Here is a 57,671-nt window from a genome sequence, read left to right as displayed (position 1 = left end):
CGCGTTGTTCCAGCAGCTGGCCGGATACATGCTCTACAGCGATGCGTCGATGCGGCCGGGCTCCGCCGCACTGCTGCGCCATGCGGCGGCGGTATCAGCGGCGGGCGGAATGGGCGCGTCGCCGTTATGGACGCATGGCGTATCGGGGGATCTGCCGATACTGCTTGTCCGGATCGACGACATCGAGCACATCGCCATGGTGCGGCAGTTGATTCGCGCGCACGAGTACTGGCGGATGAAGCGGCTCGAGGTCGATCTGGTCATTATCAACGAGCGCGCGGCGTCGTATGTGCAGGATTTGCAGGTGGCGCTCGAGGGGCTGGTGCGGCCCCGACAGCCCCCTGGCGAAGCCGGACGCGGCAGTATTTTCGTCCTGCGCGAGGACCTGATGGCGGTGGCGGCGCGCGCATTGTTTCCGGCCGTTGCGCGGGCCGTGCTCGCCGCGCGCAACGGCCGGCTGGTGGACCAGTTGCGGCGCCTCGCGGGTTCGCCGCTGCCCGCGCGCCCGGATGCCGCGCGCGCGCCGCTGCCGCCCCCCGTGATCCCGCCGCCGAAAGGCGCACAGGCCGGCGAGCGTCTCGAATACTTCAACGGCATCGGCGGTTTCGCGCACGGCGGCCGCGAATACGTCGTGATCCTGCAGCCCGGCCAATGCACGCCGATGCCGTGGGTCAACGTCGTCGCGAATCCGTCGTGCGGCTTCCTGACGTCGGCGGAGGGGGGCGGCTATACCTGGGTGACGAACAGCCGCGAGCATCCGCTGACGCCGTGGTCAAACGACCCGGTTACCGATCCGCCGAGCGAAGTGTTCTACATCCGCGACGACGAGACTGGCGTGCGCTGGGGGCCGCAGGCGGGTTCGATCGGCGACGACGCGCCGAGCGCGACCGCTTTCGTGGCGAGTCATGGCCAGGGCTACAGCCGGTTTGCGCATTCCGCGGCCGATGTCGCCGTCGAGTTGCTGCAGTTCGTGCCGCTGGCCGATCCTGTCAAGATTTCCCGCCTGAGTCTGCGCAACCTGTCGGACCGGCCCCGCCGGCTGTCCGTCGCAATCTATGCGGAGTGGGCGCTGGGTGCGCCGCGCAGCGCCTCGGCGCCGCACACCGCGAGCGAGATCGATCCGCCCACCGGCGCGCTGTTTGCCCGCAACGACTGGAGTCAGGTGTATCGCGGCAGAGTGGCGTTCGCCGATCTATGCGGCCTGCAAACCTCGTGGAGCGCGGACCGGCGCGAGTTCATCGGCCGCAATGGAGTCCTGAGCGATCCCGCCGGTTTTCCGGGCAAGACCGGCGCGTCGCCGTTGTCGGGCCGCGTCGGCGCCGGGCTCGACCCGTGTGCCGCGTTGCAGACCACGGTCGATCTCGAACCCGGCGGCAGCGTCGAAATCGTCTTGCTGCTCGGCGAAGGCGCCGATGCGCCGGCGGCACGGCAGTTGATCGTGCATTACCGTCAGGCCGATCTCGACGCGATATTCGCCGCCGTGACGGCGTTCTGGGACGAGACGCTCGGCGCCGTTCAGGTCGAAACGCCTGATCGTGCGATGGATCTGATGTTGAACCGCTGGCTGCTGTACCAGACGCTGTCGTGCCGGATCTGGGGGCGTGCGGGCTTTTATCAGGCGAGCGGCGCGTACGGTTTTCGCGACCAGTTGCAGGACGGCATGGCGCTCGCGGTCGCCCGCCCGGCCCTGACGCGCGAGCATCTGCTGCGGGCGGCGGCGCGCCAGTTTCCCGAGGGCGACACGCAGCACTGGTGGCTGCCCGAAAGCGGCAGCGGCGTACGCACGCGAATCTCCGACGACCGCGTCTGGCTCGCCCATGCGGTTGCGCACTACGTCGACGTCAGCGGCGACCGGGCGATTCTCGATGCGTCGATCCCGTTCATCGACGGGCGGGCGCTGGCCGCCGACGAGCAGGACGCGTTCTTCATTCCGCGCATCTCGGAAACGAGCGCGTCGCTGTTCGAGCATTGCGCGCTCGGGTTGGAGTCCAGTCTGGCGCATTTCGGCGAGCATGGCCTGCCGCTGATCGGCACCGGCGACTGGAACGACGGGATGAACCGGGTCGGCGAGGCCGGGCGGGGCGAAAGCGTGTGGCTCGGGTGGTTCCTGCATGCGACGCTCACGGCGTTCGCGCCGCTCGCCACGGCGCGCGGCTCGGGCGAGCTGGCGGCGCGCTGGCTGACGCGCGCCGGCGCGTTGCGCGACGCGCTTGCCGATGCGGGATGGGATGGCGAGTGGTATCGGCGCGGCTACTTCGACGACGGTACGCCGCTCGGCTCGGCCGGCAACGCCGAATGTTCGATCGACGCGATCGCGCAGTCGTGGAGCGTGCTGTCGGGCGCGGCGGACCCGGCGCGCGCCGCGCAGGCGATGGACGCGCTGGACGCGCGGCTGATCCGCCGCGACGATGGCCTGGCGCTGCTGTTCGCGCCGCCGTTCGATCGTTCGTCGGTCGATCCCGGTTATATCAAGGGCTACCCGCCGGGCATCCGGGAAAACGGCGGCCAGTACACGCATGCGGCCACGTGGTCGGTGCTCGCGTTCGCGCAAATGGGCGACGGCGATCGCGCGGCGAAGCTGTTCGCGCTGCTCAATCCGGTCAATCGCAGTCGCACGCGCAGCGGCGCGAATCGCTATCGGGTGGAGCCGTACGTGGTCGCGGCCGACGTCTATTCGGTCGCGCCGCATGTCGGTCGCGGCGGATGGACCTGGTACACCGGCTCGGCGGGCTGGCTGTATCGCGCGGGCGTCGAAGGCCTGCTCGGCCTGCGCAGGCAGGGCGATCTGCTGTCGATTCAACCGTGCATACCGCGATCCTGGCCGGGCTTCAGGGCAACGCTGCGTCACGGGGCGTCGCACTACGACATCGTCGTCGAGAATCCGGACGACGTCTGCGGCGGCGTGTCCCGCGTCGTCGTGGATGGCGTGCGGCTTGCCGCCGGCGAAGCAGCGGTACGGCTCGTGGACGACGGTCGGCGTCATAGCGTGGTCGTGACGCTGGGGGCCGCGCAGGCGGTGCTCCTGTGAAGCGGCAGGCGGACGTGGAAGTCGGCAGGTTGGCATTCGGGCCGGTACGTTAGCGGACGGACTGTGCGCGATTTACCTCCCATCATGAACCGATGTTTCGAATTCCATCGAGACGTCAGCGCATGGGCTTCCGTGCTTCGAGCCGGATCGGACGACGCAGCGGCAACCCGAGGAGATAATCATGAGAAAGCTACATTCCGTGGCGGTCGAGATGGCGATAGTCACCATGACGATGGTCGTGCTGACCGGTTGCGGCGGTATGTCTCGCCGTGGAACGGATACCGTGATCGGGGCCGGTGTCGGCGGCGTCGCCGGTGCGGTCCTGACGGGCGGCAGCGCGTTGGGTACGGTTGGCGGCGCGGCCGTCGGCGGGGTTGTCGGCAATCAGGTCGGGAAATAGATCGGGAAACAGGCCGGCCGGATGAAGGGAAGGGAATCGGCAGGCGCACTCGCCGTCACGGCGAAGCGTGCACTATACGAGAATGGCTCGGAGTGTGACCGATATGTCGGCATTTCTTCTGAACGGTGAGCTGAGGCTGTCCTGGTGGCAGCTTGCGTGGGTCGTGCTCGCGCTCACGCATGTCACCATCATCGGCGTGACGGTGTACCTGCACCGCTGTCAGGCGCACCGCGCGTTGGATCTGCACCCGTGCGTCAGCCACTTCTTCCGGTTCTGGCTGTGGTTGACGACCGGTATGTTGACGCCGCAGTGGGTCGCGGTGCATCGCAAGCATCACGCGAAGAGCGAGACGCAGGAAGACCCGCATAGCCCGCGAACCCGCGGCCTCGCGACCGTGCTGCTTCGCGGCGCGGAACTGTACCGGGAGGAGGTGCGGAACGAGGAAACGCTGCGCCGGTATGGATTGGGTACGCCGGACGACTGGCTCGAACGCCACGTCTATGCCCGCTATCCGAACCTCGGCGTCGGGCTGCTGGCCGTGATCGACGTCGGGCTGTTCGGGCTGCCCGGCGTGGCGGCGTGGGCGATCCAGATGATGTGGATTCCGTTCTGGGCTGGCGGCGTGGTCAACGGTTGCGGCCACTTCAGCGGTTATCGGAATTTCGCGACGCTTGATGCGAGTACCAACCTTTTCCCGCTGGGCATCCTGATCGGCGGGGAAGAACTGCATAACAATCACCACGCATACGTGACGTCCGCCAGGCTGTCGAACCGCTGGTTCGAGTTCGACATCGGCTGGCTGTACATCCGCCTGCTGGCAGCATTGAGACTGGCGACCGTTCGGCGAGTCGCAACGAAGCCACGCCCGCTGCCGAACAAGGCAGTGATCGACGACGCAACGCTGCAAGCGGTCATCCGCAATCGGCATGCGGTGGTGGCCGCCTATGCGCGCATGCTCGAACCCGCCTGCCGGCGGGAACTGCGCCGCATCAAGGACATGAGCCGCGACGACAAGCGCGCGTTCGCGCTCGGCATGAAACGCTGGCTGCGCCAGGCCTGGGGCCATCGGGACAAGCCCGATCTGCGTGCGTTGACGAGCCCCAATGCGAACCGGCGAATACGCGTGTACGTGGATATGTACGAGGCGTTGCTCGAGCTATGGACGCGGTCACACGCATCGCACGAGCAATTGCTGGCTCAGTTGCAGGATTGGTGCCGTTGCGCGGAGCAGAGCGGCATCAAGGCGATCGCCGATTTCTCGATGCGTCTGCGCCTGTATGCGTAATCGTGACACGCCGGTGCCCTGCCATGCGGGACCGGCCTGCAACGGTTCGCGGAGCAAGCCCCGCTCATCTCGCCCGACTGTCGGGACGCAAATAACGCCACTTGCTCGCATTGGAATTGATGCCGGCATCTTGACGGATGCGCTTTTCGGACCGCTCGATGTCGGCGCGGACCAGATCGTCCCGCTGCTTTTGCCGGGTCGCGTCATCGCGCCGATCAATTGCGGGGCCTGAGTAATATTTCATGAATCGCTCCTGAGTGAGGTGTGCCCGCCTCGCGAGACGCCGCGTCGAGCGGGATGCGGCGGACGGATCAGATCGCTGTGGGGGCGATCTTGCCGTCCACGATGTCCTTGCCGAATTGCATCGCCAGGTCGAGTGCGAGCGCCGCCGTTTGCGGAGCGCCATGTTCGAAAATGGTCGAGTAACGCGGTGCCGTTGCCGAGGTCGCCGGAATCGTATCGATGCGCACGATTGAAGTGAAACGCTTCGGGCCGGGGGCGTGGGGATCGCCGAACGGCGGGAAAAGCATTTGTGAATAGACGCGGAGTTCACGTCCGCGATATTCGAGAGTGGGGATGGTCATGATTTGCTCCTGACAGAGCAACCGTTGGCGCCGAAGGATTCAAGGGCGCCGATGCCTTGACAAAAAACCGGCAGGTATCTTCAGTGTGCGCGCTTGAAAATGGTTTCGCAATAAAAATATCGGATGCCGAATCATATTTTCGATACGGATAAATCACCGGGTTGCGGTGCGGTTGCGGAAGAATTCGCTTCAAAATAGTCGATACCGTACAGACCAACGCGTGTCGTCCGGTTCACGATAAAATCAACACCGAGGAGGCTGCCATGTGCATCCCACTTTCACCCGAGGTCGTCGAGACCCTCAAATCGCTTGATCGAATTCCGGATTCCCAAGCCGATATTCCACGCTCCATAGCCAATGAACTATTGACTCACGGGCTCGCATACGAGTCGCGCACCGGCGGCTCCATCAATATGACGTCAGCAGGCCGGATGTGGCTGAATCGGTGCGCCGATTATTAGGAAGCGCGCACGCGTCGACCGGACGAGATGGGAGTTTTGTCGCGTACAACACTCCATGGACAAGTGAGGCAATGATGAAAATCCAATCTACACGATGGTTTACGCTGAACCGGTATGCGCCTGTTCGCGACGGATGGTATGAAGTGCGACTGGTGAGCGGCGACACGGCGTTTGCGAAGTTTGGTGATGGCGAATGGACGGAAAAGCCGATGCTCGCCTTTACGCGTTGGCGAGGCTTGCGCTCCGATCCGGACAAGTCGGGCGACCAGGAGACGATTGCCGCGGATGCGACCGTAGCGAAAGGTGCCCGAGACGTGTGGAACGCATTCTTTCCCGGCGTGGGAGACGAGCAGCACACACCACTTGCCGCCGCGCACAGCGATCACACCCGACACACTGCGGCATCGTGACGGCCGGCTGGAAACGGAATTCGCCGGGTGCAGACGTGTGTTATCGGCACCCGGCGAGTCAACCGCAATTTGCACGATCGCGCGGCGCGTCGGAACGAGCCGCGCGCACACCCTACGGTCGCTTCTTGAATTGCGCTTTCGCGTCACCGAATGAGGCTTGTGTCTTTCCGACGACCTGCTCGACCGTACCCTGCATTCTGGTCGTTCGATTCCCCAGGATCCTGCCGATCATTTCCTTCAGTTTGCCTTTTGCTTCATCGATGCGGCCTTTCACTTGATCCCTGTTCATCACATTGCTCCTTGGCATGGGTCGCCTGTCTCACCGATACGAAACCACGAACCGATCGAAGCCTCGTATCGGGCGCTTTGGCGCGCGACAACCAAGGCACCCCGACACATGCTGTGCGCCGTCGTGATGGAAGTCGGTACGATGCCGTACTGCCGTACGCGAATCGGAGGCGGCAAGCCAGCGTATGCATGCGGGTGGCGATCGGATCGATCGCCGGCTTATGAGAGATACTGGCCGGACACAGGCCTGTGCCGACAGCATCATCTTCACGCTCCGAAGCACAATGAGTGCGGCCTGCCAGCCCGCTGGCTGTCGTGGGTCGGCAAGCGCTTTTCACATGAGATCGCACCGTCATGGCATCCGTGCCTCGTGATCGTCGGCTCGGCGATTGTGGCGAACGGCGATGTGCTGCCCTACATGACGAGGTAGCGACGGGACTCGACACCGTTGACCCTGCACACCGCGGCAAGCGCAGATTGGAGCGTGCCTGTACCCAGTCAAATGCGTCGGCCCAGAGGCCCGCCAGTCTAGCCGCGAACTCGCTGGCCACGCTCCATCGCGATATGACGGCTGAACACCGGTCGGCCTCGTGGAAGCCATAAGGCGCCTTGCATCGCTCATCTCGCCCGATTGTCGGGACGCGAATAACGCCACTTGGTCGCATTGGAATTGATGCCGGCATCCTGCCGGATGCGCTTTTCGGACCGCTCGATGTCGGCGCGGTCGAAATCTTCCCGCTGCTTCTGTCGGGTCGCCTGATCGCGTTGATCAAGTGGTGTGCCTAAATGATGTTTCATGGATCCTCCTGATTGGAGCGTACCGTGTATCGATATCGACCACTGCCGCAAATGTGTGCAGACACAGAATGGGCGAGAAAAAGGGGAGAGTCGGTACGATGCCGTGCAGTGGTGGTTGGCGTCGCTTCAAATCGTCATGCAGATGCTTTCCGGCGATGTCCGCCATGACCCGCGTGCGCCCGGTACTTTGCCGGCCAGGCTCCGCGCCAGCGTTCGGCTACTTTGATATCGAAAGATTCGATGCACGTTCCGAACCGGGTGCATCGAGCACGTGTCCTGCATGAAGGAGAAGGGCGACTTGCGTCCGGCCACCCGGCACTTGCGTGCCGGCGGCATCGCACTGGACCGCTCGACGCTGGCGCGCAGCGCGCCACGGCGTCCGCCTGAGTCTTACGCATAGCGGCGCATAAGCGGCGTGGCCGAAATGCCGTGCAGCACGATCGACACGGCGATGATGGCCAGTACTTGCGGAACCAGCGGCAACAGTTCCGCGCGCGGCCCTTGCTCGAGGGACAGCATCAGGTAATACAGGGAACCCACGCCACGGATGCCGAACCAGCCGATCAGCCGGCGCTGGTGGCGCGACGCCCGGGAACCGATCAGCGCAAGCCAGGTAGCGGTCGGCCGGATGACGAGCAGCAGTGACGCAACCACGGCCGCGCCTGTCCAGGTGAGCATATCGGCCCAATAGCGGGAGACGAGCGCGCCAATCAGCAGGATCAGCACGGCTTCGGCGATGTGTTCCAGCTCGATCGTGAATCCCATGACCGATTCAGCGACGAAGGCATGAGCTTTGTCGGGGTTGGTGGAGGTGGCTTCGACATCCTCGCTGTCCACGACGCCGACCGTCTCCTTCGACGTCTTCCGGCCGCTCGTGCGATGCTCGACGCGTCGCATCGCGACGCCCGCAGCGAACACGGCCAGGAACCCGTAGCCGTGAACGGCGAGCGCCGCGCCATATGACAGCATGATCAGGCCCAGCGCGAAAAACCCTTCGAGGCCGAGCGCCTGTCCGTGACGGCTGCGCAGAAATGCGACGAGCCGGGCGGTGGCCAAGCCAAGCAACCAGCCGACGCCCACACCGGAGGCGATACCCCATGCAACGCCGCCGACCATGTTCCAGTGAAGCGCCGACGTCGTGCTGGAATCGCACAATAGCAGGCCGAGCACCGCGCACGGATAGGCCGTGCCGTCGTTGATCCCGCCTTCGCCAGACAACGAAAAGCGCACCAGTTCGACATCACCCGCGTCGCGCACGCCGACGTCATGAGCGAGCACGGGATCCGTCGGCGCGATCATCGCACCCAGCAGCACCGCGACGCCGAGACTCAGATGCAGCACCAGCATGCCAAGCGCGGCGATCGACGCGACGGTGAAGATCATCGCGACGACGCCAAGCCGCAGCGGCAGCATCCAGCGGCGATCGGCGGGCGGGACACGCAACCTCAGGCCGATCGCGAACAGCGAGATCAGCAAGCCGATTTCGGCAGCGATGCGCAAGCGCGTGACGTCATCAGGCAATGTCATCGCCAGGAAACCGATACCGGACGGCCCGATCAGAAAGCCGATGCCGAGATACACCATGGCCGCGCTCAGCGGCAAGCGCTTAAGCGACGATCCGATGAGTCCCATGAAAATCAGTAGGGCCCCGAAGATGAGGCATCCAATCGTTTCGGTCACTTTGAATGTCCTGCATGGATAACGTCGCGCTCGCCGCGCGTCGAGCGCAGGTCGCCATGCGGTGTCGTCGAGACTGCACGCGGCACGCGCGGGACGGCACACACCGGGATGGGCGTCGATGCCTCGCATTCGTCGCACGATATCGCGCTGGTCGTACCTAACCTGAGGCGGAATTTCGTGACTGATCAAGTAGTGAGTCTCGCGTCGATATTATTGGAATCCAGCCAGGCTCGACGGACCGTGGCAGGAGGTTGATAGCGATGCGCGCTATGAGGCCGGCGCTCGTTGTAGATCCGATCTTTCTCCGGTTGCTTGAGCGTACAAGTGGCCACCCGGCAGCTCAACCCCAGATAACCACATGCCTTGCGTTGCGAGAGACCCCGCCGAGTCAACTTGTTGCGCCAACGATAGAACGTCTGTTCCGAGATGTTGTGGCGCTTGCACCGATCCTTCACCGGCTCGTCCCGGTTCTCGGCCTCCCGCAAGTTGCGGATGATCTGCTCGTCGGTAAATCGCTGCTTCATCGAGTTCTCCTTGCCACCAGGATAAAAGAGAACTCACTTGCCAAATGCTACAAGAAACGGCTCAGGTCATACGCGCTATACGCTCGACGCGCGGGCTCAGTATGTCCGATGCCGGACGGTTTGTCGGTGCGGGTGACGAGCGGAACCGGAGCGGCCCCCGAGCGTGTGCGGACCGGCATGTCCGGCGCGTTGCGGCGAAACACGCGCGTTCCCGGCGGAATATTCGGATCGGGCCTATGCTGGCGTTGTGACCGGCGGCATTCCACGCTGGCGTGTCGCCGACACGCAGCGCGTCGAATCCGGGCCGGCCTCGTCCGGCACTCAGTTCCATGGAGGTGGATATGCGCAGCAGGTATCGAGAGCAGCATACGAACGGTGGCAAGAGCGAACGCAATGTCGACGAGGCGGTCGAGGGGACATTCCCCGCCAGCGATCCGCCATCGATCGGCGGTGTCACCAGGATGATTTCGCGCCCGGCCCATCGAAAGCATCACCGGAAGTCGCCGCACATCAAGCACCGTTAGTGCAGGTTGCGCGGCGCGCATGTCAAAGGCAGCCCGAACTTCGACGACGAGCATTGGCCGGTGATGATGCAATCACAGTGGGGATTGTCGCTTCACCAGTACTACAACCGGACTCCGTACTGGGTAGTCGGAAGGTAGCTAATCCGTCTCGTCGAGAGCGCGAACGTGTCGATGCTCCGGTTTCACGCCTTCGGGAGCGTCACGGACATTCGCGGTGCAGTAGCGGCTAGAGTCGCTTCAGATCGGGAAGCAGGCGATCGAATTCGCGTTTGACCACCCCATAGCATTCGCACACGCGTTTTTCGAGCCCCGGGCGGTCCAGCACTTCGATATGGCCGTAGTTGTAGCGGATGAGGCCTGCGTCTTGCAGCTTCAATGCAGCTTCTGTCACGCCCGACCTGCGCACGCCCAGCATGTTGGCGATCAGTTCCTGCGTCATGCGCAACTGGTTCGAAGGCAGGCGGTCGAGGCTGAGCAGCAGCCAGCGGCAAAGTTGCTGGTCGATCGAGTGATGCCGGTTGCATACTGCGGTCTGAGCCATCTGCGTGATGAGCGCCTGGGTATAGCGCAACAACAGGCGTTGCATGGCATTGCCGCGCCGGAATTCTTCTTTCAGAATGCGCGCGTCGAGCCGGTAGGCCTGCCCCGCGCTTTGCACGACGGCGCGACTCGGCGTCGTTTCGCCGCCCATGAACAGCGACACGCCGATCATGCCCTCATGGCCGACGATCGCGATTTCAGCGGACGAGCCGTCCTCCATCACATACAGCAACGAAACGATCGACGTGGTCGGAAAAAAGACGTGATGAAGCTGGCCCCCCGACTCGTACAGCACTTTTCCCAACGGCATGTCGACAAGGGCCAGGTGAGCGGCGAGGTGAGCGCGTTCGTTTTCGGGCAGCGCGGCAAGCAGGTGATTTTCGGTAATGGGCGGGTTGTCCTGCATGCGAGGCTCCTGCGCGCGGCTGACGATGGTGAATCCGGCCGATATGGGCGCAGCAGAAATCGGCGGGACGAGACACCCATCATACTTTACCGATCCGACGACCGGACAGGATGGCGGCAATGCGTCCTTTTTTCTATGAGTTCGGAATGTCGTTCGAATGCGAACTTACCTTCAAAAAAATTATAGTGTTGGCACATGTCTCATCAAGGTGCGCACAATCACGTGCGCTCGATACGGAACCGATATTTCACTGAGCGTTTGAAGGGAAATCGCGGTCGCCTGGCCTGCCCGGCGTCGACCGCGGAACGGTGTGCCGCGATGACTCGGGTGCGTCGGTACTCGGCGCCCAGGTGGGGAGGTAGGTCGAGGTGATGGATCTAATCGAAGTGCGCGACGGCGATTGACCGACGGACGAGACGAACGTAGATAGATGACTACGCCGCTCGCCCGGCGCGTCTTGGCGAAAAGTCGAACTTGGTCGCACCGGTATCGGCAGATGCAGGCGTCACGAGAAACACGCGCTTCCCGGCCTTGAATACGTGATGCGACGGCAGGCGCGGATTGACCAGTTCGATGAATTCTGCTGCCGAGATGACGGGCATGAACGCGAACACGTAGCTTTTTCGATACGAACCGATAAAGAGTTCGCGATGGACGACCCTGAGGGCCGCAGCGGTCATGCTGGTGGCATCAAAGCGTCCCGCGGGCCGAGGATGATTCGGCATTCAGCCAGTAGCCATGCTTGCCGTAAAACTGATACAACGCAATCTCGTCGCTTCGGTAGACGGGCTGTGAATCGTCGTATTCGGGACTGTGGCGAATCGAGTCGCGGTTGAGCGCGGTTGATACCGTTTCCGTGGCCCAGTTCACCCGGTCGAGCCAGTGCGTTGCGATCAGAATTTCCTTGTTGGTCAACCACCAGTTCCGCGTACTGATTGCGAGATAGCGGATCACCCAGGCTTCATCGTCGTAGACGAAGTCAGACACGTGGCCGATGCGTCCAGCCGTGGCTTCGAGCCGATAGCCCTTGACTCTGCTGGTGCCGTGCAGATGCGTATCCGTCGGCACATCGGCCGGCACATCGCGGGGCATTGTGAGGGAGGGGAGCGGATTTCCGGCCTCGAGTTCTCGCGACAGGGTGGCAGAACCGGACGTAGGGTATCCGGTCATGCCCCACCGGTTCGGGCCATCCCAGTAGCGCGGATAATGGTAGTAGCTCAGGTATTCGATCTCGTGTTGGCGGGATACGGGTTGGTGTGTGTCCAGATCCGGGCTGTCTCCCACTTGCTGGCGCGTGAGGTCGACATGCAGCGTGCTGGACCGGGAGTCGGTGTGCTTGATGCAGTAGGGCGAGATGAGCACCTGCCTCTCGTGCAGCCAGTCCTCCGTCTTGACGACGAGGTAACGGATGCACCAGTCGTTGTCGAAGTAGGCTTGATTGACGTGTCCGATGTCTCCGTCCTTTGCACGCACCGCACTTCCGTGTAATGCCTTGGTGCTTCGTAACATGACGTTCTCTTCAGATCGATGCGCGGCATGCCGATGATCCGGCTGAATCGCGAGCCGTGCGGTGGCGTCCAGTCACTCGCCCGCGGATGAAGGGCGATTCGTGCCGATCCCTTTCATTCACGCGGTTCGCAGTCTGGCGCGACGTCGTAACGGATAACCGGCATGCTTTACACGGTACCCGCAATGCGCAATCAACGCGGTACGAAAGCGTACAGAGTGCGTGCCAATCGATGCAGATCAGGGTGTCGAATCGACTCGAATGGAAAGGCCGATGCGTTTCAAGCGTTGGCGAGTTACGCGGATGTGACGTGAAGCCGAGGATGCAGGCATTCGACAATGCGAATTGGCTGCCGACGGCGAACTCGCAGTGCGGATTGTTGCTTCATCGTCGATTACAACGGGACGCCGTGCCTCGGCGGATAGACGCGGCCGTGTAGGCTCAACAGGTCATTGGACCGACAGCCGCGTGTGTGAAGAAAAAACCGGTTCTCATGCTTACATGAACCAGATGAACGTATGCATCCACGATGTATCGTTCGGATCGGCCCTTATAGCTGGCATTGATCGCACAACGTCCGATTCTCAGATTGGCCAGCATGAACGGGCGGCCATCGGACGGCGTCTCCGGAACCGTATTTCCTTTCATACCCGTGATCGTCACCAGTACGTCGGACAAATATTCGTTCCCGCCTCGGATGCGGCGGATGAAGGTGAGCACGAGAACGTAGCCGCGCATGGCCCCCTTGATGGCGATCGATTGATCCAGTCCAATGCCGCCTGACAAGTAGGACCTGATTGGCGCGCTGTATCGGAGGCAGGTTGCCGGGGGCTGCGGCTGGGGCGATTCCGGCGAACATGGCGCTGAGAAGAAGCGCGAGCATTGAGGGCTCAGGGGTTTTCATGAGGGATCTCCTAGAGGATCAGGCGGGGGAGTCGAGGTGTGGGGGCACGGTCTGACTGACAGAGCAGGCCCGGCGCTCACAAATGCGGTTATTCGTGTCGCATGTCCGTTCGTGCCGGACGCTTGCTCTTCATTCGATTGCGTGCCGCTTGTTGTCGAAGGACCCGTTCGCATGCTCTGCGGACGGTTCCCTTCACCGTCGGGCGAAGAGGGGCCCCGTTACGCTATGTGTTTTTCGCTCCTACTGACAATCGATTGAAAGCAGCTCCTAAGATCGGCCATGGGCGCACTCGACGGCGGGCGTACCTGGACGGCGACATGCCGGTCGAACCGTCTTGCTGCGTGTCCACTCGGTCTCCGTTCGGGGGGCATGGCACCGCGTTCGACCGTTGCATCCAGCCGCGCTGGCGGTCAACGTTCGAGCGCATGAACCCGCAAATCGAATCGAACAGTCGTACAGAATCAGCGCCGCTTGATCCTCAAATTCGGGCGAATACTTCGTGAGAATTTGAAGCCGGGTCTTGCGATCCTTCTACTCGGACCCTTTGTCCATACGTGGATCTGTACGCATTCGCCAATTGTTACGGTCGGTATTCGCGCACCCAGTTGCGAGTGCATACACCTCTGCATCCCACTGGCGGCCTAACTCGCCAACTTCGCGCACAGAAAGTCCCGCAGGGAATGCCTTTGGTTTTACGGATACGCGCGCCTTCGATGACGCGCTCGAACGTCCAGCGAACCCGCCTGCGGCCATTTTTTGTGATGGTTTCGATGTGCATGACGCGAGAGACCTGTATAGCGAGTCGAGGTCGTAGACAAGCGTTTTATTTCCCAGCCTGAATCGCTGAATCACAGTGCAGCCGCGATCGATGCAACTGATGTTTGGTAGGCAACGCCGGGGAAAGCGGCGGCCTCCTTCGCAGTTGCGCGCTTGCCTTTGGATAGGTCCATGCTACGAACCCTCCTGTCTCAAAAGGTACGTTGATGCAATGCAGAAAAATTTGTGACGGGTTAGGAGATGAACTGCGAGCCGCGCGTGACCGAAGACGGCAAGCACGCGGCCTATCGTGGCTACGACGTCGAGATTGGGGCGATCAAGCGTGATCCGGATACAATGGTGGCTGTTGTAAATTTGACGCCATGCCCGCCAAAGCTCCCCGTCAAATTTAAACATTCGGTGCGCCGCTTCCTGCAATCTCAGTATCCGGCGCGTGCTACGATGACCACTGGCCGAGCAGGGGGCTGCAATGAATCTGGACGGATTCAAGCCATATCGCGGCTATTTCTATCGAGTCTCTGCAAAATTTGGCGACAATGGCCAGTGGTGCAGCACGATTGATGTTCTTCGGCGTCATTGCAACGGTACAACCGAAACCGTGATTTCGCAGATGAATGTGCCTGGCATGTTCATTTCTGAGAGCCTGGCCCTCGACGCCTCTAACGCCTACTGCCACTTGCTCATCGACGAGGGAAGTTTCGGGGATGAGTAGTGTCAAGACACCCTCCTGAATTCGGCGACCCAGACCCACGGATTTGCGTCCCTGCTATTGCCCCGCGCGGCGGTCAGCCTGTCCCACAGTCACTGATACGACTCGCGCGCCGTCTGAGTGCCTTCGCCGTTATCGTACTGGTACGCTCCAGCGAACGTGCCTTAGTCCTCCACATCATCCTCGCTGATGTCCTGCAGGTGCTTGGTAAGCGCTCGACACGTACCGTCTGTTCATGAGGGCGCGGCACCGGCAATCTGATTCCCATCAGATGTAATGGGAATCAGATTGATGAAGCCAGTGGTGCATGGAAGACAACCGGGATCGAGGAACTACACGAAGGAGTTTCGGGAAGCGGTTGCTACCGAAGCGAACGATCCGAATCGCTCGATTGCCGAGGTAGCGCGTGCGCACGGCTTGAACGCCAATATGGTCGCGCAGTGGCGAAGAAGCTTACTCGATACGCAACCTGCACCGTCGGTACCAAACATCGCGCTGCTACCGGTTGATGTGGTCGATCTGCCTGCGAAAGACATCCCACATCACGCTCTGCCGCAAACGCCGGACGTGTCGGCGAGCCCGGCGATGCCGCCAGGCTGTGAAATCGAGATCGAGGTCGGCAAACGACGTATTCGTATCCGCGGTGTGTCGCAGGAGTTCGCCGAACAGTATTTGCGAGACTGTCTGAAGTGATCCCGCCGAACACGCGAATCTGGATCGCGGCGGGCGTCACGGACATGCGCTCCGGCTTCAACTCGTTGGCCGCGAAGGTACAAACCGTGCTGGAGAAGGATCCCTACAGCGGGCACGTGTTCGTGTTCCGGGGTAAGCGCGGCGACTTGCTGAAGTGCTTGTGGTGGTGCGACGGTGGCCTGTGCCTGCTCTCGAAGCGCCTCGAGAAAGGACGTTTCGCGTGGCCACGCGCCGATGCCGGTGTTGTTGCGCTGACGACCGCTCAGCTCGCGCTCTTGCTCGAAGGTTTCGATTGGCGGCAGCCGATCGATGCGGTACGCCCGCGAAGCGCATTGTAAACGTTCATTACGCGTGGAGAGCTTGTGGGTGGCGTCGTGTAAGCTCACCGCATGTCCGCTGCTCCCACCGATCTCCCCGACGACATTGAAGCGCTGAAGGCGATGGTCGCCAGCTTGCGCGAGCAGCTCTCGTCGCGCGCGATCGAGATCGAACATCTGAAGCTGACGATTGCCAAGCTGCGCCGGATGCAGTTCGGCCGAAAATCGGAGAAGCTGGATCGCCAGATCGCACAGCTTGAATTGCGGCTGGAAGACCTGCAGGCCGATGAAGGCTCGGCTGATATGGCCGCGGCGGCTGCAGTGAAACGGCCGAGTCGCGAAGGTGTCGGCCGCAAGCCGTTGCCCGATCATCTTGAGCGCGAAGAGCGCATCCATCTGCCCGCCGATGATGACTGCCCCGATTGCGGCGGGCAACTCAAACCGCTGGGCGAAGACGTCGCGGAACAGCTCGAATACGTCCGGGCGCACTTCCGCGTGATTCGCCACCGCCGTCCGAAGCTGGCCTGCGCATGCTGCGATCGCATCGTGCAGGCCGCGGCACCGAGTCGACCGATCGATCGTGGCATCCCGGGCCCAGCGCTGCTCGCGCACATCGCCGTGTCGAAGTTCGCGTACCACATCCCGCTGCATCGCCAGGCAGTTATGTACGCGCGCGACGGCGTCGAGATTGATCCGGATGCGATGGGGTATTGGATGGGAAGCATCACAGCGTTGCTCGCGCCGCTGGTCGACACCGTGCGCCGCTACGCGCTGGCCGGCGGCAAGGTTCATGCTGACGACACGCCGTTGCCAGTGCTGGCGCCCGGCAACGGTCGCACAAAGACAGGACGTCTGTGGGTCTACGTGCGTGATGACCGGCCGAGTGCCTCCGAAGAGCCGGCGGCGGTCTGGTTCGCCTACACGCCCGATCGACGGGGCGAGCATCCCCAGCAGCATCTTGCAGACTTCTCGGGCGTGCTGCAGGCCGATGCGTTTGCCGGCTATGCCGAACTGTATCGCGGCGGCACCATCCAGGAAGCTGCCTGCATGGCCCACGCTCGCCGAAAGATCCATGATCTACATGCCGTCCGTCCCAATGCGGTAACGGAGGAAGCGCTGCACCGGATCGGCGCGCTCTACAAGATCGAGGAGCAGATCCGTGGCAAACCACCTGATGAGCGACACAGTGTGCGCCAGGCGCGAGCGGTACCGCTGCTCGACGACATGAAACGCTGGTTCGAAGCAACGCTCGCCACGCTCTCTGCAAAATCCGACACGACCAAGGCGATTCAGTACGCGCTGAATCGCTGGCCGGCGCTCATCTACTACTGCAGCGACGGGCGTGCGGAAATCGACAACCTGATCGCCGAGCGAGCACTGCGCGGCGTCGCCCTCGGCAGACGGAATTACTTGTTCGCCGGCGCCGACTCCGGTGGCGAACGTGCCGCCGCGATGTATAGCCTGATCGGCACGGCACGCCTGAATGGCCTCGATCCCGAGGCGTATCTCGCCTACGTGCTCGAGCGCATTGCTGACCATCCGATCAACCGCATCGACGAACTGCTGCCGTGGAACGTGGCTCTGTCGCTGCCGTCTACTGCTCACGTCGTGCCCATCCGATAGCATCGCGACTCCCCGTCGTCGACGACCTACGCTACGGTGCTGATTGAGTGCTTACGGTGCTTGACCACACGCCGGCGATCTCAAGCGTATTTCATTCATGCTAGGCTCCTTCCAAGTAGCGGAGGTTGTCATGCAGCGCACGATCAAGTACCGCGGATTTGAAATTGATATCCAACTGATCGCATCCGCTCCAGATATGTTCGATGTCACGTTCCAGATAAAGGGGCGCGACAATCTCGGCATACTTGGCGCGCATGGGCATCGGATACCGCTTCGAAACGGCCCATTTACCCGACGCTGGGCATACCTTGTTGCCGAGATCGCTGGGCAGGCAGCGATTGACGTTCTGCTCGGCCCCGCTGATTGATTGCATGTGCGTCCCAGCGGAAAGTGGTGGCCATCGTTTCGTCGGCTGCTGCGATGTGCCCGGCGTCTATCAGGTGCGCGGCTACCCGCCCCCCAACCTGACCATACCGCGTCCGACCGTCGATTCGCCGTCAAGCGCGAATGAGATTCGCGGTCACGAAAGTTTGTCAGATCGATGCGCGCGACTATACTTCGATCGTCTGACGAAATTGGGCCAATCTTTGGGGCTGAGTTCGACCCAACACATGCGGGGCCAGACGTACAGCGGTGCCGCGGTGAGTCGACGTTGACGTATTGAACCAACATCGCTGCAAGCGTGGAGCGGCCGGAATCGTCCAACTGTCCTAAGCAATCGTGTATCTGCGGCCCGACCCGTCACCGTGAGGCTTCGACCGACCCCACGCCGCCAATCGGCTCGATACGAATGCGATCGCGCTGGGCGAGATCGATGCGTCCCTATCCGTGTTCGGCGCACTTTTTGTCGGCGCAACACTTGAGATCCGTTCGATTCAGCGGCAACCGTTACCGGGATTGCGGGGAGAACCTGGCATGCGTTTTCAATCTAGGCTTCACCACGGACAGGGGGAGGCACGGTCTGGGCCTCACGCCGGGGCTTACATGGAACCGCACTGGCTGCCCAGGCGCGTGCGCTCCGGCAGACACGGTGCGATGGCGCCTGCAAAGGCGAAACCGTTGCCCTCGACCCACCGCTGGCACCGTCAAGGGTCCTGCGTGAGCGCGCAGAGCGATTCGGTCAATCGTCGCGTCCTCGTGATCAACGACAACGTTGCGGCGCACCAGAATTTCCGCAAGATCCTCGCTCGCCCACTGGACGGCGAAACTGCGCTGGCCGCAACCCGGGCGCCGTTGTTCGGCGAGGTTCCAGCCGGTCGAGCGGCGTTTCAGATCGATTGCGCCTATCAGGGCCGGGACGCGCTGGAGCGGGTCGTGCGTGCGCTGGAGGAGGACAAACCCTATGCGATGGCCTTTGTCGACACGCACATGCTGCACGGTTGGGACTGCCTTCAGACCATCGAGCGACTCTGGCAAGTGGATCCGAAGCTGCAGTTTGCCCTATGCAGCCCGCATTCCGATACCCCTTGGGGCACCCTGGCCAGGCGCCTGGGCGCAGACGACCGGCTGCTCATTCTCAAGAAGCCATTGAACAACATCGAGGTCCGTCAGACGGCCAGCGTGCTGACCACGAAGTGGCAAATGACGAAAGAGGCGGCCTTCAAGACGGGCGACCTGGAAGAGCTCGTCGAGGAAAGAATCAATGCGCTTGCCGAAGCCAACGTCATCGTCCAGAACAGTCCGGTCATTCTTTACCGTCTGCGCGGCGTGCCATCGTTTCCGCTCATCTACATATCGCATGACATCGCCAGGTTCGGCCACGACCGCGCTACCTTGCTCGATTCGCCAGTCTGGGCCAACGAGCTTGTCGCGCAGGACGACCAGGCCAGAGTCGATGCGGCGCTGGCGCGAATACTGGACAAGGACACCGAAGGCGTCTCGATCGAGTTCCGCTTGCGCACTGGCGACGGCGCTTACCGTTGTGTCGAGAATCGCTATGTTCCGGTTCGCGACAAGGATGGACGGCTAATCGAAGTCGAAGGGATCATCATCGACATTGCCGAGCGCAAGGCGGCGGAGGAAAAGATCGCGCGGCTCGCTCATACCGACGCGCTCACGGGAACGGCGAATCGTGCCGGCTTCCTCGCGCGGGTGCGCCACGCTTTCGCCGCGGCCCGACATGGCACCATGCCGTTTGCGATCTTGTTTGTCGCTCTCGACCGCTTCAGGCCGGTCAACGACAGGCTGGGTTATCCGATCGGCGACCCGTTGCTTCGGGAGGTGGCGGAGCGCCTCGGGAATTGCGTTCAGGAAAGCGACCTGGTTGCACGGTTGGGCGGCGATGCGTTTGCCGTGGTGCAGGGCGAGATCATCGAGCCGGCGGACGCCGGGGCACTGGCTGCGAAGCTCCAGGCGGCGCTGGCGGCTCCCTATCTGCTTGATGGTAACGATGTGCGGATTTCGGTGAGCATCGGCATCCGGGCGTACGTCCAGGGCGACAGTGGAGCAGACGCCATGCTGATGCAGACCGATTTGGCGCTCCACCGCGCGAAGCATCACGGCGGCAACCGGTACCGCTTTCATTCCGACGAACTGGACCACGAAGTACGCGAACGTGTCGCACTCGCCGACGACTTGAAAGGAGCGATGGATCGCGGCGAGCTGGAACTCCAGTACCAACCCGAGGTTGAGTTGTCCTCCGGAAACATTCTCGGAATGGAAGGGCTGGTTCGCTGGCATCACCCGACGCGAGGCCTCATTGCTCCCGGTGTGTTCATTCCGATCGCCGAGAGGGAAGGCTCCATGGCAGCGCTTGGTCGCTGGGTGCTGGATCAGGCGTGCCGGCAAATGAGAGCGTGGCGCGACGAGGGGGTGGCCCCGCTGATGATCGCGATCAATCTGTCTCTCTTCGAGCTCTGGAGTGCTCAAACGTTCGTGCGCGATGTCGCTGAAGCTGCCGCGAAGTGGCACCTTGCCCTCTCCGATCTGGAATTCGACGTGACCGAGGCGACACTGGCCAGGCTGTCGTGGGCACAAAGCGACATACTCCCGCAGCTGCATGCGCTCGGCGCGAAGCTTGCCATCGATGATTTCGGTAGCAATTACGCGTCATTTGAGTATGTCAAGGCTTATCGCGTGAACCATCTCAAGATCGCGCGATCCCTTATCCACCGGTCAACCAGCGATCCAGAGAGTGCGGCGACGATACATGCCATCGTCACCTTTGCGCACAGTATCGGGATCGGAGTCATTGCCCAAGGCGTGGAGACGGAGCAACAGCGTGCGCTGCTGGCTGCGACGAATCGGGCGACAAGTGCGCAAGGCTTCCGTTTCAGCGAAGCGGTGGGGGCCGCTCGCGCCAGCGAACTCCTGCGCCAAGGCCACATCGCGCCATGCGCGGCGCCTTGTCCGGAAGGGTAGGCATTCGATGGTCGCGGCTGCACGTTTCGCACGGGTACCCGTTGACAAGAATCGAAAACCGATACGCATAGCGAATCGATGGTGCTGGAGCCGACTGGCTGGTTCGGCCGGTTCGGGTCGTCAAGCGACACCCGCGGCAATCCGCGAAGAATTGCTTGCATCGACGTCCCGATTGCCGGAAAAGAAGAAGGGGCGTCGCGAAGCCGCCGATCCTGATGTGCGATCGCTCACGTCCTGCCAGGTTCGAGCAGGTTCTTCAGCGCAGCCAGCTGTTCCTTCTGCATGTTCAGCAATTCAGTCCATTGCTCCTCGCGCAACCCGTCCAATTTTTCATGGAGCAACATGATCTCGAGTTCGGCCTTCAGATTGATTTCATAATCGTGTTCGGCCGACACCCGATCCTTGTATGACTGCCGGTTCTGGGCCATCAGGATAATGGGCGCCTGGATTGCTGCCAGCATCGACAGAAACAGGTTGAGCAGGATATACGGGTAAGGGTCGAAGGCCTTGCTGTACGTTGCCAGAATCAGCGAATTCAGGCTGACCCAGACGACCATGACCACAATAAAGCACGTGATGAATATCCACGACCCACCGAAGGCCGCAACGGCATCCGCTGCGCGCTGGCCGCGCGTTGCCGTTGCATCGAGCGTTTGCGTGGAGTCTCTCGCTATGTGCTTTCGTTCCGCGATGAGGCGTGCAACATTTTTCGTGCGCTCGTCCAACGATTCATAGGGTATGCCGAAGAATTTTTCGGCAAGCTCGGCAGGTTTGTGCATGTCGCCCTCCGCGCGGTCGCACAATCCGGACGGAATGGAACCGCAATAACGTCATGGAAAAATGTTGCCGGCGCAGCAATCGGAAAGCACGGAAACCGAACGAGACCGAACGGCGTTCTGTCCCGGTTCCGTTGCCATTCGGCTCAGCGGACAACGTCCCGTGCGATTCCGCACGCTACCGGAATCGGAGCGGTATGAACAGGCTGACGCCCGGCGCGGGCTGAGGGGCATAAACGACAGGGGGCGGCGCGTACACATAGTCCTGGGAGTCCTAGTAGTCGCCGCGACGGTAGACATTGTCCGGATGTTGATAGGCATGCCGATCGCGGTGATCCCATCGGTGTCCATGGTGCGGCCGGTACCCGTTGTCCATGCGGTGCTGCTGTAGCTGGCTTTGATCATGCTGATAGCCGTCATACGGGCCATGCTGCTGACCGTCGTAGTCGCCGTAGTCCGCGCCGAGCGCCGACGCCATGGACATGCCGCCAATCGCCAAGGCCAGGCCAACCGCCGTCATGCTTCTGGTCATCATCGAGCCGACCGACGCGACGCGTACTTCTGGAGTTTTCATGATGTTCTCCTGTCTGAGATCTGGAGCGCCGAACGTGGGCACCGGTCCGCTTCCCGCTGCGGGTGTCTCGCGATCACCCCTTCCTCGCGGAGTGTCGATGGTGAGTCCGGAAAATCAGATCGGCATTCCTCTTCTGGGCATCGGACATGCTGTCGTATAACATCTGAAACGCAGGGGTGAGCCTTCTGATGCCGTCCGCATGAACGTCGGCAACCTGGCCATAGGACTTGAGGTCGTCGACCGCGCTCATGGTGTTGGCATGACTCGTTCTCGCCCGTCTGAGCGCGTCCATCGTGCCCGCATTGTCGCGCATGACCCGCGCGACCTTGTGCCAAAGTTCTTCTTGCGCCGCGGTGATCTGAGCCTGTCGTGAAGGTCATTGATGCGCGTATCGATTCGATCGTGGTGCCTGTGCTGCAAAGGCAAGCAGCCATGTGCCCTTGTCACTGCATTCCCCTTACGCTGCAACGGCCGTCAAGTTGTGGCTCAGGGCCGAGCGCGCTTGCCGTGCCGGTCGAGACAAGGCATGCCTTGACCATATCCCGGATCGAAGTAGCATAGTGATCGGCACCGATCGCACTCTGGAGATCCTTGCTCCACTGATCGGTATCGCCTGCCGGCCAGAGACCAACGACGATCAACGCGTCCGGCAGGCGTTGTCGTACACGTCGCAACAGGTAACGGAGGTGGGACGGGATTCCATCGATACCTAGATAAAAAATACACACCACGGTCACCTCGGTGACGTCCAAACCGCCGATCCGGACGCGCGAGGCTGCGTCATGGCTGACCACCCGGCAATCGAGATCGTGCTTGCCGAGAAGCTGGACGAGCATGGCCGATGCCAACTCGTCGAGCGGTCCCCGGCCGGCTATGCAAAGAATCTGTTTGCCGGCGCGCGGAACCGGGGGACCTTCGATGCTGGGCGAAACAGCATGTGGCGCGGGTTCGCACGATACCTTTTGTCCGCCAGCGGCTGGCGCCAGCGCGCCCCGGTTGCCCGCCGCTGCGTTGGTACCCGGATCGGTGTCCGCGAAGCCTTCCAGACCCTCGATGATGTCGTTGACGGTGGTCTCGATTCGCGCCAGTTGTGCCGGCGATACGCCGCCACGCGAGACGTCGTCGGCCGCAAGCTGCAAACCCTTGAGGACGATTTCATCGTAATAGGAAGAGAGCGGCCGGTCGCGAAGCAGTATCCTGGCTTGCTCTATTGCGTCATCCGGGTCGCCGGCGAGCGCTCGCTGGTAAAAGTTTTCGACCGGAGTCAGCGCGGGCTGGTCGCCAAGCAGCACGTCGAGAAATTCGAGCCGCGTAACGTGGCGACCGAGGACCAGCAGGCAAAGTGTCAGCGGAGTGGACAGAATGAGCCCAATTGGCCCCCATATCCAGCTCCAGAAAATCGCAGCTACCACGACCGAAAATGGGGAAAGGCCAGTGCTATGGCCGTACAGCAGCGGCTCGACGACCTGACCGACCAGCAACTCGACGATCAGGAAAAGCACCAGCGACCAGATCGCCATCGACCACTCCGGACTGACGGCCGCGGCGAGCGCGGTAGCCAGAATGGCGGAGATCCAGATTCCGACGTAGGGAACAAGACGCAACAGCGCGGCCAGAATCCCCCACAGCACTGGGCCCGGTACGCCAATAATGGACAGCCCGATCCCGATTACGATGCCCACGCCTGCGTTTACGCCGAGTTGCGAAACGAAATATCGGCTGAGGCGCCGTGCGGCCTCGTCCATTGCGGTGGTGGTCCGATGCAGATCTCTCGAGCCAAACAACCGGATAGTGCGATCCCGAAGATCATCACGTTGCAACAGAATGACGATCGTGACGATAAATACGATGAAGGCCGTCTCAAGTGGACTGACGACGGGAGACAGTATGCGCCGTGCAAGCTGGAATGGTGTCTGGGCTGGCTCGCGCACCTCGACGGGAAGCGCCATAGGCGGTTGGGAGCCGGCGGATGATGAAGCAGATTCGCGTATCGCTTTCGGCGGGTCAACGGTTGCTCGTTGAAGCGCCTGGCCCGCGGCACCCGCCAGCCGGTTCAATTTTTCAACCGTGAGTCCATGCACGGCGGAGATCTTGTTGTCGATACTTGCCTGATAGCGGGGGATGCCAACGGCGAGATCCGTGATTTGGGCGGCGATCACTCCCCCAAGGACCACGATCACCGAGAGCGATATCGTCACCGCAAGGAGAACCGAGACCACATGGCCAAGCTTGATGCGGCCAAGAAGATTGGCCAGCGGAGCGACCAGGAAGCTGAGCAGAATCGCGAGCGTGACCGGGATCAGGATCTCGCGCGCGAAATAGAGGGCCGCGACGACCGTGACGCCAACGGCAAGCGTAATTAAACCCTGCACGCCGGGTGTTTCAGGAGGCTCGATGCGCGCCGCTGGTCTCGCGGGGCGCGATTCCTTGAAATCGAACATGACGGCTAATGCCCTCGATATCGTCCATTCTGGTGGGTGCTTTCGGACCGGTGCGAATGCACCCCATGCAGGCCGAAAATCGAAGCGTACGGCATACGTTGCTCGCAGCCTGGCTTGAAGTCGGTACGGTGCCGTACCCGCTTCGGGCAGTGCCACTTCTCGTTAGCCCCGCGGCACGATGGGGCACCCGGGAGCCGTGCTCGACGGCTGGCCGGTTGCGGAGCCCCGCAATCTGTGGCCGGGCTGGGTCGGGTTTAGTTGCCGTGCGGCATTCGCGTGCCCGGTGAAGATACTGAACGGTGCAGCGATGCTTCGTGCATCGCGGAGCCCGGTGAGTGGGTACGGGAGGAAACAGTCTTCGGAACGCGTTTCGTGACGCCCCGTCGTTCACACGCACGATCCGGGTACGGCAGCGTACCGATTTGCCCGGCGATCGGGCGCACGTTCGGATCAAGCGCCGGGGTCCCAGTGGCCAGAGCGCGCAGGACGACTCGGGATGCGACGCGTTACATCGCTTGCGGCCGGGCCGTCGTCACCGAAACGGAACGCCACCGTGAATGCCACCACACGGGTTCTATGCGCCGCGCTTGTCGCCGCGGCATTCGCTGTCGGCGCGTGGGACAACCTGTACCCCCGCGGTCCTCCTCTTCATCATCGCCGTCGTCATCGCGCTGTCCGTGCGGGGCGCCAACGTGTGGGAAAAATTCGTGATCCTGCGGATCGGAAAGCGGCAGAGCGTCGAGGGTGCCGGTTTTTTCATGCGCATCACGATCCCCGACAATGTAGACGCGGCCACCGAAGAACGCATTCAAACCACCTCCTTAAACACCGAACAAGCGCCGACCAAGGACACGTGCCAGTCAATGTCGACGCCGCCATCTTCTGGCACGTCCATGACGCGCAGAAGGCCACGCTCGCCATTACCGACTACCGGCAAGCCATCGAGCGCGTTGCGCAAGCCTCGGTGCGAAAGATGATCGGGGCGTCGATGTCAGCCTCGCTGTTGTCGGATCGCAAGACGGTCGGCATGCACCTGCGCGACAAGATCGGTAGAATGATCGCGGATTGGAGCGTGCCTGTCCAACCGGGGCATGTGGTACGGATGACTAGCACGGCGGACCTATCAGGTTCGCGCAAACTGCCATGAGAAAAATCCTCCTCAATGCACTGGCCGCATTCTTTGCGGGCGGAGTCTGGCTTGCCCCCGCGCCGAGCCACGCGTATGCGCTAGACGCTCAGTTCGACTGTAAAACCAACGCGCACGCGTTCATCGTGCGCCTGTTGAATCACGGCTATATCGATCGCGATCCGATGCGGGTCGAAGAGAATTCGATCAACGCATTCCGGCCTACAAGGGACGCCGCGCTCACGGTGTTCGGCTTCAACGTCTATGCCGTTTTCGCCTATGAGCAGTATGACGCGCTGTTCAGGCAAGGAAGCGGCCACCCTCTGCCGGGCTCGATTTACGGCGTCGTCGTCAAGGCGCCGATCGAGTCGGTCGAGGAGCATTCTCGGCTTGCGGGCAGCAAGGCCGTCGCGCATCAGGTCATTCCGTTCATTCTCACCGCCATCGTCTGCGCAAGGCCCTGAGACTAGCGCCGCACAAGCCGCGCTAACGGTGCTTGATGTCACGTGGGGAAACGCTTGACGGCGATTGCATGGAGCACCCGTCCGTCACGCGCGGGGTCGCCGCAACTGCGCTGAAACTTTAGATCGCAAACTCGGCCATCGTCGTCGAGCGAAACGCGCACCAGAACACGCCGGTGGGTCGTGGGACGGTACAATCGACAGCGTCAACGACGTGCGATCTGTCCACGAGAGATTGTTCACCGAGATCTGGTTGCCGGTGTCAATGCCCGAGTCCCATACGGCGCGTCATGGAGCCACATGGTTTGCATTACTCATCGATTTTACATAATTAACACTGACGCTTTTTAATATGTGCAGCCATATCCTGATGTCGTGTTCTGGCTATTTACAGGTGTCGTGTTTTTGACTGCTGGCATGCTAGAGGGCTCATACGACTACCGGGCCGGGCGGGAAAGGTACTGGCGACACGATCCACGCTGTGGACGCCGGAAGGCTGCGCCGACTTGTCGCGCGCGTTTCGCCTCTTCCCCATGGAGATAGGTCGAGGTGGTGGCCACTGACGCGTGGCGCAAGTTGTCACGCACGACGACCAGTTCGACGCCGGCGTCCAGCGCGTGGGTGGCATGGGTGTGACGTAGCCAGTGGGGGCTGGCGTGCCGTAGCTTCTCGGCGAGCGCCGGATGACGGGCGTTCACGCGCTCGGCCGCCTCCCGAAAAAACTCACCCAGGACCTGCCGCAACCGCGCCGCACAGATACCGATATCGGCAGGGTTTCCTGCTCGATGTGCCGCGCCGAGGGCCGCGACCAACGGCGTGGCCGGCTGCCAGCGGGCGCGCCTGACCGGCAGACCCCGCGCCTTCAGCGCGCGCCGCAGCGCGTCGCGTGCGAGCGGCGGCAGCGCCACGCGCCCGGCCTTCGCCCCTTTGCCAGTGACTTCCAGCCATAACGTGCCGCGCGCGTCCGCCGTGATGTCGCCCAGTGTCGCGGCCACCAGTTCCTGCGCGCGCAGTCCGGTGGCGTAACCGAAATCCAATACAAAACGCAGCCGCTCTGCAGCCGTTGTGGTCCAGCCGGTCCGCTCGAGACGGTCGGCTGCGGCCCTCACGATGTTCCACTCACGATCGGTCAGCGCCCGGCCGACATCGAACGGCGCGCGGGTCGCGCCACCGCGCACCGTGACCCCCGCAAATGGGTTGAGGACCACATAGTGCTGGTCGACCAGCCACCCGAACAGCGCGCGCAGCACCGCCAGCGCATAGGCCGCCGAACGCGGCGTGAGCCCCCCCGCGAACGGGCGCCAGGCGGGCGTCGTGCGCGGGCGCGGCGGCCCGATCCAACGGGCGGCGGGCGTTGGATGGCGCAGGAAGGCGCGATAGGCGATCGCGTCGTCGATGGTCAGTGACGAGAGGGGCCGGCGGCGCTCGACGATCGCCCACAGCAGCAGCCGTTCGGCCTCGCGCCGGTAGGCGCGCACCGTATGGACGCCTTCGTGCAGCGCCAGCCATGCCTCGATCGCCTGGTAGTCGTTAGCGGCGGCAAGGCCGCAGGTGTCGTGCGGAGCCCGGAAGCGGCCCCTCGACCCATCGAGGTCGGCGGGCAGCGCATCCAGGGACCCCCATGGGACCAACTGAGCGGTCGCGGCCTCGTAGGGAATCAGCGTGGCGGCCCGCCGGGTCAGGTCCGGGTGCGCCGCGACGAAGGTTTCGACGCGGTGCGCACCCTGGCGCCCGAGTCCCGGTATCGGCCGCCACCAGCGTCGGCTGTGGGCGATCCGCACCAGCAGGTCGGCGCACGAGTCGATGCCGGCGGCGGCCAGCGCGTGCACGACGCGCGGCGGCAGCCAGCGGTTCACCGGGTCGGTCGGCTGCGGCGCGGGGATCGGGGTGGTGCGAAGTATGTCGAGCGCGGTGACCACCTGTGCCGCATGACAGGTGCGGTCTGCGGCCGGATGCGTGAACAGCGGGATCAGGTCATCGCGCTGGCGGGCGATCGCGCATGCGACGAGCTGGCGGCGGATGCGGCCCAGCAGACCGCGTGAGGACTGGCCGTCGTCGCGCGCGTGGTCGAGGTAGCGTGTGACGGCGGCGCGCGCGGTGAACCCGGCGTGCCAGGCGCGCAGCGCGGCGAGCGAGGCCAGGGTAGGGAGGTCGGGCAGTGAGGTGGCCGGGACAGAGGTGGTTTCCATGGGAACAGTTTAGGTCGCTGGGAAAGCACTTGCGATAAGACTATTTATCGCAAACCAATCGATTGAGCATCCACTACGGGCAGCGTCGCTCAGTCGGGTTCAGTCCTGGAATGGCGTTTTCCCAGCCTCGGCCGAAGCGCAACCCTAAATGCATTCGGCCGCCGCACGCTACTTGCAAGCTGGGAGTCGGTAATGCAAGCAACGGGGGAATTTCAGTCGGCGACTCCGAAATTACGGCAAACGTTTGCGGGCAAGCGCTATATATTGTGCTTGATGTTGGTTGTGACGCGATATATAGTGGTCATAAGGGCGGTTGTCTATGATCACGTCCATTTTGAGTGCATAGCAACCAGTGGACGTGCTTCGAACGGCACGTTTGAATGGCTATCGATCTCCCGGCCCGAAATCCCATTTGAGTGGGGGACGGGCGTCCTTCCTCAAAAATAGTTGTGACGACCGCGAAATCGCTGGAAATTAATGCACCCCCTAATTGGCTTGGGACTGTTCGCGGCTGCTGTGGCCTGGCTCTGTTCTGACAACAAGGAATCCAAGATGCCCGCGATACAAAAGCAATTCGAAGATTTCCACGCGAACATCAAGCTCGACGATGATGATGAGAAGGCGAAGCTTCGCGAAAAACGCGAGACGCTGCTTAGGACGTTGCGGGCCAGCCTCGGGGATGACGTCCCGTCCTTCGAGAACTTCAATCAGGGTAGCTACTCGATGCACACCGGGATCGTGCCGCTCGATCAGAACTACGACATCGACGTTGGGCTCGTTTTCGATTGCAAGCGGGACAAGTACCCCGACCCAGTGGAACTTAAGAAGAAGGTCCGTGATGCGCTCGACTCGAACGGACGCACGGTCGCTATCCGGCGCCCGTGCGTGACCGTCAACTACATGCGCGGCGACAAGCCGGAGTACCACGTCGACTTGGCCATTTATACCAAGCGTGATGACGGATTGCTCGACTTGGCCAAGGGCAAAGAGAACTCGGGCGATAGCTTCCGAGTTTGGGATGCGTCGGATCCGAAGAGGCTAACTGAGATCATCTGCACCGCGTTCAAGGACTCGAGCGAGCTAGCACAGTATCGTCGGTGCATTCGCTATATCAAGCGCTGGCGCAACGTCCATTTTCGCAATGGAGGCGCGCCGCTCAGCATCGCACTCACCGTGGCGGCGAAGGAGTGGTTTAGACCACGGTTTGAAACGTCGGGCAAACCTACTGACCTGCTGGCACTCCTCGATTGGATCAAGGCCATGCTGTCACGCTTTGGAAATGTCTACACCAACGATGACGGTTGGCACGAGCGGTTGAAGGTCTCGTTACCGGTGACCCCGTACAACGACCTGATGGCGTGGATGACCAAAGGGCAAATGAGCACATTCAAGGAGAAACTCGAAGGATTGCGCGACGCGCTGAGTGACGCATATGACGAGGATCTACCGGAGGACGCTTGCAAGCTGCTGACGAAGCAGTTTGGTGAAGATTTCAAAATTCCAGAGAAGGCGGAGACCGCAAAGGCCGTCGCTGCCCCGGTCATTAGCACGGGAAATTCTGCGTGACTGCGACTGTGTCCGCTGCACAAGAGAAGGTGGACGCGTGCTTTCTAGTCGTCGAGACGCAATGCGTCGAGCGCGGGTTGGTGCCGCCCATTCGCCTCGCCTGTGCCTCAGACGGACACCTTGCTGTCCGGTTATATGGCGCAACACGTACTTGGGACATCAGCATCGACTGCACAGAAACCTTGTTGAGATTGCCGCGTGTCTCCCTGGTTTCGCCGGCTGGACTTCTGGCGCACGTCTCGTATTCCTGCATCATCTGCGTGAACGATGGACAGGGACTGTCCATTGATCCTGACCGACGTGCTGACATCGTCGCGTACACGCTCTTGGCTGCATACGACCTGCTTGAAAAATCAGCCACTGATGCTGTCGCAGGTAGAGACGAGTTCTTCAACGAGCTCGAGGGATACTGGGCCAGCATGCCCGAGACACTGCGCGGTCGCGCGGCCTTCGAACCGGATGGCAAGGAGCGGCTTATTTCGGCGTACCTGAATGCGCGGGGGAAGCAGCCCAAGTGGTATTTTGCCGACCAAAATCAACCACTTCCGCCCGAATTCTACGGCGAGAACCTTGCGACAAAGCGAGCGTTGTACCTTCACTTGGATGACTTTCCGTTACCGCCGGAGAATCCTGGGAAAGTTGACGCCGACTTTATCGAAGCGGTTCGGGCCAAGCTTTCCGTGACACAACTGCAACTGTGGGCCCAGTTGTTTGGACCGTCGAAGGGCGGCCCGAAACAAATAGCGTTGCTGGTGACTGTCCCGCGAGCCGATGGCGGCCGCTCATTGGTGGGGATGGCCTTTACTGCCATCCGAGGCGCCGTCGATCGCAGCAGGCCAATCATCCCGCTCGTGATGCGACGCCATACTCCAACCTACATGCGTGAACGAGGGGGAGCGTCACTTGAACTGTTGGAGAAACATATTGCGGTGCTTGGCTGTGGGGCGGTCGGAGCCGTTGTCGCAGACAATCTTGCGGCGGCGGGTGTCGGCAAGTTGACGTTGGTCGACAACGATGAATTCTCCGAGGACAACGTCTTCCGGCATTTGCTTACCCCTCTGTGGATTGACGCCAACAAGGTAGCCGGATTGCGGCACACCTTGGAGCGCAGATACCCGGGAATTAGCGTCGAGGCAGTCCCTTGGTCTGCCCAGACTTGGCTGAGCACGGCAAAGCTCGATGAGTTCGATGGAATCGTTGTTGCCATCGGCGCGCCTTCCATTGAAAGGGAAATTGCTCGGGGCATCCGGAGGAGCGCTGCGCATCTGCCCGTGGTCTTCACTTGGCTGGAAGCGCTCGACCTTGGCGGTCATTCCGTACTCACATGGTGCGACCAGGAAGGGTGCCTGGATTGCCTTTATCGCGACGATGAAGGCCAATCGGCCCTTGCTCCGAGAACTTCGTTCCTAGAGCCAAACCAGCATGTGTCTCGCAATCTCACGGGCTGCGCCAGTACTTTCGTTCCATACGGCGCACTCCAGGCGCGAAAAACCGGCCTCGTTGCAGTCGAACATATCCTTGGTGCGCTGCACGGCAAGCCGGAAGCATCTTACAAATTCTGGGTGGGCGACGGCGTTGCCGCACAGAATGAAGGATTGCGCACAACCAACTGGTGGATGAGCGCAAAGCAGACTTCATCAGATTCCGCGTCGCTGCGCGTGTTCGGGCGGCCGTGCAAACGCTGCAGAGGGACAATGTGAAGCTTGTGTTCCGCGTTACGCCGCGACAGCGACTCATTATTGTCGAGCATGCTGTCGAGCAGATGAATGCGTTCGCCCAGCACAAGTCGTGTCAGAAAGAGGCGGGCGGCGTTTTGCTTGGGCGTTTTTTGCTCGATTCTCGAGACGTGGTCGTCGACGAGGTGACGATCCCTCAAGACACTGACCGAAGAAGTCGATTTGGCTTCTTTCGGTCGAGGAAGCATGAGATGCGCGCCCGGGAACGCTGGCAACAACAGTCAAGCACCATGGCGTATCTCGGCCTGTGGCATACCCATCCAGAGGCAGACCCAATTCCGAGCGGAGTGGACCGTTCGGACTGGCAGCAGGCTGTATCGAGAGACAATTTTGAAGGTGACAGGTTGTTCTTTCCTATCATCGGTACGAACCGCATCCGGGTATGGACGCTAAGTCGCCGCGGGACGTTTCGCGAACTGAAAGAGGAAGTCAAAAATGGCAAGGACGCAAGGACGTATGCATATCCCAGTGGATGTTCGTCGTGACCTTTGGGTGGCGGCCGCTGGTCGATGTGAGTTCTGCGGATGCTGCAAGCCGGTGGACCGTGATTTCCTGACCCTGAAGAAGGCTAACGTCAGCGAGTACGCCCATATCATCGCGGATAGCCCTGACGGCGCCCGTGGCATCCAGGGCGAATCGGAACGCCTTGCCAAGGCCCCGAGCAATTTGATGCTCATGTGCTACGACTGTCATGCTCGTATTGACCGTAACGGTAAGGGGAACGAATACACGACCGAACAGCTGCGAGCGATGAAGCGCGAGCACGAGAAACGCATGGAGCTCATCTATTCCGCGACGGGAGTAAAGGAGAGCCTGCCCATTTTGATGTCATTCCCGGTGGGTGCCCACGTGCCAGTTATCGAGCTTGGCGATATCCATTTCGCGATGCTCAATAACACCCAATACACGCGTTTCCCTTCCGGCAAACACATCCACATAGACAAGGGCGACTTCGACACTCAGGACGATTCGCCGGATTTCTGGCCGCGGGCTGAACGTGTGGTTACCGACGCGTACGACAGGTTAATTCACCCAGAGATTACGGATAGGAATGGCGCGGCTCACTTGACGATTGCAGGATTCGCGCCTATACCGATGCTTATGAAGCTTGGTGCGTTGGTCGGTGACAAAACTGATGCAACTGTGCTCGACTTGCCGAGTGAGCGTTGGTTGTGGGACAAGTCACCCGATTGCCCAGTTCCAGAGTTCACTTTCGAGGTGCCGGAAAAGCTTCCACGGGAAGTGGCGATTGTGGTGAGTATCTCGAACAACGCGACTCGCCCCGAGGCGGCAAACGTGGTCGAGTTTCACGCTGACGCTCCTGGAAGGGGAATCATACGCACGGAAGGACACCTGCGAATTTTCCGTCGAGACTTCAACGACTTCTTGCTGAGGGTAGTCCGAGCGGGCGCTCGGGTAATCCATGTTCACCCCGCAACGCCCCTGTGCGCGAGTGTCGAGATTGGCCGGTTGCTGCTACTGAAGATATTCGAGGAGGTGCATGTCTGGGAATGGCGCGCACCAACGTGGAGGCCCGCGCTCAGGCTGAAGTAAGCGGCCTCGCCGGGGCTTTCGCTCAGAACATTCGTTGATAGTCAAACTCGTAGCCCGCTTGCTCCGCAGGCGTATCAAGGACTTCAATACACCTACTGAGGAGATGACCTGCCCCCTACAAACAGGGCCAGCCGGAGTCTAGTAAAGTTCGTTTTCGGAGAAGAAGACGAACATGAAGAAGCGCTTTACGGAACAGCAAATCATCGGGTTTCTGAAGGAAGCTGAAGCCGGCATGCCGGTCAAGGAACTGTGCAGGAAGCACGGGTTCAGTGACGCGTCGTTCTACACGTGGCGCGCAAAGTTCGGCGGCATGGAAGTCTCGGAAGCCCGCCGGCTCAAGGACCTCGAGGTGGAGAATGCCCGGCTGAAGAAACTGCTGGCCGAAGCAATGCTCGATATGGAAGCGTTGAAGGTCGTCGTCAAGGGAAAGCCCTGAGCCCGCAAGCCAAACGCGAAGCAGTGTCGGCGATTCGGGAGAAGGTCAACATCTCCGAGCGCCGCGCCTGCCGGCTTGTCGGGCTTTCTCGCAGCGTGCTGCATTACGACGCGAAGCCGGACCACGAGAATGAGGTGCTAGCGGCGCGTCTGGTGGAGTTGGCGCACGAACGTCGTCGATTCGGCTACCGCCGACTGCACGCCCTGGTGGAACGCGAAGGCACGCACGCCAATCACATGCTGTAATTGCCTCTCCGGCTAACGGTGGAAGTTGCCATGGAAACGTATGTGGGTCTCGATGTCTCGCAGAAGGCGACAGCGGTATGCGTAGTGGACAGGGACGGCGGCGTGGTCTGGCGTGGAACTGTAGCTTCGAATCCTGATGCCATCGCCGACACTATCAAGCAGCAGGCTCCTGAACCCAAACGCGTTGGTATGGAAACAGGGCCGCTTGCGGTGTGGTTCTATCACGGGTTGCGCGAAAGGAATGTTCCTGTCGATTGCATTCATGCTCGCCATGTCCATGCCGCGCTCGCAACGCAGCTAAACAAGACCGATAGCAACGACGCTCATGGCATCGCGCAACTCACGCGTAGTGGCTGGTATCGCGCGGTCGAAATCAAGAGTATTGCCAGCCATGAAGTCCGACTACTCCTCGGCGCGCGTAGCCAACTGATCAGTATGCGCACCAGCTTGTACAACCAGATCCGGGGTGTGCTCAAAACCTTCGGCGTTGTGCTGCCTCCAGGAACACGTAGCACTTTCGAGAGGCTCGTCGAAGAGCGTACGCCATCGACATCACTGATCCGCGGGGTGATCGGTATCCTGCTCGACAGTTGGAGGCATATTGACGGGGAAGTTCGCGAAACCGACCGCGCGCTCCAGCGAATTGCACGCGCAAGTGATGTCTGTCGACGCCTGATGACCGTTCCGGGCGTCGGCGTGACAACGGCAGTCGCATTTGCTGCTGCAGTCGACAATCCGGAACGATTCCGCCGTGTCGGCGACATTGGCCCGTATCTCGGGCTGACGCCAAAAAAGTATCAATCAGGCGAGGTGGACCACAACGGTGGAATATCCAAGACAGGCTGCAGGCTCACCAGACACATGCTGTTCGAGGCGGCGTCGGCCCTGATACTGCGTCACAAACGCGACTGCGCACTCCGACGCTGGGCGCAATCATTGATCCCCAGGATCGGCTTGCGCAAAGCGCTGGTCGCAACCGCGCGCAAACTCGCCACGCTATTACTCTCAATGTGGAGAAGCGGGAAGGAATTCAACCCGGGATAACCGAGTACCTGCGCTCGTAACTCCTTCGCTTGCGCAACTGTCGCACTGGTTCATTCAGGCTGATTACGTCGCCGCAACGATTCCTTGACGCGCTTTGCGGAAAAACCGCGGCAATCACATCGGAACGTTGTAGCGACATCTAACGGCACGTTGTGGCGCGAAAGCGACCACGAAGACGACAAGGAAACGGCTGGTCTGAACCTTATCTAGGAGCAGGACCTATTGACAGCAATTAGACGACAAGCGCATCTATCGTCTGTACCGTGAGGCAGGGCTGGCTGTGCGGCGCCGTCGCAAGCGCCCCGGCGTAATGATTGAGCGCGAGCAACTGGCATTGCCGGGCGCACCCAACGAGGTGTGGTCAATCGATTTCGTGATGGATGCGCTTTCCAACGGCCGGCGCGTGAAGTGCCTGACCGTCGTCGACGACTTCACGAAAGAGGCTGTCGACATCGTCGTCGACCATGGCATCTCAGGTTTGTATGTCGCTCGGGCATTGGACCGTGCAGCTCGCTTCTGTGGCTATCCCAAGGCGGTGCGAACAGACCAGGGACCCGAATTTACGAGCCGCGCGCTTGACCAGTGGGCGTATGCGAACGGCGTCACACTGAAGTTGATTCAGGCGGGCATCCTCGAGCGCATGAGCGCCGCAGCACCCGAGATCATCGCCGCGCCGGCGCTGCTGCGCGAGTTGCGTGCGCGCGGCTAGATCTGCCTCAATATCCGCTGATCACGATCCGCAAACCGGCACTTTAGCTGTGCAGCTAAAGTGCCGGTTTTCGCTAAGGAAAGCCTTATTCCTGGATCAGGGGTTGCGGTTCCTCGCATCTTTCGTCCACGCCGGTGCCATCATCAATGGTGACCAAGAGATTGATCTTGTAGTGCACCGCCAAATTTATCTTGGCGGGGCAAGGCTTTTACATTGATTTTCGACGTCAGTTTACATTGACTTACGATACGCCCCTGATTGCAAGTCCATGATATTGCATACGAAATTCATCATAGAACTTTTGGCCACGACAGCATCTCCTGGCCAACTTTGGGTTCGTCGCGGAATTCCGCAGACGTTTGTGCGCGGCCCCGGGGAACGTGATGCTAAGCGATTGCGGGCCTTCTTCGACTCAACTCGTGAGTTGATTACAGACCCGATTCGACTCGCGATCTGAGATGGAATCGTGGGCGACCTCGGTGGGTTCATGACGGCGTTTCAATGGGAGCGGGAGATGGTTGTGCAGCTTGTCGGCTGATCAATCGGTTATCCGAACCCTAGGGCTGACGTATTCGCGTCAAGGGGCAGACCAGGGAAAGGGGGACGATTTTATCGGATGGGGTCGGCTCGATCCGCTCGCCTATCTGAAGGACGTCCTCACACGCTTGCCGACCCACAAGGCCAGCGACATCGACGCGCTGCCGCCGCATCGCTGGCAGCCTCTCTCGACCGCCGCCTAAACTCGCTCGTCAAGACGCGTTGGCTGGCCGTACCGTCAAGGGGCCGCGGTTCGAACAGGAAATCACGGGCAGCGCAGGCTCAATATTTCCCGTGGAAGTTTTATGGTTCAAGGAAGCGATACACAGAAGCTATTTGGGGAATCGTTCGCCGGATGGAACTGGTTCTATTGCAGATATCGAGGCGCGCAGCGGAAGTTAAGTGGGGAATCCCTCGGAAGTTTTATGGTTACCTCAACACCTGGCCGTTCGGCCAGGGTCAGCGCGCCGGCGCGGCGAGGCGGACGGCCGGGGAGCCGGTGGTCGCGGCGACAGGATCTGCGGGTGAGGCGGCCGGGGCGGGCGGAACGAGATTCGCGTAGCGCGCGTCGGTCAGCGTGCCGAGGAACGCGACGATGTCGTCGATTTCGGCGTCGGTCAGCGCGGGCGGCGTGCCCGGACGGCGGTTCATCGGCGTCGAATTGACGTTGATGTTGCCGCGATACGCGGCCGGCACGTCGTCGAACGTTCTGGCGCCGTGATACCAGTGGCGCGGATCGGTCGAGCGCGTGTTGTAGAACGCGACCGCATCGCGCAGCGTGGTGAACACGCCGTTGTGCATGAACGTCTGCTTGATCGCGACGTTGCGCAGCCCCGGCGTGCGCAGGTAGCCGCACCATTGCGTCGGTTCGGGCCAGCGCAGCCGCATGGCCGTGTCGCACAGGCCGTTGTCGAAATGGCGCGGATCGCGGTTCGCGGGCAACGCGCGATTACGCGGCACCGCGATCGCGTCGTAGCCGAAATCGGTGAAGAGCGAGCGCTCCGGCCGGCTCGACGTCTCCGACAGCGTGTGGCAGCTCATGCAGTTGCCCTTGTCGGGATTGCGGAACAGCGCCAGACCGCGCATCTCGGCCGGCGCGAGCGGCTTGCGGGTGCGCAGGAATGCGTCGAAGCGCGACGTGAACGGCGCCATGTCGTCGCTCTGCAGATAGGCCTCGACGGCCGACCCCAGCGCGCGCACCAGTTGCTCGGGATCGCGCCGCACCGACGCGCCGAAGCGGGCGGCCAGATCGCCCGCCAGTTCGGTGCCGTCGACCTTGCGCAGCAGCGCGGCCGGCGACCGGTTGTTCATCTCGTTCGGATCGAACAGCGGCCCGCGGATCTGTTCGGCGAGCGTGTCGGCGCGGCCGTCGCTGAAAAGCCCGCCGAATGGCGACGGCGCGGGCGCATCGTCGTCCTGGTAGAAGTGGCGGCGCGGCACGTAGCGCACGTAGAGCAGCGACGGCGCGTTGCGCTGGCTGAAACGTCCGTGGCGGCTGCCTTCCGGCACGCCGGGCCCCGCGAGCGAAGCGGCCGACAGCGTCGGCGCGAATGCACGCGCCGGATCGTGGCAGCCCGCGCACGACATGCCGCGCGGCTCGGACAGCCGCGGATCGAAGAAGATCCGGCGGCCGAGCGCGACGAGCGTCGGGTCGGGCGCGAAGCGGGCGGTTGCCGCGTCGACCTTGCCGGTCACCTGCGGCGTGCCGTTGCCGATCGTGTCGACGACGCGCGACGGCGGGGCGCCGGGGAGCAGGACCGTTTCGGACGGCGCGGCGTGGGCCGCGAGCGCCGCGCCGGCGAGCACGGCGGCGGCAAGTAGGCGTACCGTGCGGCTGCGGCTGCGGCTGCGGCTGCGGCCGGCGACCGACGCCGAAGCGGAACCCGAACGCTCGGCGCAGGTGGCCGACGACACCGAAGCGGAAGCCGAACGCCCGGCACAGGCGGCCGACGAAACCGAAGCGCAAACCGAACCCTCGGCGCATGCGGCCGACAAAACCCGCCGCTTCCCCGATCCGCCCATCCGTCGCCGGCGGCCGCCCGAATCCGTCGACCCCGTCAAACCATCATGCAATCGAACTTCGTCGGTCACGGCGCGATGAACCCCGTCTTGTCGCAGGCGAGCGTCGTGCCCGACTGGTCGCACGACGCGAGCAGCTTGCCCGCCGCCGAATACGCACGGAACACCCAGCCCGTCGCCGGCGCCGCACGTCGCTCCATGATCAGGAAGCCGAAGCTGTTGTTGTGCGACAGCCGCTCGATCACGACGCCCGGCGCGGGCGTCAGGCCGGCCGGGAACGGGTCGGGCAGCGCGACGTCGAGGTTGTCGCCGCCGTTGCCGGACACGATCGTCGCCGGATGTCCGGACGAGAAGTTGATCGCCTGGAAATCGTGCACGTGCCCGTGCAGCGCGACGTGGACGCCGGGCGGGTAGTACGCCTGCGCGTTCAGGCTCGACATCACCGACTGCAGCGCGAGATTGCCCGGCGCGGGCGTGCTGCCGGCGATCGGCGCGAACGCGAGGATCGGATGGTGGTTCGTGAAGATCGTCGTCGTGATGCCGGCCTTCGACGCGAGCGACGCGACCGTCTGGAACTGCTTCTGGTAGATCCGGAATTGCGCGTCGGTCGTCTTCAGCGGATTGCGGCCGACCTTCGCGGTGTCGAACACGATCACCTGCGAGCCGCCGCCGAGCGACACCGCATAGGGATCCGAGTAGTTCGCGTCGTTGTCGTTGGCCGGATCGTTGCACGAACGGGCCGCCGAATACGGGCGCGGATCGAGGAAGCGGTACCAGCCCTGGCCGGCCCGCGCGCATTCCTCGTGGTTGCCGCGCACGACCACCCACGGCGCCTTCGCGAACAGCGGCGCGGCCGGGCGGAACAGGTCGGCCTGCCACGTATCCCAGCCGTAGCCCCACGGGCTGTCCTTGCAGCCGGCGATGTCGGGCGGGCACGCGTTCTCGCGATAGTGATAGTCGCCAACATGCAGCACGAGATCCGGCGACAGCTTCGCGACGCTCGCCGCGATCGTGTCGAACGGCCAGACCGTCGCGTCGTTGCACGCCTGCCATGCGTTGTCGGCCTTCTTCATCCGGCAGCCGGTGTCGGCGATGATCGCGATGCGCTGCGGCTGTGCTTTCGGCAGCGGCAGCGCGCGACCCGCGACGCTCGCCGTCTGCGCATCGGCCGGCAGCGTCGTTTCGCACACCGACACCGGGAAGCTCGACGGTTTCGAGTCGGCGGGATCGCTGGCGGTCGGGCGCTGCGCGACGGTCGCGGCGCCGGCGCGCAGCGTCATGCGCGACAGCTTGCCGTCGACGGACAATTGCGGACACAGCGGATCGCTCGCGGAAGCCGGGCTGTAGTTCGTGATCACGCGCGCGATCGCCTGGCTCGCATCGCCGATCTCGACCCACGCGGCCTGGACGTTGATCGCGGCGCTGGCCGGGTCGGCGGGCGTATCGATGTGGTTCGAGCACGCGGACAGTGCCGCGAGAGCAACAAGCGGAGCGCAACGCACGAACAGTGCGCGAGAGAGGAGTCGTCGCATGGGAGGCACCGTAGGAAAGCCGTCAACGATACGCAGCGTGAATGTAAGAAATGTGAAACGCGTGGTGTGACAAGCGCCCGGCGCGCGAGTGGTGCCGCGGTCGCGGGCTTGACCTCAAGTCGGCTTGAAGCAGCATAGTGTGCATCTCGGTCAACGAGGCAGGAAAAAGGAGAATCGACGATGGAAGAGAACCGGGCAAACGAAGCGCAGTCTGCGCTGTGGAACGGCCCGTCGGGGCTTGCGTGGGTCGACGCGCAGCGCTCGCTCGACCGGATGTTCGAGCCGTTCGAGACACTGCTTGCGGACGCGGCGGTGGCGGCGTCCGCACGCCGCGTGCTCGACGTCGGCTGCGGCACCGGCGCGGTGACGCTCGCGATTGCACGGCGGCTGGGCGCGCATGCGCACTGTACGGGCGTCGACATCTCGGCGCGGATGATCGCCGCCGCACAGGCACGCGCCGAGCGCGAGGGCCTCGCCGCCAGCTTCGTGCCTGCCGACGCGCAGACGCATGCGTTCGCGCCGGATCAGTTCGACATGGTCGTGTCGCGCTTCGGCGTGATGTTCTTCGACGATCCGGTGCGCGCGTTCGCGAACCTGCGGCATGCGGCGCGCGCGAACGCGCAACTGCGATTCGTCGCATGGCGCAGCGCCGCCGACAATCCGTTCATGACGACGGCTGAGCGTGTGGCGGCGCCCTTGCTGCCGAACCTGCCTGCGCGGCAGCCGGGCGCACCGGGACAATTCGCGTTCGGCGACCGGGAGCGAATCGCGTCGGTATTGTCGGACAGCGGCTGGGCCGATATCGCGATCGAGCCGATCGACGTCGCGTGCGCGTTGCCGACGGCCGCGCTGGACGACTACGTCACCCGACTGGGGCCGGTCGGGCTCGCGCTTCGGGAAGTGGATGACGCGACGCGTCGACGGGTGATCGAGACGGTTCGCGCCGCCTTCGAGCGGTACGTGCAGGGCGCGGACGTATGCTTCGATGCGGCGTGCTGGCTCGTCGCGGCGCGGGCGCCGTTCGCATGACGCTTCAGTTTTGGTAGAAGGCGGCGGGCCGTGCAAGGCCAGGTATCAACTGCGCCTTGCACGCAACATCAGCCACGCGCAGCCGGCCGCAACGAGCGCGAGCCCGAGCAGCACCGCCTCGACGCCGAGCGCGAAGCCCGGCGGCATCTCGCCGCTGTTCGGTATCGGTGACAGGTTCGCGGTCATCGCGATGGCGCCGCCGGCCAGCAGGGCGATGCAGGCGATCCAGTAGAGCTTGCCGCGCGGCGCGGCGGTGCGAATCCGCCACAACGCGAGACCGACGCCGCCGAAGTAAAGCAGCGCGAGCGTCGCGAGTGCGATGACGTCGCCAGTGCGATCGTGCACGAGGCCGCTCATTGCGCGGCTCCGTCGATCGTCGCGCACGGGCGTGACGGGGCGAAGGCGGCGCGGCCGACCTTTGGCTCGAGCGGGGAAGGTGTCGGGAGGCGGGATTCCGGCATGGCTGGCATTCAGTTGTGGGCGCAACGAAGCGCGACGCCGTCCGGCCGCGCGTGTCGCGCGCCGGACCCTGATACGGCGTGCGTCGACTGTACCGCGGTGTCAGGGCTGCACGAAGGGTCGTGCAGGAATCAACCTGACGGATTGTAAGTGATCGGGGCGAATGCGAAAACCGCCCGGGCTGCGCGGCAGGCTGACAACCCGGACGACGCACCGGCATGCGCATCGTCCGGGCAACAAGCAGCGGGCGATGCGCCGCCGCGAGCATTCAGAACGTCACGGCGATCCCGGCCATGCCGACGAACTGGCCGTGCGTCGTCGACGGCGTGAGCTGTTGCGAATCGCCGACGATCGGTGCCGCGTCGACGATATGGCCGGCGCCTTGCGCGCCGAGCGTCTGCCCGCTCGCATGCGTATACGCCTGCAGCGCATAGAGCGTCGTGCGCTTCGACAGGCTGTACGACTCCTTCAGCGAATACTGCTGGTAGCGGGCCGCGCCAGACACGCCGTTCGCCTTCGACGCGAGCGTGTACGCGAACGCGCCGGCCACCGAGAAGGTCGGCGTGAAGCGGTACGCGGCGAGCGCGCCGTAGGTATTGAACACGGCCGTATTCGTGAACGCGGAGCCGTTGCCCGGCAGGTACTTCACGTTCGAGTAGTTCAGGCCCATCGTCAGGTTGCCGAGCGTGTAGTTGCCGGCCGCCGCGACCTGCTCGACGGCCTTCGCGCTTAGATAGCCCTGGTTCAGCACGGATACCGCGAAGCTGCCCGACGCCGCGGTCGCCGGATTCAGGAAGCCGGCCGACGAACCCGAGCTGTTGATGCGCAGGTAGCCGGCCGCGATCCCGACCGGCCCGTTCGCATAGCGCAGCGCGGCGCTGAACGTGTTGCCCTTGCCGGTCGCACCGGCGATGCCGCCGAACGCATACATCGCGCTCGCGGTCAGCCCGGAGAGGGTCGGCGACGTATAGGTAACCGAATTGTTCACGCGGATCGTCGTGTCGAGGCCGTCGATATCGCCCGGATGCGCGCCGGTCGCGCCGGTCAGCCAGCTGCTCGACGCGTACGGTCCGACCAGCAGGAAGTACGGCGTGTACTGGCGGCCGGCCGTCACCGTGCCGTAATGGTCGTTGCGCAACCCGACGTAGGCCTGGCGGTTGAAGATCGTGCCGGCGGCTGCCTGCGCGCCGGTGTTCAGGTTGAAGCCGGCTTGCAGATCGAAGATCGCATGCGTGCCGCCGCCGAGATCCTCGTCGCCGCGCAGCCCGAACTTCGACGCATACAGGTTGCCGTCGCGCAGGTACACGTTCGAGTGGCCTTGCTGGTTGTTCACGTACGCAATCGAATCGTCGACCACGCCGTAAAGCGTCACGCTGCTCTGTGCATGGGCCGCACCAGCGCCGAACGACGCAGCCAATAAAATCAGGATTGCAAAACGATAGTGCGGGTAGTGCGGTGCATTCATCGTCTATCTCCATGTCACTTCAACGGGGCGGGAGGCTGAGTGGCCTCCTCTTTGGTAGGGGAGCGGGCCGCGGGTACGGCCCGCCCGATCAGGTTTCGCGTTCGCGCAGCCTTGCGCGATCAGTCGACGACCGCCACGACGATGCGACGCCACGCGCCGTCGCGCGCATCGTGCTCGACGCGCGCGACGCGCACCGCAAGCGCGCCTTGCAGTGACGCCGGCAGCAGGATCTCGACGCGCTCGGCGGGGCGGCGCATGCGGCCTTCCCAGCGGACCGACACGCCGAGTTCGCCCGATGCCTCGCGTCCGGTCTCGATGCGCCACAGCCCGTATTCGCCGTCGCGCCACGCTTCCGTTTCGCCGTCGTCCTCGACGCACTCGCCGTACGCAACACCGTCCTCGATGCGCGGCGCGACGATGAAGCCGCGTGTGTCGGCGCGTGCGCCGAACCGCTGCGCGGCGACGTTCAGCGGCAGCACGCGGCCTTCGCGCAACAGCATCACCGGCATGTCGAGCGGCGCGGGCAGCGTCACGCTCGCGCCGCCGTCGAACGACTGCGCGCTCGCACAGCACATCCAGCGTGCACCGGACGGCAGGTAGACCGTGCGCGCCGTGCGGCCCGGGTCGACGACCGGCGCCACCAGCAGCGCGTCGCCGAGCATCATGTCGTCGCATTCGTCGTAGCAGCGCGGGTCGCCGGGGAAATCGCCGAAGGTCGGCCGCAGCACGGGCTCGTAGCGCGTGGTCGACAGCCACAGCAGGTGGTAGAGATAGGGCAGCAGCCGGTAGCGCTGCTTGATCAGCGACGCGATCTGCGCAGTGATCTCGGGATACATCCACGGTTCGTTGACGGTGCCGTCGTCATTCCACGAATGGATGCTGAAGCGCGGCATGAAGATGCCGAACTGCACCCAGCGCAACAGCAGCTCGGGCGACGGCGCGGGGCCGGAGAAGCCGCCGATGTCGTGACCGATGTTCGACACGCCGGACAACGCGAGCCCGAGGCCCATCTTCAGGTTGTAGCGCAGCGTTTCCCACGACGTGTAGTTGTCGCCGGACCAGGTCTGCACATAGCGCTGCATGCCTGCGCCGCCCGAGCGCGACACGAGGAACGGCCGCCGCGCCGGCGCATGCGCGCGCTGCGCGTCGCGCGACGCACGCATCATCAGCATCGTCTGCAGCACCTTCGCCTCGCGCGCGGGGAACGGCTGGCCGAAGCCGTGCGCGATCGCGTCGGGCGACCAGATCTCGTATTCGTTGTTGTCGTTCCACGTCGACTCGATCCCGTAGTCGAGCAGCGCCGACGTGACCTGCTCGCGCCACCAGCGGTACGCGTCCGGCTGCGTGAAGTCGATATACGCACCGACTTCGTCCCAGAACTGCACCCACGCCGGCTCGCCGGACGCCGAGCGGATCAGCAGCCCGCGCCGCGCCGCGTCGTCGAATGCGGGGTGGTCGCGCAGCAGGCACGGCTTGATGTTCGCGCACAGCCGGATGCCGTGGTCGCGGTAGTGCTTTACGAAACCCTTCGCGTCGGGAAACTTCTCGCGGTTCCAGTTGAACACGTAGCGCTTCGCGCCGATCGACGTATAGCCCGACGACAGGTGGAACGAGTCGCACAGGATGTCGTGCGCGTCGCACTGCTCGACGAACTGGTTCATCTGCCGCTGCGCGTCCGGCGCATCGGTGTAGCTCATCGTCGAGCCCGAATAGCCGAGCCCCCATTTCGGCGTGCGCGCGGGGCGCCCGGTGAGCCACGTGAAGCGGCGCGCGGCCGTGAGCGGCGTGTCGGGCGACGCAATGAAGTAGTAGTCGAGATCACCGTGCTCGGCGACGAAGTAGCGGTACAGTCCGTGGTAGTTGTCGAGCTCGCGGCCCATGTCGAACGCGCAATCCGACAGCGTGTCGTAGAACAGCCCGAAGCCCTGGCATGCGTCGGGCGACCACGTGATGGTGAACGGGATGTGCTTGTACAGCGGATCCGTGTGCTTCGCGCTGTAGCCCATCGCGTCGATGTTGCGCATCTCGAAGCGTGCACCGGTGCGGTCGAGCTCGCCCGCGCGCTCGCCGAGACCGAACACCTTGTCGCCGCGCTCGCGTGCGACGTAGTGATAGGCGCGGTCGTCCCACCAGCCGAAGTTGTACGCCTGCGTCGCGCGGTCGGCGAGCACGACGCGCCACGCGCCGTCCGCGCCGCGCATCGACCACGCGCAATGGCCGCCTTGCCGGCGCACGGCGAGACGGACCTGCGCGGTCTCGATGCGCACGTCGAGGTCATCTTCAGCGAACTCATAGGCCGGCAGCGCGAAGCCGCTCAGGTCGAGACGATCGCGCCCGTCGAGCGGCACGTCGTCGAGGCCCGGCGCGATCGTCCACGTGCGCGGGTTGCGCACCGTCGCGTCGGGCAGCACGCGCACGCGCACGATGTCGTCCTCGAGCACGAAGATCTCGAGCGTCGCGCCCGCGTCGGACGCGAGCAGCACGCGGTTCGCCTGCCGGTCGGCGACGCGGAACACGGGCGGATGAAGGAGCGAAGTCATGAAAGCGATTCCTGGTGAGAACGGATGTCAGGCATGCTGCGCGAGCAGGCGTTCCTGCTTCGACTGCCCGCGGATCAGCACCGCGAGCAGCGTGACGCCGATGATGTCGAACAGGCCGAGGCACGCGAACAGCGGCGCGTAGCCGATCTTGTCGGCGAGCGCGCCGACCAGCAGCGAGAAGCCGAGCCCGCCGATCCACGCGGCCATTCCCGCGAAGCCGCTGGCGGTGCCGACTTCCTCGGAATCGAACACATCGGCCGACAGCGTGTTGACGAGTGCGGAGATCATCTGGTGCGCGAAACCGCCGACGCAGAACAGCGCAATGGCCGTGTACGGCGACGACACGAGCCCGATCGTCGCCGGCCCGAGCATCAGCACCGCGCCGAGCGCGACGCCCGCAACCCGCGACCACACGAGCGGTAGACTGAACCGTTTCGCAAGGTAGGGCGACAGGTAGCCGCCGGCTATGCCGCCGAGGTCTGCCGCGAGGAACGGCATCCACGCGAAGATCGCGATCTCCGTGAGCGCCATGTGGCGTTCGGTCGCGAGATACAGCGGAATCCAGAAGCTGAAGGTCTGCCATGCCGGTTCCGCGAAGAAGCGCGGCAGCGCGATCGCCCAGAAGCGGCGCGCGGTGACGACGTCGCGAATCCGGCGCTTCGACACGGCCGGCATCCTGGCCTGGCCGTCACTGATCAGCGTGCGCTCCTGCGACGTGATGCGCGGATGCTCGGCCGGCGACCGGTACTGCGTGTACCAGAGCACGGCCCACGCGAAGCCGAGCGCGCCGGTGACCATGAACGCGGATTGCCAGCCGAACCGCATCGATAGAAACACGACGAGCGGCGGCGCGATCGCGGCGCCGAGCGACGTGCCCGCGTTGAAGTAGCCGACCGCGACGGATTTCTCGCGATCGGGAAACCATTCGGCGACGGCCTTCATGCCCGACGGAATCGCCGCGGCCTCGAACAGCCCGAGCAGGCCGCGCAGGATGCCGAGCGACAGCCAGCCCGACGCGAAGCCGTGCGCGACGCCGACCACCGACCACAGCATCGCGAACAGCGCGAAGCCGAGCCGCAGCCCGATCAGGTCGACGATGAATCCGCACACCGGCTGCATGATCGTGTAGCCGATCTGGAACGCGCCGACGATGTACGAGTACTGCTGCGTCGAGATCGCGAACACGTGCTTCAGTTCCGGTGCGAGCACCGCGAGGGAATTTCGTGCGAGATAGTTGAGGATCGTGCCCAGACATACCAGCACGATGATCCACCAGCGCAACGCCTTGACTGTCTTCACTGCTGTCTCCTGATTCATGCAAATCCGCCCCGCTGGGGCGCCTTGCTCAGTCTTATTCATACGATGTCCGATCTTCGCGGCTGCCGATTTGCCTGATTCTGGGGCGGAAAAGCCGTGTTCGCTCGAACATCCGGCTGTAATCGAAAGCTACGTTATCTGACGACTGATCATTTTCGAACATCCTATGTTCGAATTCGAATCCGGTCAACGTGAATCTGCATTCGAACGAACGTGCTCGGGGTTTTCCCGAGCGGAATGCGAATGCGGCGTCCGTCGCGAAGCGCGCCAACACGTGCCGAATGCCCGCGCGACGTAACCGAGCGCCGGTCGGACGACTCACCACCCAGAAAGCCGCGACGGGGCCGTGACAACCCTGATGAAAATTTATTTTTTTCCGGACGGCGGATTGTGTAAATTGATTTTCATCTACCTTGCAAAACCCTTCGCATGACGCCTCTCGCTCCGCACGAAGCCAGTCAGGATGAATCCGCGATCGCGGAGCGCATCGCGTCGGCCATGCCGCGGATGACGCCGATCCACCGCCGGATGGGCGAGTTCGTGCTCGCGAATCCGTTTCGCGCGGCGACGATGCGGATCGACGAGCTCGCGCAGGCGGTCAATGCATCGATCGCGACCGCGAACCGCTTCGCGAAGGCGCTCGGCTTTGACGGCTATCCGGCGATGCGTGCGGCGCTCGTGCGCGGCTTCGAGGCGACGCTCGGCCCCGTCGAGCGGCTGCGTTCCGCGCAGGAGCAGGAACAGGAGCAGGGCGTTCGCGGCGCCGCATGGATCGATGCGGTGTTCGACCAGGCCATCGAGAACATCGAGAACACGCGTGCGCGGCTGGATGCGACCGACGTCGAGGCGGCCGTCGAGGCGATCGTTGGCGCGCGGCGCGTGCTGATCCTCGGCGCCGGGTCGAGCGCATTTCTGACCGGCCTGATGGAACACGGCTTGTCGGTGTGTCACGACAACGTGCAGTCGCTCGCGCTGCTCGGCGGCCCGACGCATGCGGCGCGGCGCTTGTATACGGCCGACTCGCGCGATCTCGTGATCGCGCTCGCGTTTCCGCGCTACGTGAAGGACACGATCGAGCTGGCACGCCGCGCGGCCGCGCGTGGCGCACGCGTGCTCGGCATTTCCGACGGACCGGGCTCGCCGCTTGCGCCGGTCGCGTCGCTGAACCTGTACGTGAAAGCTCAACGGCGCTTCGCGGCCACGTCGGAAGCGGCCGTGCTGACGATGATCGAGGCGCTGATCGATGCGGTCGCGCTGCGCACGCACCGCTCCGCGAAGTCCGCCGCCGAAATGACCGAATTCCTGTTGCCGTGGCTGATGCAGCCGCAAGCGGCGCTGCCGCCCGCCAACCCTTCTTCCTCCGGTCCGAAAAAATCATGACTTCACCCGCGATCATCGCGATTCATGGCGGCGCAGGCACGATCCTGCGCGAGGCGATGGATACCGACACCGAACGCCGGTACCGCGCCGAGCTCACCGCGATCCTGCAGGCCGCGCAACAGGTGCTCGCCGATGGCGGCAGCGCGCTCGACGCCGTCACCGTCGCCGTGCGGATGCTCGAGGATTGTCCGCTCTTCAACGCCGGGCGCGGCGCCGTCTATACGGCCGAAGGCAAGCACGAACTCGACGCGGCGGTGATGGACGGCGCGACGCTCGCGGCCGGCGCGGTCTGCAGCGCGACCCGCGTGCGCAATCCGGTGCTCGCCGCCCGGCGCGTGATGGAGGCGAGCGAGCATGTGCTGTTCGCCGGCGCGGGCGCCGACGCGTTCGCGGTCGAGCAAGGCCTCGAACTCGCCGAGCCCGGCTATTTCGACACCGAAGCGCGTCATGCGCAGTGGGTCAAGGCGCGCGCGGCGGCGGCCGGCGCAATGCTCGATCACGACGCCGCGAGCTTCGCGTTCGGCGCAGGGCAAGTGGCCGGGTCGGCCGCGCCGGCCGAGCCGCTCGATCCCGATCGCAAGCTCGGCACGGTCGGCGCGGTCGCGTGCGATCTCAACGGGCATGTCGCGGCGGCGACGTCGACCGGCGGCATCACGAACAAGCAGCCCGGACGCGTCGGCGATTCGCCGATCATCGGCGCCGGCTGCTACGCGGACGACGCGACCTGCGCGGTATCCGCGACGGGCACCGGCGAGATGTTCATCCGGCTCGCGACCGCGCACGACGTGGCCGCGCAAATGGAGTATCGCGGCGCATCGCTCGCCGACGCCGCGCACGACGCCGTGATGAACAAGCTGCCGCGGCTGGCCGGGCGTGGCGGGATCATCGCGGTCGATGCGCACGGCAACGTCGCGATGCCGTTCAATACGGAAGGCATGTATCGCGGCTATGCGCGCGTCGGCGAGACGCCCGTGGTCGGCATCTATCGCGACGATGCGGCCTGATTCCGGATCGCACCAGGAGACCTACGCATGACTTCGAGCCGAACCCCGTCCGCGCTGGTGCTGCCGGATCAGCGCGTCGTCGCCGTCGACGACCTGTCGGTCATGTTCCGTCGCGGCGCCGCGACGTTCGATGCGGTGCGCAACGTGTCGTTTCACGTCGATCGCGGCGAGACGCTCGCGATCGTCGGCGAATCGGGCTCCGGCAAGTCGGTCACGTCGCTCGCGCTGATGCGGCTCGTCGAGCACGGCGGCGGCGAGATCACGAGCGGCCGGATCGCGTTGCGGCGTCGCGGCGGCGCGCTCGTCGACCTCGCTCAAGCGAGCGCGGCGACGATGCGCGGGATCCGCGGCGCGGACATCGCGATGATCTTCCAGGAACCGATGACGTCGCTGAACCCGGTTTTTACGGTCGGCGACCAGATCAGCGAGGCGATCGCGCTGCACCAGTCGAAAAGCGCGACCGAAGCGCGCGCGGAGGCGTTGCGGCTGCTCGATCTCGTGCGCATCCCGGAGGCGCGCCGCGTGTTCGCGCGGTATCCGCACCAGTTGTCGGGCGGGATGCGGCAGCGCGTGATGATCGCGATGGCGCTGTCGTGCCGGCCCGCGCTCCTGATTGCCGATGAGCCGACGACCGCGCTCGACGTGACGATCCAGGCGCAGATCCTGCAACTGATCCGCGGGCTGCAGGACGAAATGAACATGGGCGTGATCTTCATCACGCACGACATGGGCGTGGTCGCCGAAGTGGCCGACCGCGTGCTCGTGATGTATCGGGGCGAGAAGGTCGAGGAGGGCGAGTCCGAGCGCATTTTCGCGACGCCCGCGCATCGCTACACGCGTGCGCTGCTCGCGGCCGTGCCGCGGCTCGGCTCGATGCAGGGCACCGATATCCCCGAGAAATTTCCGCTGCTGAAGGTGGACGCCACTGGCGCGGCCGCGCCGGCGTCCGCCGCGCACGACGCCGCCGACGCGCAGCCGCCGGTCGATGCGGCCGCGCCGCCGATTCTGCGCGTGCGCGATCTCGTCACGCGGTTTCCGGTGAAGAGCGGCGTGTTCAGCCGCGTGTCGCAGTACGTGCATGCGGTCGAGCGCGTGAGCTTCGAGCTGCGCGCGGGCGAGACCCTCGCGCTCGTCGGCGAATCGGGCTGCGGCAAGTCGACCACCGGGCGCTCGCTGCTGCGCCTCGTCGAATCGCAGAGCGGCTCGATCGAATTCGACGGCCGCGACATCAGCGCGATGAAGGGCGCGGACCTGCAGGCGCTGCGCCGGAACATCCAGTTCATCTTCCAGGATCCGTTCGCGTCGCTGAACCCGCGCCTGACGGTCGGCTTCTCGATCATGGAGCCGCTGCTCGTGCACGGCGTCGCGAGCGGCCGTGAAGCGCAGGCGCGCGTCGACTGGCTGCTCGACAAGGTCGGCCTGCCGCCGGAGGCCGCGCGCCGCTATCCGCACGAATTCTCGGGCGGCCAGCGCCAGCGGATCGCCATCGCGCGCGCGCTCGCGCTGAACCCGAAGGTCGTGATCGCCGATGAATCGGTGTCCGCGCTCGACGTGTCGGTGCAGGCGCAGATCGTCAACCTGATGCTCGACCTGCAGCGTGAGCTCGGCGTCGCGTATCTGTTCATCTCGCACGACATGGCGGTGGTCGAGCGCATCAGCCATCGCGTCGCGGTGATGTATCTCGGCCAGATCGTCGAGATCGGCCCGCGCCGCGCGGTGTTCGAGGCGCCGCAGCATCCTTATACGAGGAAGCTGATGAGCGCGGTGCCGGTGGCCGACCCCGCGCGCCGACATGCGCCGCGCCAGCTTGCGGCGGACGAGATTCCGAGCCCGATCCGCGCGATCGGCGACGAGCCGACGGTCGCGCCGCTCGTCGCGGTCGGCCCCGATCATTTCGTCGCGACGCATCGCGTCGGCGGCGCGTATTGAATTGAACGGCGAGGCGCATATGGACCGCAGCTGCGCACGCGCCAGGCAACGGCGTCATTTCCCCAGCGGATGCAGTCACGCCGCGATTTCCACCACGCGTTACCGAATCATCCACAGGAGCCAGACAAAATGAACAAGCCGCATTCGTTCCCGGTGTTCCGTCCACGCATGCTCTTCGCCGCGGGGGCAGGCGCGCTCGCGCTGTCGGTCGCGGCACCCGCGTTCGCGCAACAGAACGTCGTGGTCGCCGTGTACTCGACGTTCACGACGATGGACCCGTACGACGCGAACGACACGGTGTCGCAAGCGGTCGTCAAGTCGTTCTACGAAGGGCTGTTCGGCTTCGACAAGGACATGAAGCTCGTCAACGTGCTCGCGACGGGCTACCAGGCGTCGCCCGATGCGAAGGTCTATACGGTCAAGCTTCGCGAGGGCGTGAAGTTCCAGGACGGTACCGACTTCAACGCCGCCGCGGTGAAGGCGAACTTCGATCGCGTGACCGATCCGGCGAACAAGCTGAAGCGTTACGGGCTGTTCCGCGTGATCGAGAAGACCGAGGTGGTCGATCCGATGACGGTGAAGTTCACGCTGCACGAGCCGTTCTCCGCGTTCATCAACACGCTCGCACACCCGTCGGCGGTGATGATTTCGCCGGCCGCGCTGAAGAAGTGGGGGCGCGACGTGTCGCTGCATCCGGTCGGAACCGGCCCGTTCGAGTTCGTCGAATGGAAGCAGACCGACGACATGAAGGTGAAGAAATTTGCCGGCTACTGGAAGAAGGGCTATCCGAAGGTCGATTCGATCGACTGGAAGCCGGTGGTCGACAACAACACGCGCGCCGCGCTGCTCAAGACCGGCGAGGCGGATTTCGCGTTCACGATTCCGTTCGAGCAGGCCGCCGACCTGAAGAGCAACCCGAAGGTCGAGCTGATCGAGCGGCCGTCGATCATCCAGCGCTACATCTCGCTGAACACGCAGAAGAAGCCGTTCGACAATCCGAAGGTGCGTGAGGCGCTGAATTACGCGGTCAACAAGGAAGCGCTCGCGAAGGTCGTGTTCGCCGGCTATGCGACGCCGCAGACGGGTGTCGCACCGATCGGGGTCGAATACGCGACCAAGCTCGGGCCGTGGCCGTACGATCCGGCGAAGGCGCGCGCGCTGCTGAAGGAGGCCGGCTATCCGAACGGCTTCGAATCGACGCTCTGGTCCGCGTACAACCATTCGACGGCGCAGAAGCTGATCCAGTTCGTCCAGCAGCAGCTCGCGCAGGTCGGCGTGAAGGTGCAGGTGCAGGCGCTGGAAGCCGGCGAGCGGGTCGCGAAGGTCGAGAGCGCGCAGGATCCGGCCGCGGCGCCGGTGCGGATGTACTACAGCGGCTGGTCGGCATCGACGGGCGAAGCGAACTGGGCGCTGTCGCCGCTGCTCGCGTCCACGTCGGCGCCGCCGAAGCTCTACAACACCGCGTACTACAAGAACAGTGCGGTCGACGACGCGCTCGCGAAGGCGCTCGAGACGACCGACCGGGCGAAGAAGGCCACCCTGTACGCCGATGCGCAGAAGCAGGTGTGGGCCGACGCGCCGTGGATTTTCCTGGTGCAGGAGAAGATCGTTTATGCGCGTAACAAGCGCCTGCACGGCATGTACGTGATGCCGGACGGTTCGTTCAACTTCGACGAAATCTCGGTGAAATGACGGCGGTTCACCCGCTGCGCGGCGCCGGCGGCACACGCTGCCGGCGCGCTGATTCGATCGGTGCCCCATGCTGAATTTTCTCGTCAAACGCCTGTTCGGCCTGCTGCCCACGCTCGCGATCGTCGCGGTGCTGGTGTTCCTGTTCGTGCACCTGCTGCCGGGCGACCCGGCGCGGCTCGCGGCGGGCCCCGAAGCCGACGACGCGACGGTCGCGCTCGTGCGCACCGATCTCGGCCTCGACCGGCCGCTGCCCGCGCAGTTCGCGAACTTCTTCGTGAAGATCGCGCACGGCGATTTCGGCACCTCGACGCGCAGCAAGCGGCCGGTGTCGACCGAGATCGGCGAGCGCTTCATGCCGACGCTGCTGCTGACGCTCGTCAGCATGGTGTGGGCGACAGCGTTCGGGATGGCGATCGGCATCGCGTCGGCGGTGTGGCGCAACCGCTGGCCCGACCGCGTCGGGATGACGATCGCGGTGTCGGGCATCTCGTTTCCGGCGTTCGCGCTCGGCATGCTGCTGATGGAAATCTTCTCGGTGAAGCTCGGCTGGCTGCCCGTCGTGCCGGACGGCACGTGGAAAAGCTACGTGCTGCCGTCGCTGACGCTCGGCGCCGCGGTCGCGGCCGTGATGGCGCGCTTCACGCGCGCGTCGTTCGTCGAGGTGCTCAACGAGGACTTCGTGCGCACCGCGCGCGCGAAGGGCGTGCACGAGCCGATGGTCGTGCTCAAGCACTGCCTGCGCAACGCGATGATCCCGGTCGTCACGATGATGGGGCTGCAGTTCGGCTTCCTGCTCGGCGGCTCGATCGTCGTCGAGGCCGTGTTCAACTGGCCGGGGCTCGGGCGCCTGCTGGTCGATGCGGTGACGATGCGCGACTACCCGGTGATCCAGGCGATCGTGCTGCTGTTCTCGCTGGAATTCATCCTGATCAACCTGACCGTCGACGTGCTGTACGCGGTCATCAACCCGACCATCCGGTTCAAGTGAGGCGCGCATGAACGCGACTGTCCAGCCCGCGGCGCCGGCCGCATCGAACGCGGTCCGCACGCCGTGGCACGAATTCTGGCGCAAGTTCCGCAAGCAAACCGTCGCGCTCGTTGCGGGCGGTTTCGTGCTTGCGCTCGTCGTGCTGGCGTTCGTCGGCCCGCACATCGCGCCGTTCGATCCGGAAAACTATTTCGACTACGACGCGCTGAACGCGGGGCCGTCGGCCGTGCACTGGTTCGGCGTCGACTCGCTCGGCCGCGACATCTTCAGCCGGATCATCACCGGCACGCGCATCTCGCTCGCGGCCGGCTTCTTCTCGGTCGCGCTCGGCGCGCTCATCGGCACGTTCTTCGGGCTGCTCGCCGGCTACTACGAAGGCTGGTGGGACCGCATCACGATGCGCGTGGCCGACGTGCTGTTCGCGTTCCCGGGGATCCTGCTCGCGATCGGCGTGGTCGCGATCCTCGGCAACGGGATGGTCAACGTGATCTGCGCGGTCGCGATCTTCAGCATTCCGGCATTCGCGCGGCTCGTGCGCGGCAACACGCTGATGCTCAAGCACATGACCTACGTGGAAGCCGCGCGCAGCATCGGCGCGTCCGACTGGACGATCATCATGCGGCACATCCTGCCGGGCACCGTGTCGTCCGTCGTCGTCTACTTCACGATGCGGATCGGCACGTCGATCATCACGGCGGCGAGCCTGTCGTTCCTCGGGCTCGGCGCGCAGCCGCCGACGCCGGAGTGGGGCGCGATGCTCAACGAGGCGCGCGCGGACATGGTGAGCGCACCGCACGTCGCGATCTTCCCGAGCCTGGCGATCTTCCTGACCGTGCTTGCGTTCAACCTGCTCGGCGACGGGCTGCGCGACGCACTCGATCCTAAGCTGGAGCGCCGCTGATGCGTGCGGTGCCGATGTGGGCCGCGACGCTGCCGGCCGGGCCGCGCGGCACGATCGCCGACGTGCCGGGTGTGACGGTCGGCCATGCGACGCTCGATGCCGGCGACGTGCAGACGGGCGTCACCGTCGTGAAGCCGCATCCGGGCGACCTGTACCGCAGCAAGGTGCCGGCCGGCGCGGCGGTGATCAACGGCTTCGGCAAGAGCGTCGGGCTCGTGCAGGTCGACGAGCTCGGCACGCTCGATACGCCGATCGCGCTGACCAACACGTTCGGCGTCGGCGCGATCGCGCACGCGCAGATCCGCGCGGCGATCGCAAAAAATCCGCAAATCGGCCGCGACTGGTCGACTGTCAACCCGCTCGTGTTCGAGTGCAACGACGGCTATCTGAACGATATCCAGGCGTTCGCGGTGACGGCCGCGCATTACGACGACGCGTGCCGCACCGCGGCGCGCGACTTCTCGCGCGGCGCGGTGGGCGCCGGGCGCGGGATGTCGTGTTTCGACCTGAAGGGCGGAATCGGCTCCGCGTCGCGCGTGGCGGTCGCGGCCGGCCGGCCGTATACGGTCGGCGCGCTCGTGCTCGCGAATTTCGGCCGGCTGCCGATGCTGACGCTCGGCGGCGTGCCGCTCGGGCGCATCGTCGCGCAGCGGCATGCTGCGGCGGCCGCGCAGGCGGCGGCGCCCGAGCAAGGCTCGATCATCCTGCTGCTCGCGACCGATGCGCCGCTCGACGCACGGCAACTGTCGCGGCTCGCACGCCGCGCGGGTGCGGGCCTGGCGCGCACCGGTTCGGTCTACGGGCACGGCAGCGGCGACATCGCGCTCGCATTTTCCACCGCCTACACGATCGCGCACGACGCGTCGAGCGTCGCGCTGCCGGCCCTCGTCGCCGATGCGGCGCTCGACCCGCTGTTCATGGCCGCGGCCGAAAGCGTCGAGCATGCAATCGCCGACGCGCTGCTGCGGGCCGTGACCGTGGTCGGGCGCGACGGCCACGTGCGGCAATCGCTGCGCGACGCGGTGCCCGATCTCGAGCGCCTGTTCAACGACGACTACAAAGGACGTCATATTCCGTCATGAAAATCCTGATCTCGACCGACATCGAAGGCGTCGCCGGTGTGTTCGCCGTTGAGCAGACGCGGGCCGGCAATCCGGAGTACGAACGTGCGCGCCGCTGGATGACCGCGGAGGCGAACGCGGCGATCGAAGGTGCATTCGCGGGCGGCGCGCAGACCGTGTGGGTCAACGACTCGCATGGCGGCTTTCGCAATCTGCTGCCCGACGGGCTCGATGCGCGTGCGCGCGTCGTGCTCGGCAAGCCGCGCACGCTCGGGATGATGGCGGGCCTCGAACAGCAACCCGATCTCGTGTTCATGATCGGCTTTCACGCGAAATCGCAGACGCACGGCGTGCTCGCGCACACGATCAACAATTTTGCATTCACGCAGGTGTGGCTGAACGGCGTCGAACTCGGCGAGGCGGGGCTGTACGGCGCGCTGGCGCGCGAATACGGCGCGCACGTCGCGCTGGCGTCGGGCGACGACGTGTTCGCCGAGGAAACCCGGCCGCTGTTTCCGGACGCGCGTTTCGAGACGGTCAAGACGGCCCGCGGCGCATCGAGCGGCGACACGCTCACGCCGGCCGCGTCCTGCGCGCGCATCGCGACCGCCGCACGCGAAACGGTCGAGCATGCGCTGTCGTCCGGCTGGCGCGCGACCGCGCATCGGCCCGCGCCGGCCGCTTGCACGCTGCGCGTGCAGACGGCCGCGCTCGCCGATCTGTTCTGCATGCTGCCGACGCTCGAGCGCGTCGATGCGGTGACGTTGCGCTTCGACGGGCCGTCGGTCGAGCACGTGGTGCGCACGTTGAACAGCCTGTCGGCCATGTCGTTCATGCTGCGGTGATGTGCGGCGCGTCACGCAGGCCCGGCGGGTGTCTCGAGCCGGAACGCTGCAATCGCGGCGGCTGGCGCAAAGATGGGTTCAGCCCCACACACGATGAAACGTAGTTGGCATCTCCGCTCCGATGAAGTCGCAATCCGGCCGATTGGGCCGTCGGGTCGTGCGACCGTCCGGTCGCACAGGCGTGGAGCGGATCTCGGACCGAACGAAGGTGACCCGCCTTCGATACCAGATCATTCATGATGGAATTCCGGCCTTGAGAAATACGCTGCCAGATCCCTACGACCACATTCCCCGGAGCGTGGTCGTGACCGCCAACGACTATCCGGCGGGCACGACGTTTCCGGAGCACGCGCACGGGCGCGGGCAGTTCGCGTTCGCGTCGCGCGGCACGATCAGCGTGTCGACGCCGCACGGCCGCTGGCTGGTGCCGCCGCAGCGCGCGTGCTGGGTGCCGCCCGGCGTGCGGCACGAAATGACGATGACCGGGGCGGTCACGATGCTCAACACGTTCGTGTCCGACGACGCGGCCCGGGCCGCGGGGCTGCCGGACCAGTGCGGCGTGTACGGCGTGTCGCCGCTGTTGCGGCAACTGATCGACGATGCGATCGAGCTGCCGGCGATGTACGACGTCGATGGCCGGGCGGGCAAGCTGATGGCGCTGCTGGTCGCGGAAATCGCGACGATGCCGCGGCTGTCGCTGCACGCGCCGCTGCCCGCCGACGCGCGCCTCGCGAGTATCTGCCGGCATCTGTTCGCGTCGCCGTCGATCGCGGCCGATCTCGACCAGGTGGCGACCCATGCGGGCGTGAGCCGGCGCACGTTTACGCGGCTGTTTCGCGCGCAGACCGGCGTGAGTTTCGCCGCGTGGCGTCAGCAGGTCTGTATGCTCGCGGCGATTACCCGCCTGAGCGACGGCCAGCCGGTGACGCGGGTCGCGTTCGAGCTCGGCTATGCGAGCGCGAGCGCCTTTACGTCGGCGTTTCGCCGCATCCTCGGCGATACGCCGAGCCGGTATCTGGAGGCTCGCCGCTAGGCGCGGCGGCGCCGCGGTCGCGCACGAAAAAAACGCGCCTGCCAGGATTCGGTCAGGCGCGCTTAAAGGCACTCGGTCAGAAAAAATGCGCGACCAGCCGGCGGGCCGGCGTTCGCGCATTCATTCATGAAAATTGTTGCCTATCCCGATTCAATTCCATCGGCTTATCGCGGATAGCAAAGCATACGCTGCATAACGCGCGAACGAAATCGCGTGCTCCCAACGATTCATGTGCTGCCGCAGCATGCGTTTCAATCGCGCGTTC

Annotated in this window: 49 protein-coding genes and 4 pseudogenes (1 of these 53 cut by a window edge); 31 read left to right on the top strand and 22 right to left on the bottom strand. The window is 63.8% G+C overall.

Translation table 11 applies throughout. From position 1 onward, the window contains the following. The 3 genes from ABIC50_RS25920 to ABIC50_RS25910 all read left to right on the top strand — a co-directional run. On the top strand, nt 1–3,028 hold the 3' portion of the coding sequence (locus ABIC50_RS25920; protein ID WP_354167802.1) for a GH36-type glycosyl hydrolase domain-containing protein. The gene continues 5,600 nt to the left of window position 1, outside the view; only the last 3,028 of its 8,628 coding nucleotides appear in the window; its start codon lies off the left edge, out of view; its stop codon occupies nt 3,026–3,028. Nucleotides 3,029–3,209: 181 nt separating this feature from the next. Continuing rightward, a complete protein-coding gene (locus ABIC50_RS25915) occupies nt 3,210–3,428 on the top strand; it encodes a YMGG-like glycine zipper-containing protein (protein ID WP_012365720.1) in 219 nt (72 codons plus the stop codon). A 103-nt stretch (nt 3,429–3,531) separates the two neighbouring features. After that, entirely contained in the window at nt 3,532–4,713 is a 1,182-nt protein-coding gene (locus ABIC50_RS25910; RefSeq protein WP_354167799.1) for a DesA family fatty acid desaturase, read from the top strand. A 64-nt stretch (nt 4,714–4,777) separates the two neighbouring features. Here the strand turns inward: ABIC50_RS25910 and ABIC50_RS25905 are convergent, their stop codons facing one another. Together ABIC50_RS25905 and ABIC50_RS25900 are read right to left on the bottom strand one after the other, a co-directional pair. Next, nucleotides 4,778–4,957 carry a hypothetical protein gene (locus tag ABIC50_RS25905; protein WP_006755265.1) on the bottom strand — a complete coding sequence of 60 codons (180 nt, stop codon included), beginning with the start codon at nt 4,955–4,957 and terminating at the stop codon, nt 4,778–4,780. A 67-nt stretch (nt 4,958–5,024) separates the two neighbouring features. After that, the gene (locus tag ABIC50_RS25900) at nt 5,025–5,297 is read right to left on the bottom strand and encodes a hypothetical protein (protein ID WP_175663598.1); all 273 of its coding nucleotides are present in this window, start codon (nt 5,295–5,297) and stop codon (nt 5,025–5,027) included. A 535-nt stretch (nt 5,298–5,832) separates the two neighbouring features. Here ABIC50_RS25900 and ABIC50_RS25895 point away from each other — a divergent pair. Further along, nucleotides 5,833–6,168 (top strand): hypothetical protein, encoded by a 336-nt coding sequence (locus ABIC50_RS25895; RefSeq protein WP_354167830.1) that lies wholly within the window; start codon nt 5,833–5,835, stop codon nt 6,166–6,168. A 112-nt stretch (nt 6,169–6,280) separates the two neighbouring features. Here the strand turns inward: ABIC50_RS25895 and ABIC50_RS25890 are convergent, their stop codons facing one another. From ABIC50_RS25890 to ABIC50_RS25855, 8 genes and pseudogenes are all read right to left on the bottom strand, one after another. Continuing rightward, nucleotides 6,281–6,457: a CsbD family protein gene (locus tag ABIC50_RS25890; RefSeq protein WP_006755261.1), complete on the bottom strand. Its 177-nt coding sequence runs from the start codon at nt 6,455–6,457 to the stop codon at nt 6,281–6,283. 617 nt (nt 6,458–7,074) lie between these two features. Further along, a complete protein-coding gene (locus ABIC50_RS25885) occupies nt 7,075–7,254 on the bottom strand; it encodes a hypothetical protein (protein WP_006755260.1) in 180 nt (59 codons plus the stop codon). A 390-nt stretch (nt 7,255–7,644) separates the two neighbouring features. Beyond that, nucleotides 7,645–8,934: a cation:proton antiporter gene (locus ABIC50_RS25880; protein ID WP_175663599.1), complete on the bottom strand. Its 1,290-nt coding sequence runs from the start codon at nt 8,932–8,934 to the stop codon at nt 7,645–7,647. A gap of 278 nt (nt 8,935–9,212) precedes the next feature. After that, nucleotides 9,213–9,458, bottom strand: a pseudogene (locus ABIC50_RS25875) (transposase); the annotation flags it as partial. 750 nt (nt 9,459–10,208) lie between these two features. After that, the gene (locus ABIC50_RS25870) at nt 10,209–10,928 is read right to left on the bottom strand and encodes a Crp/Fnr family transcriptional regulator (RefSeq protein ID WP_175663600.1); all 720 of its coding nucleotides are present in this window, start codon (nt 10,926–10,928) and stop codon (nt 10,209–10,211) included. Between the two features lie 434 nt (nt 10,929–11,362). Further along, a complete protein-coding gene (locus ABIC50_RS25865; RefSeq protein WP_175663601.1) occupies nt 11,363–11,608 on the bottom strand; it encodes a hypothetical protein in 246 nt (81 codons plus the stop codon). Between the two features lie 10 nt (nt 11,609–11,618). Next, a complete protein-coding gene (locus ABIC50_RS25860; RefSeq protein WP_175743506.1) occupies nt 11,619–12,437 on the bottom strand; it encodes a PRC-barrel domain-containing protein in 819 nt (272 codons plus the stop codon). A gap of 439 nt (nt 12,438–12,876) precedes the next feature. Next, on the bottom strand, nt 12,877–13,221 hold the full coding sequence (locus ABIC50_RS25855) for a carboxypeptidase regulatory-like domain-containing protein (protein WP_354167796.1): 345 nt from the start codon (nt 13,219–13,221) through the stop codon (nt 12,877–12,879). Nucleotides 13,222–14,585: 1,364 nt separating this feature from the next. Here ABIC50_RS25855 and ABIC50_RS25850 point away from each other — a divergent pair. The 6 genes from ABIC50_RS25850 (at nt 14,586) to ABIC50_RS25825 (ending at nt 20,818) form a co-directional block, all read left to right on the top strand. After that, a complete protein-coding gene (locus tag ABIC50_RS25850) occupies nt 14,586–14,828 on the top strand; it encodes a hypothetical protein (protein ID WP_175743512.1) in 243 nt (80 codons plus the stop codon). Nucleotides 14,829–15,116: 288 nt separating this feature from the next. Then, entirely contained in the window at nt 15,117–15,518 is a 402-nt protein-coding gene (locus ABIC50_RS25845) for a transposase (RefSeq protein WP_205191177.1), read from the top strand. Beyond that, nucleotides 15,515–15,856 (top strand): IS66 family insertion sequence element accessory protein TnpB, encoded by a 342-nt coding sequence (gene tnpB, locus ABIC50_RS25840; protein ID WP_036047966.1) that lies wholly within the window; start codon nt 15,515–15,517, stop codon nt 15,854–15,856. Before ABIC50_RS25845 ends, tnpB begins: the two co-directional genes overlap by 4 nt. Before the next feature lie 51 nt (nt 15,857–15,907). Continuing rightward, nucleotides 15,908–17,458, top strand: coding sequence for an IS66 family transposase (gene tnpC, locus ABIC50_RS25835; protein WP_354167794.1), 1,551 nt, complete (start codon nt 15,908–15,910; stop codon nt 17,456–17,458). A 130-nt stretch (nt 17,459–17,588) separates the two neighbouring features. After that, on the top strand, nt 17,589–17,825 hold the full coding sequence (locus ABIC50_RS25830; RefSeq protein ID WP_175663605.1) for a hypothetical protein: 237 nt from the start codon (nt 17,589–17,591) through the stop codon (nt 17,823–17,825). Nucleotides 17,826–18,442: 617 nt separating this feature from the next. Then, the gene (locus tag ABIC50_RS25825) at nt 18,443–20,818 is read left to right on the top strand and encodes an EAL domain-containing protein (RefSeq protein ID WP_354167792.1); all 2,376 of its coding nucleotides are present in this window, start codon (nt 18,443–18,445) and stop codon (nt 20,816–20,818) included. 227 nt (nt 20,819–21,045) lie between these two features. Here the strand turns inward: ABIC50_RS25825 and ABIC50_RS25820 are convergent, their stop codons facing one another. The 4 genes from ABIC50_RS25820 to ABIC50_RS25805 form a co-directional block, all read right to left on the bottom strand. After that, the gene (locus tag ABIC50_RS25820; protein WP_012365732.1) at nt 21,046–21,597 is read right to left on the bottom strand and encodes a DUF1003 domain-containing protein; all 552 of its coding nucleotides are present in this window, start codon (nt 21,595–21,597) and stop codon (nt 21,046–21,048) included. Nucleotides 21,598–21,868: 271 nt separating this feature from the next. Continuing rightward, nucleotides 21,869–22,168, bottom strand: coding sequence for a hypothetical protein (locus ABIC50_RS25815; RefSeq protein ID WP_228909706.1), 300 nt, complete (start codon nt 22,166–22,168; stop codon nt 21,869–21,871). 73 nt (nt 22,169–22,241) lie between these two features. Continuing rightward, on the bottom strand, nt 22,242–22,481 hold the full coding sequence (locus tag ABIC50_RS25810) for a hypothetical protein (RefSeq protein ID WP_228909707.1): 240 nt from the start codon (nt 22,479–22,481) through the stop codon (nt 22,242–22,244). A gap of 130 nt (nt 22,482–22,611) precedes the next feature. Next, nucleotides 22,612–24,609 carry an AI-2E family transporter gene (locus tag ABIC50_RS25805; protein WP_354167790.1) on the bottom strand — a complete coding sequence of 666 codons (1,998 nt, stop codon included), beginning with the start codon at nt 24,607–24,609 and terminating at the stop codon, nt 22,612–22,614. Between the two features lie 853 nt (nt 24,610–25,462). Here ABIC50_RS25805 and ABIC50_RS34020 point away from each other — a divergent pair. Both ABIC50_RS34020 and ABIC50_RS25795 read left to right on the top strand, forming a co-directional pair. Continuing rightward, the gene (locus ABIC50_RS34020; protein WP_407045216.1) at nt 25,463–25,756 is read left to right on the top strand and encodes an SPFH domain-containing protein; all 294 of its coding nucleotides are present in this window, start codon (nt 25,463–25,465) and stop codon (nt 25,754–25,756) included. Beyond that, a complete protein-coding gene (locus ABIC50_RS25795; protein ID WP_175663608.1) occupies nt 25,753–26,199 on the top strand; it encodes a hypothetical protein in 447 nt (148 codons plus the stop codon). The genes ABIC50_RS34020 and ABIC50_RS25795 overlap by 4 nt, the downstream gene beginning before the upstream one ends. 38 nt (nt 26,200–26,237) lie before the next feature. On the opposite strand, the gene ABIC50_RS25790 is transcribed toward ABIC50_RS25795, so the two are convergent. Then, nucleotides 26,238–26,393: a TonB C-terminal domain-containing protein gene (locus tag ABIC50_RS25790; RefSeq protein ID WP_354167787.1), complete on the bottom strand. Its 156-nt coding sequence runs from the start codon at nt 26,391–26,393 to the stop codon at nt 26,238–26,240. Between the two features lie 240 nt (nt 26,394–26,633). After that, entirely contained in the window at nt 26,634–28,385 is a 1,752-nt protein-coding gene (locus ABIC50_RS25785) for a site-specific integrase (RefSeq protein WP_354167785.1), read from the bottom strand. Between the two features lie 552 nt (nt 28,386–28,937). On the opposite strand from ABIC50_RS25785, the gene ABIC50_RS25780 reads away from it, so the two are divergent. From ABIC50_RS25780 to ABIC50_RS25745, 8 genes and pseudogenes are all read left to right on the top strand, one after another. Then, a complete protein-coding gene (locus ABIC50_RS25780) occupies nt 28,938–29,951 on the top strand; it encodes a nucleotidyltransferase domain-containing protein (protein ID WP_148094368.1) in 1,014 nt (337 codons plus the stop codon). Then, complete coding sequence (locus ABIC50_RS25775) at nt 29,948–31,651, top strand: ThiF family adenylyltransferase (RefSeq protein ID WP_175763414.1); 1,704 nt, start codon at nt 29,948–29,950, stop codon at nt 31,649–31,651. The genes ABIC50_RS25780 and ABIC50_RS25775 overlap by 4 nt, the downstream gene beginning before the upstream one ends. Next, nucleotides 31,648–32,172: a Mov34/MPN/PAD-1 family protein gene (locus ABIC50_RS25770; RefSeq protein WP_175763415.1), complete on the top strand. Its 525-nt coding sequence runs from the start codon at nt 31,648–31,650 to the stop codon at nt 32,170–32,172. Before ABIC50_RS25775 ends, ABIC50_RS25770 begins: the two co-directional genes overlap by 4 nt. Beyond that, nucleotides 32,123–33,241 carry an SAVED domain-containing protein gene (locus ABIC50_RS25765; RefSeq protein WP_175763416.1) on the top strand — a complete coding sequence of 373 codons (1,119 nt, stop codon included), beginning with the start codon at nt 32,123–32,125 and terminating at the stop codon, nt 33,239–33,241. Before ABIC50_RS25770 ends, ABIC50_RS25765 begins: the two co-directional genes overlap by 50 nt. 172 nt (nt 33,242–33,413) lie before the next feature. Continuing rightward, nucleotides 33,414–33,913 (top strand): annotated as a pseudogene (locus ABIC50_RS25760) (IS3-like element IS407 family transposase); the annotation flags it as partial. Between the two features lie 39 nt (nt 33,914–33,952). Then, complete coding sequence (locus ABIC50_RS25755; RefSeq protein WP_175763417.1) at nt 33,953–34,966, top strand: IS110 family RNA-guided transposase; 1,014 nt, start codon at nt 33,953–33,955, stop codon at nt 34,964–34,966. A gap of 232 nt (nt 34,967–35,198) precedes the next feature. Then, nucleotides 35,199–35,594: pseudogene (locus tag ABIC50_RS25750) on the top strand (DDE-type integrase/transposase/recombinase); the annotation flags it as partial. A 710-nt stretch (nt 35,595–36,304) separates the two neighbouring features. Then, nucleotides 36,305–36,415 (top strand): annotated as a pseudogene (locus tag ABIC50_RS25745) (transposase domain-containing protein); the annotation flags it as partial. Nucleotides 36,416–36,671: 256 nt separating this feature from the next. Here ABIC50_RS25745 and ABIC50_RS25740 read toward each other — a convergent pair. Then, entirely contained in the window at nt 36,672–38,018 is a 1,347-nt protein-coding gene (locus tag ABIC50_RS25740; protein ID WP_354167782.1) for a cytochrome-c peroxidase, read from the bottom strand. Nucleotides 38,019–38,040: 22 nt separating this feature from the next. On the opposite strand from ABIC50_RS25740, the gene ABIC50_RS25735 reads away from it, so the two are divergent. Next, nucleotides 38,041–38,313 (top strand): hypothetical protein, encoded by a 273-nt coding sequence (locus tag ABIC50_RS25735; protein ID WP_354167780.1) that lies wholly within the window; start codon nt 38,041–38,043, stop codon nt 38,311–38,313. Here the strand turns inward: ABIC50_RS25735 and ABIC50_RS25730 are convergent. Further along, nucleotides 38,300–39,763 carry a metallophosphoesterase family protein gene (locus tag ABIC50_RS25730; protein WP_354167777.1) on the bottom strand — a complete coding sequence of 488 codons (1,464 nt, stop codon included), beginning with the start codon at nt 39,761–39,763 and terminating at the stop codon, nt 38,300–38,302. The two genes, ABIC50_RS25735 and ABIC50_RS25730, sit on opposite strands and share 14 nt — an antisense overlap. 180 nt (nt 39,764–39,943) lie before the next feature. Here ABIC50_RS25730 and ABIC50_RS25725 point away from each other — a divergent pair, with 180 nt between their 5' ends. Continuing rightward, entirely contained in the window at nt 39,944–40,792 is an 849-nt protein-coding gene (locus ABIC50_RS25725; RefSeq protein ID WP_354167775.1) for a class I SAM-dependent methyltransferase, read from the top strand. Between the two features lie 45 nt (nt 40,793–40,837). Here the strand turns inward: ABIC50_RS25725 and ABIC50_RS25720 are convergent, their stop codons facing one another. The 4 genes from ABIC50_RS25720 to ABIC50_RS25705 form a co-directional block, all read right to left on the bottom strand. After that, nucleotides 40,838–41,149: a hypothetical protein gene (locus tag ABIC50_RS25720; protein WP_105832692.1), complete on the bottom strand. Its 312-nt coding sequence runs from the start codon at nt 41,147–41,149 to the stop codon at nt 40,838–40,840. 370 nt (nt 41,150–41,519) lie between these two features. Continuing rightward, the gene (locus tag ABIC50_RS25715) at nt 41,520–42,716 is read right to left on the bottom strand and encodes a porin (RefSeq protein WP_354167772.1); all 1,197 of its coding nucleotides are present in this window, start codon (nt 42,714–42,716) and stop codon (nt 41,520–41,522) included. Between the two features lie 119 nt (nt 42,717–42,835). After that, the gene (locus ABIC50_RS25710; protein ID WP_354167769.1) at nt 42,836–45,256 is read right to left on the bottom strand and encodes a glycoside hydrolase family 31 protein; all 2,421 of its coding nucleotides are present in this window, start codon (nt 45,254–45,256) and stop codon (nt 42,836–42,838) included. A 27-nt stretch (nt 45,257–45,283) separates the two neighbouring features. Beyond that, nucleotides 45,284–46,555: an MFS transporter gene (locus ABIC50_RS25705; RefSeq protein WP_175659406.1), complete on the bottom strand. Its 1,272-nt coding sequence runs from the start codon at nt 46,553–46,555 to the stop codon at nt 45,284–45,286. Nucleotides 46,556–47,002: 447 nt separating this feature from the next. On the opposite strand from ABIC50_RS25705, the gene ABIC50_RS25700 reads away from it, so the two are divergent. The 9 genes from ABIC50_RS25700 to ABIC50_RS25660 all read left to right on the top strand — a co-directional run bounded on the left by ABIC50_RS25700 (nt 47,003) and on the right by ABIC50_RS25660 (nt 57,406). After that, nucleotides 47,003–47,953 carry a MurR/RpiR family transcriptional regulator gene (locus ABIC50_RS25700; RefSeq protein WP_175698334.1) on the top strand — a complete coding sequence of 317 codons (951 nt, stop codon included), beginning with the start codon at nt 47,003–47,005 and terminating at the stop codon, nt 47,951–47,953. After that, on the top strand, nt 47,950–48,957 hold the full coding sequence (locus tag ABIC50_RS25695; protein WP_354167766.1) for an isoaspartyl peptidase/L-asparaginase family protein: 1,008 nt from the start codon (nt 47,950–47,952) through the stop codon (nt 48,955–48,957). The genes ABIC50_RS25700 and ABIC50_RS25695 overlap by 4 nt, the downstream gene beginning before the upstream one ends. 27 nt (nt 48,958–48,984) lie before the next feature. Further along, complete coding sequence (locus tag ABIC50_RS25690; protein ID WP_354167763.1) at nt 48,985–50,886, top strand: dipeptide ABC transporter ATP-binding protein; 1,902 nt, start codon at nt 48,985–48,987, stop codon at nt 50,884–50,886. 129 nt (nt 50,887–51,015) lie between these two features. Continuing rightward, nucleotides 51,016–52,578: a glutathione ABC transporter substrate-binding protein GsiB gene (gsiB, locus tag ABIC50_RS25685; RefSeq protein ID WP_354167760.1), complete on the top strand. Its 1,563-nt coding sequence runs from the start codon at nt 51,016–51,018 to the stop codon at nt 52,576–52,578. Nucleotides 52,579–52,645: 67 nt separating this feature from the next. Further along, the gene (gene gsiC, locus ABIC50_RS25680) at nt 52,646–53,566 is read left to right on the top strand and encodes a glutathione ABC transporter permease GsiC (RefSeq protein ID WP_175662916.1); all 921 of its coding nucleotides are present in this window, start codon (nt 52,646–52,648) and stop codon (nt 53,564–53,566) included. A 7-nt stretch (nt 53,567–53,573) separates the two neighbouring features. After that, nucleotides 53,574–54,467, top strand: coding sequence for a glutathione ABC transporter permease GsiD (gene gsiD / locus ABIC50_RS25675; RefSeq protein WP_006751202.1), 894 nt, complete (start codon nt 53,574–53,576; stop codon nt 54,465–54,467). Beyond that, nucleotides 54,467–55,549: a DmpA family aminopeptidase gene (locus tag ABIC50_RS25670; protein ID WP_354167757.1), complete on the top strand. Its 1,083-nt coding sequence runs from the start codon at nt 54,467–54,469 to the stop codon at nt 55,547–55,549. The genes gsiD and ABIC50_RS25670 overlap by 1 nt, the downstream gene beginning before the upstream one ends. Then, on the top strand, nt 55,546–56,373 hold the full coding sequence (locus ABIC50_RS25665; RefSeq protein ID WP_354167754.1) for a M55 family metallopeptidase: 828 nt from the start codon (nt 55,546–55,548) through the stop codon (nt 56,371–56,373). Before ABIC50_RS25670 ends, ABIC50_RS25665 begins: the two co-directional genes overlap by 4 nt. A 253-nt stretch (nt 56,374–56,626) precedes the next feature. Then, nucleotides 56,627–57,406 carry an AraC family transcriptional regulator gene (locus ABIC50_RS25660; protein ID WP_041491442.1) on the top strand — a complete coding sequence of 260 codons (780 nt, stop codon included), beginning with the start codon at nt 56,627–56,629 and terminating at the stop codon, nt 57,404–57,406. The last annotated feature ends 265 nt before the right edge of the window (nt 57,407–57,671 follow it).

The sequence above is a fragment of the Burkholderia sp. 567 genome, assembly GCF_040545115.1.
GTDB lineage: Bacteria > Pseudomonadota > Gammaproteobacteria > Burkholderiales > Burkholderiaceae > Burkholderia > Burkholderia ambifaria.
Note: the sequence above shows the minus strand (reverse complement) of the source record. Positions and strands in the feature narration are given on the sequence as shown.

Excerpts from the sequence above, each read along its gene's own strand:
- ABIC50_RS25795 (WP_175663608.1), top strand. The coding sequence starts at position 25,753 with ATGAGAAAAATCCTCCTCAATGCACTGGCCGCATTCTTTGCGGGCGGA.
- ABIC50_RS25890 (WP_006755261.1), bottom strand. The coding sequence starts at position 6,457 with ATGAACAGGGATCAAGTGAAAGGCCGCATCGATGAAGCAAAAGGCAAA.
- ABIC50_RS25720 (WP_105832692.1), bottom strand. The coding sequence starts at position 41,149 with ATGAGCGGCCTCGTGCACGATCGCACTGGCGACGTCATCGCACTCGCG.
- ABIC50_RS25695 (WP_354167766.1), top strand. The coding sequence starts at position 47,950 with ATGACTTCACCCGCGATCATCGCGATTCATGGCGGCGCAGGCACGATC.
- ABIC50_RS25850 (WP_175743512.1), top strand. The coding sequence starts at position 14,586 with ATGAATCTGGACGGATTCAAGCCATATCGCGGCTATTTCTATCGAGTC.
- ABIC50_RS25830 (WP_175663605.1), top strand. The coding sequence starts at position 17,589 with ATGCAGCGCACGATCAAGTACCGCGGATTTGAAATTGATATCCAACTG.
- ABIC50_RS25865 (WP_175663601.1), bottom strand. The coding sequence starts at position 11,608 with ATGACCGCTGCGGCCCTCAGGGTCGTCCATCGCGAACTCTTTATCGGT.
- ABIC50_RS25915 (WP_012365720.1), top strand. The coding sequence starts at position 3,210 with ATGAGAAAGCTACATTCCGTGGCGGTCGAGATGGCGATAGTCACCATG.
- ABIC50_RS25785 (WP_354167785.1), bottom strand. The coding sequence starts at position 28,385 with ATGGAAACCACCTCTGTCCCGGCCACCTCACTGCCCGACCTCCCTACC.
- ABIC50_RS25665 (WP_354167754.1), top strand. The coding sequence starts at position 55,546 with ATGAAAATCCTGATCTCGACCGACATCGAAGGCGTCGCCGGTGTGTTC.
- ABIC50_RS25905 (WP_006755265.1), bottom strand. The coding sequence starts at position 4,957 with ATGAAATATTACTCAGGCCCCGCAATTGATCGGCGCGATGACGCGACC.
- ABIC50_RS25805 (WP_354167790.1), bottom strand. The coding sequence starts at position 24,609 with ATGTTCGATTTCAAGGAATCGCGCCCCGCGAGACCAGCGGCGCGCATC.
- ABIC50_RS25730 (WP_354167777.1), bottom strand. The coding sequence starts at position 39,763 with ATGCGACGACTCCTCTCTCGCGCACTGTTCGTGCGTTGCGCTCCGCTT.
- gsiC (WP_175662916.1), top strand. The coding sequence starts at position 52,646 with ATGCTGAATTTTCTCGTCAAACGCCTGTTCGGCCTGCTGCCCACGCTC.
- ABIC50_RS25845 (WP_205191177.1), top strand. The coding sequence starts at position 15,117 with ATGAAGCCAGTGGTGCATGGAAGACAACCGGGATCGAGGAACTACACG.
- ABIC50_RS25755 (WP_175763417.1), top strand. The coding sequence starts at position 33,953 with ATGGAAACGTATGTGGGTCTCGATGTCTCGCAGAAGGCGACAGCGGTA.
- gsiB (WP_354167760.1), top strand. The coding sequence starts at position 51,016 with ATGAACAAGCCGCATTCGTTCCCGGTGTTCCGTCCACGCATGCTCTTC.
- ABIC50_RS25870 (WP_175663600.1), bottom strand. The coding sequence starts at position 10,928 with ATGCAGGACAACCCGCCCATTACCGAAAATCACCTGCTTGCCGCGCTG.
- ABIC50_RS25710 (WP_354167769.1), bottom strand. The coding sequence starts at position 45,256 with ATGACTTCGCTCCTTCATCCGCCCGTGTTCCGCGTCGCCGACCGGCAG.
- ABIC50_RS25690 (WP_354167763.1), top strand. The coding sequence starts at position 48,985 with ATGACTTCGAGCCGAACCCCGTCCGCGCTGGTGCTGCCGGATCAGCGC.
- ABIC50_RS25825 (WP_354167792.1), top strand. The coding sequence starts at position 18,443 with ATGGAACCGCACTGGCTGCCCAGGCGCGTGCGCTCCGGCAGACACGGT.
- tnpC (WP_354167794.1), top strand. The coding sequence starts at position 15,908 with ATGTCCGCTGCTCCCACCGATCTCCCCGACGACATTGAAGCGCTGAAG.
- ABIC50_RS25700 (WP_175698334.1), top strand. The coding sequence starts at position 47,003 with ATGACGCCTCTCGCTCCGCACGAAGCCAGTCAGGATGAATCCGCGATC.
- ABIC50_RS25670 (WP_354167757.1), top strand. The coding sequence starts at position 54,467 with ATGCGTGCGGTGCCGATGTGGGCCGCGACGCTGCCGGCCGGGCCGCGC.
- ABIC50_RS25765 (WP_175763416.1), top strand. The coding sequence starts at position 32,123 with ATGGCAAGGACGCAAGGACGTATGCATATCCCAGTGGATGTTCGTCGT.
- ABIC50_RS25725 (WP_354167775.1), top strand. The coding sequence starts at position 39,944 with ATGGAAGAGAACCGGGCAAACGAAGCGCAGTCTGCGCTGTGGAACGGC.
- ABIC50_RS25900 (WP_175663598.1), bottom strand. The coding sequence starts at position 5,297 with ATGACCATCCCCACTCTCGAATATCGCGGACGTGAACTCCGCGTCTAT.
- ABIC50_RS25810 (WP_228909707.1), bottom strand. The coding sequence starts at position 22,481 with ATGCGCGACAATGCGGGCACGATGGACGCGCTCAGACGGGCGAGAACG.
- ABIC50_RS25860 (WP_175743506.1), bottom strand. The coding sequence starts at position 12,437 with ATGTTACGAAGCACCAAGGCATTACACGGAAGTGCGGTGCGTGCAAAG.
- ABIC50_RS25715 (WP_354167772.1), bottom strand. The coding sequence starts at position 42,716 with ATGAATGCACCGCACTACCCGCACTATCGTTTTGCAATCCTGATTTTA.
- ABIC50_RS25895 (WP_354167830.1), top strand. The coding sequence starts at position 5,833 with ATGAAAATCCAATCTACACGATGGTTTACGCTGAACCGGTATGCGCCT.
- ABIC50_RS25910 (WP_354167799.1), top strand. The coding sequence starts at position 3,532 with ATGTCGGCATTTCTTCTGAACGGTGAGCTGAGGCTGTCCTGGTGGCAG.
- ABIC50_RS25780 (WP_148094368.1), top strand. The coding sequence starts at position 28,938 with ATGCCCGCGATACAAAAGCAATTCGAAGATTTCCACGCGAACATCAAG.
- ABIC50_RS25885 (WP_006755260.1), bottom strand. The coding sequence starts at position 7,254 with ATGAAACATCATTTAGGCACACCACTTGATCAACGCGATCAGGCGACC.
- ABIC50_RS25815 (WP_228909706.1), bottom strand. The coding sequence starts at position 22,168 with ATGAAAACTCCAGAAGTACGCGTCGCGTCGGTCGGCTCGATGATGACC.
- ABIC50_RS25820 (WP_012365732.1), bottom strand. The coding sequence starts at position 21,597 with ATGCACAAACCTGCCGAGCTTGCCGAAAAATTCTTCGGCATACCCTAT.
- gsiD (WP_006751202.1), top strand. The coding sequence starts at position 53,574 with ATGAACGCGACTGTCCAGCCCGCGGCGCCGGCCGCATCGAACGCGGTC.